Source organism: Mesorhizobium sp. M0923 (assembly GCF_040319365.1).
GTDB lineage: Bacteria > Pseudomonadota > Alphaproteobacteria > Rhizobiales > Rhizobiaceae > Mesorhizobium.
Map to the genome: position 1 here is coordinate 170,659 of NZ_JAMYNW010000007.1, position 56,145 is coordinate 226,803.

The following is a 56,145-nucleotide window of genomic DNA, read 5'->3' on the forward strand; positions in this document are numbered from 1 at the left end:
GGCATGCTTGGCTATTAGATACAGGCGGCTGCTGGTCTGCCGGGCCAGGAGCCATTTGCTATGATCATCAATCCCCCACCGGAAAGCGCCATCCCGGCATCCGTTCCGTCGGTCGATCCAAAAGCCGCCCCGACGCCTCGCAATGCCGAAGCGGAGGTCTTTTATATCGAAGCGATCCGCGAGCTTGTCGCGACGGGCATCCCCTTTCTCGTCGCCGGCACCTATGCCGTAAGCGCCTATACCGGGATCATCCGCCCGACCAAGGATCTCGACATTTTCTGCAAGGCCGGCGACTGCCCGCGCATCCTCGCCCATTTCAAGCAGATCGGCTATGCGGTCGTGGTCGAGGACGACCGGTGGCTCGGCAAGGTGTTCAGGGGCACGCATTTTTTCGACGTCATCTTCACCTCGATGAACGGCACAATGCCTGTCGACGACCAGTGGCTGGAGCATGCTCGCCAGGCCGAATTGCTGGGCAGCCACGTGCGGATCATCGGCCCAACCGAGCTTATCTGGTCCAAATGCTTCATCCAGGACCGCGGCCGGCATGATGGCGCCGACGTCGCGCACACCATCCTCAAGGCGCACGACCAGATCGACTGGCAAAGGCTGCTTTCCTACATGGAAGTTCATTGGGAAGTCTTGCTGATGCATCTCTTGAACTTCAGATGGATCTATCCGACGGAGCGAGACCGTGTGCCCGCGTGGCTGCTCGACGAGTTGCTCGACCGGCTGGCCAAGCAGCGCGAATTGCCGCCTTCCCGGATGCGGATCTGCCGCGGGCGCATGCTTTCACGAACCGACTATGAGATCGACGTCAAGCAATGGGGCTTTGCCGACGTCGGCGGTGAAGGAGAATATAGCGATGGCTGACGAGCTCGAATCTGCTTCGGCAAAGGCCGAAAACGGCGGCACACTCAAGGTCGCCGCCATCGGCGATCTGCATGTCGGCAAGGAGGACCAGGCGTCGTACCGCGATCTTTTCGGCGAGATGTCGCGCGAAGCCCAGGTTCTCGTGCTGACCGGCGACCTTACCAATCTCGGCAAGCCTCGGGAGGCCGAAATCCTTGCCGAGGAACTGCGTGCCTGCACGATCCCGGTCGTCGCCGTACTTGGCAACCACGACTATGAGTCAGGCGCCGTCGAGCAGGTCACCGACATTTTGCGTCAGGCGGGCGTTCATCTCCTCGACGGCGAGGCGACGGAGATTCACGAGGTCGGGTTCGTTGGGGTCAAGGGTTTCGTTGGCGGTTTTGGATCGCGCATGCTCGGCTCCTTTGGCGAACCGGCGATCAAGTCGATGGTGGCGGAAAGCGTGAACGAAGCGATGCGGCTTGAAAACGCGATGCGGCAGGTCCGCGCCAAACGCACGCTTGTCGTTCTGCACTACGCGCCTGTCGTCGAGACGGTCGAAGGCGAGCCGCTGGAGATTTTCCCGTTTCTCGGTTCGTCACGCCTGGCCGAGACAATAGACCGGTTCCAGGTCAGCGCAGTGGTGCATGGCCATGCGCATCGTGGCGTCTATGAGGGCCGTACGCCGGGCGGAGCGTCGGTCTATAACGTTGCCATGCATGTCGCCAAGCCGACCGGCCGCCCCTACGCCATGCTCGAAATCTGACAGGCGGCGCCGCTGGCGCAAGCAATCGCCAGACAGGCTGCAGAACGATCACGGCAACTGCCGGCTGAAAGACATCCGCTTCGGCGGAATATCGTTTTCATCCGGATTGGGAATGGGGTCCTCGTCGGGGAGCCTGTCGGGGTCCGGCTCACGCACGGGCTTGGGATCGGGGATGGGAGGCGGTGGTACCGGGGTCGGTGTTGGCTCGGGTGTGGGAATAGTGGCCATCGTGATCATCTCCTCTTGGCGCAGAACAACGCAATGGGTCAGCTGGTTCCCGGCTTCCTCGTTTTTGGAACCACACCGTCGCGCCTGCGGGTCAGCCCATCTCCGGATTCTCGTGTCTGCTGCCCGACTTGCCTGACCGCAGCAGCAGGGCAAGCGGAACGAGCAGGGCGGTTGCCACCGCGCAATAGCGGAAGACATCGACGTAGGCGAGCAGCGTGGCCTGGCGGGCGATCAACTGGCCGAGCCAGCCGATCGCCTGCTGCTTCGCCTGGACCAGCGGCGAACCCTGGGCGACGAAATGCTCGGTCGCCTGCCGAAGCACCTGCTGATAGGCGGGCGACGATTGCACGGTGTGGCCAACCAGATTCGATTGATGGATCTGGGAGCTTTGCGCAATGACGGTGTTGGACAGCGAGACGCCGATGCTGCCGCCGATATTGCGTGCAACGTTGATCAGCGCCGATGCCTGGTTGGTCTGTTGCGGGGGCAGGCCGACATAGGCCGCGGTCGAGATGGGAATGAACAGGAACGGCAGCCCGACCATCAGGAAGACACGGGCAAAGGCAAAGAAGCGGAAGCTGGCGTCCGGGGTAAGCGAGGTCATGTGCCAAAGCGCGACTGCGACCACCGACATGCCCACCATGATCAGGTATTTGGGCTGCACGATGCTGCCTACAAATCCGGACACCGGCATCAAGATCAGCATGGCGATGCCGCCCGGCATCATCGAAAGGCCCGACAGCGTCGCGGTGTAGGCAAATGTCGTCTGCTGCAGCTGCGGCACGATCTGGGTGGTGCTGAACAGGATAGCACCGACCGCCATCATAACCAGGAAGGCCGTGCCGAACTGGCGCGTGAACAATAGGCGCATGTCGACGACCGGATCGCTGCGACTGATTTCCCATGGGATAAGCAGCAGGAACGCGATCGCGGAAATCACTGCGAAAGTCGTAATGAAATTCGAGGCGAACCAATCGTAGCGCTGGCCCCGGTCGAGGAAGATCTCCAGGCACCCCAATGCGGTGGCCACCAGGACGAACCCGACCCCGTCGATCTTCAGGCCACCTTTCAGCCGTTCCTTGCGTTCGCGTTCGAGTACGTCCGGTTCGACCAACAGCCATTGCACCAGTGCCAGCGACAGGATGCCGAACGGCACGTTGATGAAGAAGATCCAGTGCCAGGAGAAATGGTCCGTCAGCCAGCCGCCGATCGTCGGCCCGACCGTTGGTGCGACGATGACGGCAATGCCGTAAAGCGCGAAGGCTTGCGAGCGCTTTTCCGGCGGAAAGGTATCGGCAAGGATCGATTGCTCGCTTGGCGCCATGCCGCCGCCGCCGAGGCCCTGAAGGATCCTGAACAGGATGAGCAGTTCCAGGTTGGGCGCCAGTCCGCACAGCAGCGACGCGACGGTGAAGGTCGCCACGCAGAGCATGTAGTAGCGCTTGCGGCCGATGACGCTTGCCAGCCAGCCGCTGACCGGGATGATCACCGAGTTGGCCACAAGATAGGTGGTAATGACCCAGGTGCTTTCGTCCATTCCGGCCGCCAGGCTGCCGGCGATGTTGCGCAGGGCGACATTGGCGATCGAGGTGTCCAGCACCAGCATGAACGTGGCGATGGAAACGACAATGGCGATGAGCCAGGGATTGTGCGTCCCGGCGGCGGATCGGCTTTCGCCCTGATTTCTGGCTGCTTCGCCGTTCATCGCACCTTGACCGTCGGCACCACCGACAGCCCTGGGCCGAGAAGCACATCCGGCGGCTTGTCGAAGACGATCTTGACCGGCACGCGCTGCACCACCTTGACGTAGTTGCCGGTGGCATTTTCAGCCGGCAGGAGGCTGAAGGCGGTGCCGCTGCCGGCCTGGATGCTGTCGACGCGGCCATGGAAGGACTTGTCCGGGTACGCGTCGATATCGAAGTCGACCGGTTGTCCCTGCCGCATCAGGTCGAGCTGCGTCTCCTTGAAATTGGCCTTCACCCAGACCTCGTCGGGAACGAACATCATCAATACCTGGCCGGGTTGGGCGTAGGTTCCGTCAGCGGCCGAAATGCTCGTTGCCCGCCCGGCTGCGGGTGCTGTGATGGTCGTGCGCGACAGCGTCGTGCGGGCTTGCTCCTGGCTGGCCTTGGCCTGTTCGAGCTGCGCCTCGGCGCTCCTGGCCTGTGCCTGCAAGACCGAAACCTGGCTTTTTGCCGAGGCGACATTGGCCTCGGCGCTGTCCAGCGCGGCCTGATCCTGACGCAGCGTCGATGCCGCTTGCTGCGCCTGCTGCTGCGTTGCCGTGCCCCTGGCCAGGAGTTCGCGATTGCGTTGATCCTCAGCCTTGGCGAAATCCAGCGCTGCCTTGGCCTGTGCAACCTGCCTCTGGGCAGCGTTCACCTTTGCGTTTTGAGCCTCGATCTGAGCGTTGACATTGACGATTTCGGCTTCGGCCGCGGCGACGCCGGCATCGGCCTGCTTCAGATGTGCCTGATAGTCGCTGTCGTCGATGCGCAGGAGGACATCACCTGCCTGCACGTGCTGATTGTCGCTAACCGCCAGCTCGGTAATGCGGCCGGCGATTTGGGCGCCGATCGTCACCGTGCGGGCGTCGATGAAGGCGTCGTCGGTCGATTCGTACTGGCGAGCGTTCAGCCACCAGATCACGACGCCTGCCGCGACGAGCAACAGCGCAAGCGCAACCGCCGCCGTCGCATAGGGATGGCGCCTGGGAAAGCCGAGCAGACCGGCCTTTCGTTGCGAGGCATCCCCGTCGGGCTTTTCCTGCCGCGGCTCTGCCGATCGCTCACGAGATTCTCGAACCCGGGCCGGTTGCTCCCGAGTTTCATTTACAGGCTCGACGTCTTGTTCGACGCTTTGCGGCTTCGTGTCCAACGGAATGGCTTTCAAGACTGATATTGCAGCCGCCGGAGCGGACGCAAAGCCAAACCGCGAACTTCCGCAAAAGTTCCTGCCCGGAATGGGTTCGGTTAACGGGGCGACGTCGAACCCACCGAGCGGCGCCGGCGCGTTGAACTCGAGCGCCGCTTCACCGGGCAGATGATCCGTACGCCTGATGTTGCGGCGGTCTGGCCTTGTCAGCGCTCCACGGCGCGATAATTGCTCATATAGGCGTGGGCGAATTCACCTGTCGACAGGAGCCGACCATGAAACATCAAACACTCGACCAACTGCATGCCGTCGCGGAAGTTGAGTCCTTCGCGGCGTATCCGGCGATGACCCGAAACCAGCGGATTGAGCGTTGGGCAGAACTTCTCGAGCAAAACCCGACGCGATGCCTTGGGGCGCTTCCAGGCACCGAATATATGAACAGGGAAGCGCGCGACAGATCGCGTGGCGCTGGGACGCCGCTCACTGTCGCTTTCGAGGATCCGGTTCTGCGTGCCATGGGCTTGAACGACGATACCTATGGTGAGGCAAAGCGCTTCTTCGAACTGAGCGACCGGCAGTTGCACCAAATCGTTTGCCATTGCCACGTTGGCGCCACGATGCAAGCGCGATGGGCCGCTGCCAGGGTGCGCGGGATAGTTCGCGGCAACAGATTTGTTGCCTGGATGAAGGGCTTGATCGTGCATTGACGCGATACGAGGAACGGCGGAACACGCGTTCTTTCCGCGCTGTGGAGAGCGCTTCCGAACTTGGAAGGACTCGTGCCCCGTCAGGCCGCGCAGATTGTGAAACTCCTTGACGCTTGGCTGCGCCTTGTCGCGGCCATGCGTCCGTCTTTGATGTGAGAATTTGAGTTGGCCCGCCGCAATTGAGAGCCCTCGTCCGACGGGCGTTCGAGCGCCGTCCAGGCAGGTGAGATCTGGCTAAGGACGAACAATCCCGCGATCGTGGAAGATCCTTCGACCTGGTGAGCGGTCGATCTCTCCAAACACCCTTCGATCCGCTCTAGCGATCGATCTCTCCAAACACCCTTCGATCCGCCCTAGCGGTCGATCTCTCCAAACACAATGTCGAGCGAGCCGATGATCGCGGCAACATCGGCGATCATATGGCCTCGGGACAGGAAATCCATCGCCTGCAGGTGGGCGAAGGAAGGTGCGCGGATCTTGCATCGGTAGGGAATGTTGCCTCCGTCCGATACGAGGTAGACGCCGAACTCGCCCTTCGGCGCCTCGACGGCGGCATAGACTTCACCGCGCGGCACGCGAATGCCTTCTGTATAAAGTTTGAAGTGGTGGATCGTCGCTTCCATCGAGCGCTTCATCGTGGCACGCGGCGGCGGCGTGATCTTGCGGTTCGGGATCGCGACCGGCCCCTGGCCTTCGGGTGAGCGCAACTTTTCCAGACATTGCCGCATGATCCGGACCGACTGGCGCATTTCCTCCATGCGTACGAGATAGCGGTCGTAGCAGTCGCCATGCTTGCCGACCGGGATATCGAAATCCATCTCCGGATAGCATTCGTATGGCTGCGCCTTGCGCAGATCCCAGGAGGCGCCCGATCCGCGCACCATCACGCCGGAGAAGGCCCAGGCCCAGGCATCGTCAAGGCCGATCACGCCGACATCGACATTGCGCTGCTTGAAAATGCGGTTTTCGGTCAACAGCCCTTCGAGATTGTCGCAGACCTTGAGAAACGGATCGCAGAAATTCCAGATGTCGTCGAGGAGCTCCGGCGGCAGATCCTGATGCACGCCGCCGACCCTGAAATAATTCGCGTGCATGCGGGCGCCGGACGCGCGCTCGTAAAAGACCATCAGCTTCTCGCGTTCGGCGAAACCCCAGAGCGGCGGCGTCAGCGCGCCGATGTCCATGGCTTGGGTGGTGACGTTGAGGAGGTGCGACAGAAGCCGGCCTATTTCGCAGAAAAGCACGCGAATGAGTTGCCCACGCTTCGGAACCGATATTTCAAGGAGCTTCTCGGCGGCGAGACAGAATGCGTGCTCCTGGTTCATCGGCGCGACGTAGTCGAGCCGGTCGAAATAGGGCAGGGCCTGCAGGTAGTTCTTGTACTCGATGAGCTTTTCGGTGCCGCGATGCAGCAGGCCGATGTGGGGATCGGCGCGTTCCACGATCTCGCCGTCGAGTTCGAGCACCAGCCGCAGGACGCCGTGAGCGGAGGGATGTTGTGGCCCGAAATTGATGGTGAAGTTGCGAACTGCAGCCTCGGCCATGACAGTCCTCCGCGATCCAGGCGGGCTTCGGTTCCATGCCGGAACCGGCTTGTCCGCTTTCAGCCGCTCACGTCGTCGTCTGGATGATCAGCGTCAGCGTGCCGTCGCCGTCGATATTGGCGGCCACGACCTGCGTGGAATTAAGCCCGTTCGCCGCCAGTGCCGATGCCGCCTGCGGCGATGCGTCGATCGAACTTTGCAGGATACGCAAATCCTCGGCGCTGGTCTGGGTGACGACGGCCTCCGCCTGTGCCTTGATGTCAGGAGGCAGATCCTCCATCGCCACGATTGTCACTGCGGTGAAATTCTGGGCGGAGAAGGCTTGGTCAGGTGTAGCCTGGTCGGGAGTGGCCCCTTCGGGCGTGGCTTGCTCTGGCAGGGTTTGCGGGGCCGTCGGCGGGACAGGGGCAAGCTCTGGTCCCACGGATTGCGCATAGACCGGCGAGGCAAGAGCCAGTGCCGAGAGTGTGGCAATTGTCGTCGATAGCCGCATGGCCTTTCCTTCCGTTTTGCTCAGGGACGATCAATTCGGTGACGACACAACCCTCGTGTCGAAATATGGTTCCGTCACGGAGGTTGCAGTCTTGCCGAAGCCGTGATTGTCGCGGAAGCGAGCGCGAAATCCGGCGTTGCCTGTCTCAGCCAGCGGTGTGGCTGCGATGGGGCTGCGGCCAGCGCTGCAATGCTTCACGGCCCTGAGTGGTCAGTTCGTAGATCCCGCGATCGGTGCGCGCGAACCAGCGATACACGTTGTGCAGCAGGATTTTGGGCGCGTTCGGCAGGTTGGGCTTCAAGTCACGCGGCCGCTTTGGGCCGTCCGCGAGTGCTGCGGCGCATGCCAGGGCCTGCTGGCGATAGGCGGTCATGATCGGCGCACGCGAGCCGCCGCCGGCGACAGGATCGCCCTGCCGACGCCGATGTTCGTCGATTAGTTTCGAGCGGCGCCGGGAATCCCTACGCGGAGCCAATGCCGTCGGGCTGAGCAGCACCTGAACCTCGCCGTTCGTCCGCACGCCAAGCAGGCCAAAGCCGAGGCGACGGCAGAGATTGCGATACCTCACATCGCTCTCACGGCCTTTGCCACGGCCCGACATGCATGCTGCGAGCCAGACCTCGTCGCTCACCGCCATACGGTCGACGCCCTGAAGGACCAGCTCGAGATTGAACTTCAGCTTTAGCTCGCAGATGACGACGATCGGTGGAGAGTCGGCACTCAGCGCCAGCAGATCGCAGCCGCCGATCTCGCCCTTGACCATGAATCCCAGGCCTTCGAGGAAGGTCTTGACCGGGCTGTAGAGTGAAGTCTCGAGCATGGGCCTTTGTTCGCTGCGAATCATCCCGCCCGATTGGCAGTTCAGCGCGATGATCGCTCATTGCCATTGAACAGGAGGTAAACGACGGCCAAACCCAAGCGATTGCTGCGGCTCGCCGGTGGCGCAGAGCCGTGCCACGGCCGCTTGCCAATTTGGTATGCTGGTATAATATGTACCTGAGGTAGCATTGCCCCGCATAGCTGCGCTGTGCTGGACATCCGAGCGCCCGGGACATCGTCCAGGCATCGTCATTTGAGCGGCGGCTCCCCGCCTTTTCTAATCCGCCAGCCGGCGGCAATGTGCATACAAGTCAATGGGATGACGATCGGCAGGGCGGTCGTTGGAAATCAGGAGTAACGGACAATGACAACGATTGCGCTGTTTGGTGCTGGCGGCAAAATGGGTTACCGCCTGTCGACCAATTTTCGCGGATCTCCCTATACGGTACGCCATGTCGAGGTCGGCGACGCCGGCCGCGAGCGGCTGAAGTCGGGCCTCGGCATCGATGCCGTCAGCGCCGATGAGGCGCTTGATGGCGCTGATGTGGTGATCCTGGCGGTGCCGGATACGCATATCGGCAAGGTCGCGGCGAGCATCGAGAGCAAGCTTCCATCAGGCACGATGGTCGTCGTGCTCGACGCCGCGGCACCTTTCGCCGGGCATTTGCCGCAGCGACCGGACCTGACCTATTTCGTCACCCACCCGTGCCACCCGCCGATCTTCAACGACGAGACCGACATGGCGGCCAAGAAGGACTATTTCGGCGGCGTCAAGGCCAAGCAGCACATGGTCAGCGCCTTGATGCAGGGACCGGAGGAAGATTTCGCCAAGGGTGAGGCGATCGCCAAGATCATCTGGGCCCCGGTCATGCGCTCGCATCGCGTCACTGTCGATCAAATGGCGCTGCTCGAGCCCGGCCTTTCGGAAACGGTATGCGCTTCGCTGCTCGTCGTCATGAAGGAGGCCGTCGACGAGGTGGTGGCGCGCGGGGTCGACAAGCAGGCGGCGCTCGACTTCCTGCTTGGCCATATGAACGTGCTTGGCGCCGTCATCTTCGGCGAGACCAAAGGCGTGTTCTCCGACGCCTGCAACAAGGCGATAGAGTTCGGCAAGCCGGTGCTGATGCGCGATGACTGGAAGCGGGTGTTCGAGCCGGAGGAGATTGCCGCGAGCATTCAGCGCATCACCTGAGGGCGCGACGCGTCTTCCGGAACATATCACCTGAAATTGTCATTGACTCATCATACCAGTTAGCTTAGCTGTTCGATGGCTCGGACCGTCAAGCTTCGCAGCAAGCTCAGGGCCTGGGACGAGTGGAGGATAGCGGGGAGACGATCGATCGAGGTGAAGCCGGCAAAGGGCTTGTGAACCTGACGCGAGCCGCGATCCGCGCTGGCTAACGAATTGAATGCATATAGCCTTGGGATCAAGGCACGGGTTTTCAACGGGAGGAATACATGAAACTGACACGCAGAATGACGCTTGCGGCTTTCGCCGGCATGCTGGCGCTTGGCACGGCCGCACCCGCCTATGCGGCGGATCTGATCGCCATCATCACGCCCTCGCATGACAATCCGTTCTTCAAGGCGGAAGCTGTCGGCGCAGAGGCCAAGGCCAAGGAACTCGGCTACGAGGCGCTGGTGCTCGTCCATGACGACGATGCCAACAAGCAGTCCGAACTTATCGACACGGCGATCGGCCGCGGCGCCAAGGCAATCATCCTCGATAATGCCGGCGCCGACGCCACCGTTGCCGCCGTGCAGAAGGCCAAGGACGCAGGTGTTCCTTCATTCCTGATCGATCGCGAGATCAATGCCACCGGCGTTGCCGTCGCGCAGATCGTCTCCAACAACTATCAGGGCGCCCAGCTCGGCGCGCAGGAATTCGTCAAGCTGATGGGCGAGAAGGGTAATTTCGTCGAGCTCGTCGGCAAGGAATCCGACACCAATGCCGGCATCCGCTCCAAGGGTTACCACGACGTCATCGACGACTATCCGGACCTGAAGATGGTGGCGCAGCAGTCGGCCAATTGGAGCCAGACCGAGGCCTATTCAAAGATGGAATCGATCCTCCAGGCCAATCCCGATATCAAGGGCGTGATCTCCGGCAACGACACGATGGCGATGGGCGCCTATGCGGCACTCGCGGCTGCCGGCCGCAAGGACGTCATCGTCGTCGGCTTCGACGGGTCGAACGACGTGCGCGACTCGATCACCTCCGGCGGCATCAAGGCGACGGTCCTGCAGCCGGCCTTCGCGCAGGCGCAGATGGCGGTCGAGCAGGCCAACGACTTCATCAAGAACAAGAAGTCTCCCGCCGAAGAAAAGCAGCTGATGGACTGCGTCCTGGTCAATGGCGACAATGCCGCCAAGCTCGAGACGTTCGCGCTCACCAACTGAGCCGGCGTAACATCAGGCAGCAAGGGACGAGCCTCCGGTTCGTCCCTTGCTTCCATTTCGCCCTTGCTTCCATTTCTCCGGGTGCTCCTCACCGCCATGCCGAACGAGCCGACATGTTCAACACGCTGACCCGGCCGATCTTTGTCGCGTTGTTCCTCGCAGCAATAGTCAGCCTGACCGCCTGCAAGATCTTGCCGACGCCGTCGGCGGAAAACGGCGGCACTGGCTCCGCGTTCAATCCCGACAAGATGGTCGAGGACATCTGGGCGGCGAAAGTGATACCCTATCTGCAGCAGAAGGCCGGGCCGTTTCCCGAGGTGCATGCCTTGGCCAAGGCCGATCCCGCCGCTGCCGGCGCCAAATACGGCAACCCGAAAAAGCAGGCGAATTCGCCGTGGACCTTCGCCGTTCGGCTCGAGGGCAAGGTCGTTGCAGCCAACACACAGTCACGTGCGGCGACGATGGATGTCGATGCCGACGGCGACGGCAAGGCCGATGCGCGGGTGCAGATCGGCCCCGCCATGCGTGGGACCGCCCTGCGCGACAGCCTCGACTTCATCCAGTTCAACGATTTCACCAATCAGATCGACTTCGCCCAGTTCGGCAAGTCGTTCAACGCCTATGCCGACAAGACCGTACTTTCCAAGCTGCCGCGCGAGACACTCGAGGGCCGCAGCGTCAAGATCCTCGGCGCCTATACGCCGGGCAGTGGCCAGGACCTGCCGCTGGTGACGCCGGCGGAGGCAGAGATCGGGCCGAAGCCATGAGCGGCGATCAAGATGTCATCCTGAAGCTGGAGGATGTCTCGAAGGTCTATTCCGGCACCGTCGCGGTCAAGCGCGCGAATTTCGAGGTGCGCAAGGGCGCGGTCAACGTGCTGGTCGGCGAAAACGGAGCCGGCAAATCGACGCTGATGAAGATCATCGCGGGCGTCGAGCAGCCGACACTCGGGCGCATTCTGCTGGACGGCGAGGAGGTTTCCTTCTCGTCATCCGGGGATGCGGTGAATCGCGGCATCGGCATGGTGTTCCAGGAGCTGAACCTGTTCGGCAATCTGACTGTCGCCGAAAATATTTTCGCCACCCGCGAGATCACCAACCGCTTCCGCAAGATCGACCGCAAAGAGCAGGAGCGCCGCGCGGCGGAGTTCCTTGAACGCCTGGAAGCCGGCATCCGGCCCGACATGCTGGTCGAGGATCTGCGCATCGGCCAGCAACAACTGGTCGAGATCGCCAAGGCGGTTTCGCTCGATGCGCGCATCCTGATCATGGATGAACCGACCTCGGCGCTCAGCGCGGCGGAAGTCGAGATCCTGTTCAAGGTGATTGCCGACCTCAAGGCGCGCGGCGTGGCAATCGTCTACATCTCGCATCGGCTCGAGGAACTGATCCGCATCGGCGACACCATCACCGTGCTGCGCGATGGGCGCATCACCGGCCAGGCGGAGATGAAAGACGTCGATACCCAGTGGATCGTGCGGCAGATGATCGGCTCCGACGCCAAGGACTTCGCCAAGGCCGACGGCCATGTTCCGGGCGAAGAGATATTCCGTGCCGAGGACATTTGCCTGCCGCGTGTCACCGGCGGGCTCGCGGTCGACCACGTCTCGCTGTCGCTGCGCGCCGGTGAAATCCTCGGCATCTACGGGCTGATGGGAGCCGGACGCAGCGAGCTGTTCGACTGCATCATGGGCCGTCACGGCCATTCGACCGGAACGATATTCATTGCCGGCAAAAAAGTGCACGAGCGGGACACGACGCGACGCATCCGCCGCGGCCTGGCGCTGATCCCCGAAGACCGCCAGCGCGAAGGGCTGGTGTCGACCCTCTCCGTCGCCAGCAATCTGACGCTGGCCAGCCTGTCGCGTTTCGTGCGCCTGTTCCACATTCGTGGTGCCGCCGAACGACAGGCGGTGGCCCAGACCGTGCGCGAATTGGCGATCAAGGTCGCCGATCCGGCGCAGGAAGTCTCGTCGCTATCGGGCGGCAACCAGCAGAAGGTGGTGATCGGCAAGGCGCTGCTCACCGGACCGAAGGTGCTGCTGATGGACGAGCCGAGCCGCGGCATCGACGTCGGCGCCAAGGCCGACGTGTTCCGCACCATGCGCAAGCTGTCGCGCGACGGCCTGGGGATCCTGTTTGCCACCTCGGATCTCGATGAGGTGATGGCGTTGTCAGACCGCATCGCGGTGATGAGCAATGGAAAATTGACTGGTACGTTCGACCGCGCCGAGGCGACAGAGGCCGCAATCGTCGCTGCCTCGGCGCTCGGCCACGGACCGGTCCCGCACGGAGAGCAAGGCGCATGACTGACATTCCAGCCAAGGCGGCGGTCACCTCCCTTTCGAGCGGCTCGGTCCTGCTGACGCTGATGAAGGCGAGGACGTTCATCGCGCTGATCGCCGTGCTGTTGTTCTTCTCGATAGCTGCCCCCAATTTCCTCTCGGCCGCCAATCTTATCCTGATGTCGAAGCACGTGGCGCTGAACGCATTCCTCGCAATGGGCATGACCTTTGTCATCATCACCGGCGGCATCGACCTGTCGGTCGGCTCGATCGTCGGCCTGTGCGGCATGGTGGCCGGCTATCTCGTGCTCAACGGCATCGACCTGCAGGTCGGCTATACCATCTATTTCAACGTCTTCGAGATCGCGCTGATCACGCTTGCCGTCGGCATATTGATCGGCGCCGTCAACGGCTTGCTGATCACCAGGCTTAACGTTGCGCCGTTCATCGCCACGCTCGGCGTGCTCTATGTCGCGCGCGGCCTGGCGCTGCTGTCGTCCGACGGGCGCACCTTCCCCAATCTCGTCGGCAAGCCGGAGCTTGGCACCACCGGATTCGGCTTTCTCGGCGCCGGCCGGTTGCTCGGCCTGCCCGTCGCGCTGTGGATTTTGCTCGTTGTTGCATTAGGGGCCGCCTATCTCGCCAAGTACACCCCGCTCGGCCGCCACATTTTCGCCGTTGGCGGCAACGAGCGGGCGGCGCGGATTTCGGGCGTCCGCGTCAACATGGTGAAGATGTTCGTCTACATGTTCTCCGGTTTCTGCGCGGCGATCGTCGGACTGATCATCTCGTCCGAACTGATGGCCTCGCATCCGGCGACCGGAGAGAGCTTCGAACTCAACGCCATTGCCGCGGCAGTGCTCGGCGGCACCTCGATGTCGGGCGGACGCGGCACCATTGGCGGCACCATTGTCGGCGCCTTCGTCATCGGCATTCTTTCGGACGGGCTGGTGATGATGGGGGTGAGCTCGTTCTGGCAGATGGTGATCAAGGGCCTCGTCATCATCGTCGCCGTCGTCGTCGACCAGGCACAGCGCCGGCTGCAGAGCCGGGTGACGCTGATGCAGATGGCAAAGGCCGGCTGACATGACGGAACTGCGGGGAGCGCTGATCGGCTGCGGCTTCTTCGCCGTCAACCAGATGCATGCCTGGCGCGACATAGAGGGTGCCTCGATCGCTGCCATCTGCGACCGCGATCCGGACCGGTTGAGGATCGTCGGCGACCAGTTCGGGGTCGCGCGGCGCTATACCGACGCGGCAGCACTGTTTGCCGGCGAAAGGTTGGATTTCGTCGACATCGCCACCACCGCGCCGAGCCACCGTCCCCTCGTCGAGATGGCGGCGCAGCACGGCGTCCCGGGAATCTGCCAAAAACCGTTCGCGCCGACGCTTGCCGACGCCAAGGCGATAGTGAAGGCATGCGCCGTCGCCGGTGTGCCGCTGATGGTGCACGAAAATTTTCGTTGGCAGTCGCCGATCCAGGCGGTGCGTACCGTGCTCGACAGCGGCGAAATCGGCACCCCCTTTTTCGGACGGATCTCGTTCCGCTCTGCCTATGACGTGTTTTCCGGCCAGCCCTATCTGGCGACGGGAAAGCGCTTCATTATCGAAGACCTCGGCATCCACATCCTCGACATCGCCCGCTTTCTGCTGGGCGACGTCTCGACGGTCACCGCGCGAACGGCGCGCATCAACCCTGGCATTGCCGGCGAGGACGTTGCGACGATGCTGATGGACCACACGAGCGGCGCCACTTCGGTGGTCGACTGCAGCTATGCGACCAAGCTCGCGACAGAACCGTTCCCCGAGACGCTGATCGAGATCGACGGCAGCGAGGGCACGATCCGGCTGGCGCAGGGCTACCGCCTCACCGTCACCGGCATGAGCGGGACGGCTGTCAGCGACGTCTCGCCACCGCTGCTGCCCTGGGCATCGCGGCCGTGGCACAACATCCAGGAAAGCGTCGTCGCCATTCAAAAGCATTGGGTCGATTGCTTGACCAGCGTAACCGAGCCCGCGACCTCGGGCGCGGACAACCTCAAGACATTGGCGCTGGTCGAGGCGGCCTATGCCGGCGCCGCAAGCCGCGAACCGGTGCAACTCGACGCCTTGCTGAAATGACAGCCGACGCCTTCCTCCTCTACGGCACACGTGCAGTTGAAGTCGAACCGGTCAGGCTGCGCGCCGGCGCGCTGACGGCGGACTTCGTCAACGGCAATCTGCGCACCATTCGGCATGGCAGCACCGAAGTTCTGCGCGCCATCGCCTACATCGTCAGGGATCGCGACTGGGGCACTTACGAGCCGGCGCTCACCAACCTTGCCATCGAGCAAGATGCCGAGGCATTTTCGGTCAGCTATTCGGCAAGTTGCCAGGCACCGGACGGCAGCCGACTCGGCTTCGGTGCGACCATCAAGGGCTCCGCCGATGGCCAGTTGGTCTTCGACGTGAGCGCACTTCCCGACAGCGATTTCGAAACAAATCGCTGTGGTTTCTGCATCCTGCATCCGATCGCCGGCCTGGCCGGCCGCCCGGTCACGGTCGAGCATACCGATGGCAGCGTGGTCGCGACGCGGCTTCCAGAGCTGATCGATCCCTGGCAGCCGTTCAAGAATCTGCGGGCGATCACCCATGAGGTCCGGCCGGGCGTCAGCGCCGAATGCCGGATGCAAGGCGATACTTTCGAGATGGAGGACCAGCGCAACTGGTCAGATGCCTCCTACAAGACCTATGTCCGGCCGCTGGCGCTGCCATGGCCCTATGTGCTGCCTGCCGGCAAAACCTTCCGCCAAACCATCAGCTTGCGGATGGAGGGCCGCGGGAAAGTGCCGGCTGCCGCGGCAAGCGCCGAACCGATCCGTGTCACGCTCGGCCAAGCCGGACCGGTGTTGCCGGACGTTGGCGTGATCATCTACCCGGATGAGGTCGAGGCGGTGCTGGGCAAGCTGTCGGTGCTGTCCGAGCTTGGTCCGCAACAATTGATGTTCCACTATGACCCGACGCGCGGCCACGAGCTCGATGCCTTGCGATCCTACGCCCGGCTCGCCGCCGCCTATCCGGTCCGGACAACGCTCGAATGTGTCATTGCCGGCGACGGCGATCTCGACGCCGAGCTTTCAGGCGTCGCCGACAGGGTGCGCCAGGCCGGGCTCAAGCTTTCGGCCATTGCCGTCTCGCCCTCGGTCGACCGGCAGTCGACGCCACCGGGCAGCGCGTGGCCGCAATGCCTGCCGCTCGAAGACGTCTATGCCGCGGCGCGGCGTGCCTTTCCCGACATCCGCCTCGGCGGCGGCATGTTCAGCTATTTCACCGAACTCAACCGCAAGCGTGTGCCGGCCGACCCGCTCGATTTCGTCACGCATTGCACTTGCCCCATCGTGCATGCCGCCGACGATCTCAGCGTCATGCAATCGCTGGAGGCGCTGCCTTTCATCGCGGCGTCTGTACGGGCGATCTTCGGAACAAAACCTTATCGGATCGGGCCGTCGACCATTGCCATGCGCCAGAACCCTTATGGCGGCGCGACCAAGGCCAATCCCGACAGTCAGCGCATTGCCATGGCCGACCGCGACCCTCGCCATGCCGGACTGTTCGGGGCTGCGTGGACGATCGGCTATGCCGCACGCCTCGCCCCTGCCGGGCTCGAAATGCTCACGCTCTGCAGCTTCACCGGGCCATTCGGCGTGCTGGCCTCGTCGGACGAACCGGTCGAAGAAGGTACACGCCGGCCGATTTTCCACGCGGTGAAAGGACTTTGCGAACTGGCCGGCCATGCGCACATGGCGGCAGCAACGACCGATGAGACGCGGGTGCTCGGACTGGCCAGCCGCACCCAGACAGGCAAGATCATCGTCTGGCTGACGAACCTTACCCCTGACGACGTTTTAGTCGATGTTTCCGGGCTCGGCTCCGATCAGGGTTTTCTGAAGATCTGGGATGGACGAACGTCACGCCAGATTCAGCGCGACGCGTCGGGCCGAGACCGTCTTGTGATGACGCCTTACGCAATCGTCCGGATCGGCTGAAGTCATATGCCGGGGTTCATGAATCGCCGCAATTCCGCAACGGTTGCCCCTAGCCGCAGCATTTCCGCTGCCGGCTTGTCACCGGATTTGCTTTCGAAACTCGCCTGGCGCCATTCCAGTTGTCTTGGAAAAAAGACGGCTGAACGAGGCGACGTCCTGATATCCCACCCGATAGCAAATTTCTGAAACGCTCAGTTTCGTTTCCTCAAGCATGGATTTTGCCAACTCCAGCCGCCTTTCCTGAATCCATTTTCCCGGCGTTGTCTGGAACTCGTCGAAAAACCTGCGAGACAGGGTTCGCGAAGACATCGCCAATTCGGTTGCGAGAAATTTCAAATCGATTTCCGACATCTTGTCTTTCGAGAGCTCGCGCAGCTTGTCCTCGAATGGGCTGGCCCCGTTCGAAATTCCATCGAGGGAAAATTCGTAGGGACTCTGGAATGTGCGCGGCGGCGGGAGAACCAGAAGTTTTCGAATGATCCGCTCTTCCTTCGAGAAGCCCAGATCGATCAGCAAAGCCCTGGCGAGTTCGAGTCCGGAAAACCCGCCTCCGCATGTGTAGAGGCGGTCCTGGCGAATGAGGAGGCGGGAAGCGTCCCATCGCACTTGCGGAAACCGGCGGCTTGCCTCGGCTCTCAGCCACCAGGATATCGTCGCGCGTTTACCGTCCAATAATCCCGAATTGGCGAGCAGATAACACGCGCCGCAATGCGCTGCGATGATTGCGTCCTGCTGCTGCGCGAGCGCGATCAGCGGTTTTGAATGTTCACTCTCCTCGTCGAGCGAGCGCAGAAGCTCCGGAATCTCGACACCCGGCATGGCAATGAGAATCAGGACATCCATTTTCCGGGATGGTTGAGCCTTTGTCGGGAAGGAAATTCCGGTGCTTGAAGCCGACGGCGCGCTCCTTGAAACGAACTCACAGGAGAGAACCTGCGAACGGCAGACGTCATTCACAAGCTGAAACATTTCCACGAGCGTCGAGACGACGGCTGAATAGAAATTCGACGGCAGCCAGATCACAACGTGGAGGCTCCTGACAGCCATTGCGGTACTCCAGTGTCGTTCTCGTGGATGGCAAGCTTAGCATAGTCTTTGCAAAAATTGCCAATTCCAGAACAAGCGCGAGGGGCTCCAGGAGGGCCTATGCGGGCTTGCTGACGAAAGCGGGCCGCGGAAATCCATGGCTGGGAAGATGCAAATGCTGAAATCGTTGAATGAAAACACGCGGCAAATACATCGGATTCAGAGGGCAACAGAAAACTGCGTCGGTCCGGGCTCAGGCTGATCTGTGGTCAGTCAGTAAGCCGAGAGCAAGCCGGCCGCTAGGCCGGTCGGGACCTTGCTCTTGGTTTTCAGCTGCCGGAGTTCATCACGTAAAGCGCACGCGAGCGTTCGAGGTGCTTGATCATCGCCTTCTCGGCGCCATCCGCATCCTTGGCTTCGATGCGTCCGATGATCTCTTCGTGCTCGGTCAGCGTGAACTTTTCCTTGCCGGTCCAGATCAGCATTTCGGTGTGGTATTCCTTTAGCCAGCCAAGCATTGCCTCGCTGACGGCGACATAGATCGGATTGCCGGATATTGCCGAGATCTGGGTGTGGAATTTCATGTCGGCGGATATGAAGGCTTCCGAGTCGCCACGATGGCTGCGCTGCTCTGCAACCGTTGCGCGCAACCGCTGCACGTCCTCGGCGGTTGCCTTCTCCGCGGCTTCCCTGACCATGCCGCGCTCGAAGAAGATACGCGCGTTCTTGAGGTGCTCCAGCGTGTCCTTCGACGACGACAGGATGATCTTGGCGGCGCCGTCGACCTGTTTGATGATCGACTTGGCGGTCAGCTGCAGCACTTTCGCCCGCTCGCCATGCGAGATCGCGACGAGGCCCATATTGCTCAACGCCTGCATTGCCTCGCGGATCGCCGGCCTGCCGACCTCGAAGCGCTCCATCAATTCGCGCTCCGATGGCATGTCGTCACCCGGCAGCAATTCGCCGCTGGTGATCAGGCGCTTCAGTCTCAAGAATACTTCGTCGGAAAGCTTGCGCCGGACGATCGGCTCCGAACGGTTCATCGTCGCGAATCACTCCTTTGACCGGCCCCTATCTAGCATTTCCGGCGTGAATTCCGGAACGCCTGCTGCCGGCTCGCCCGGCCCTGCCCAGCCGGATAGGGCTTGCAAAGCTTATGTACTCATTATACCAGATTTCAAGGGCCAAGGAACCTTTTTCGAACCACCCCGGCAGGCCGCGCGAATATGATTGTTCTCACCTATTGCATCGAAACGCCCGGCAATATCGAGGCGCTGGCGGCCAAGATCGCAAGCGACCAGTCGACCGGAACCTTCGTCGCGCTGGCCGGCGAGACCGAAGAGCTCAAGGCCAGGGTCGCGGCGCGAGTCCTGGCGATACGGCATCTGCCGGATGCGGATCGGCCGTCTGTTCCCGAAACCGGTCCCGAAGCGCGCAATGGCCCGGTCAAGCGCGCCGACGTCGACATCGCGTTTCCGCTAGACGCCATCGGCACCGACTTGTCGGCGTTGATGACCATCGCCATCGGCGGCACTTTTTCGATCAAGGGCCTGTCCGGTATCCGGGTCGTCGACATGAGGCTACCCGAGGAGTACCGGGGCGCGCATCCGGGCCCGCAATTCGGCGTCACGGGCAGCCGCAGGCTGACCGGTGTCGCGGATCGTCCGATCATCGGGACCATCGTCAAGCCGGCGCTGGGGCTCCGCCCGCCCGAGACGGCCGCAATGGTGCAAGAGCTGATTGCCGCCGGCGTCGATTTCATCAAGGACGACGAGAAGCTGATGAGCCCGGCCTATTCACCACTGTCGGAGCGGGTGAGGGCAATTATGCCGCTGATCCTCGACCACGAGCAGAAGACCGGCAAGAAGGTCATGTATGCCTTTGGCATCTCACATGCCGATCCCGACGAGATGATGCGAAACCACGACCTGGTGGCAAAGGCCGGCGGCAATTGTGCTGTGGTCAACATCAATTCGATCGGTTTTGGCGGCATGGCTTACCTCCGAAAGCGCTCCAGCCTGGTGCTCCATGCCCACCGCAATGGCTGGGACATTCTCACCCGTCATCCTGGCCTCGGCATGGACTTCAAGGTCTGGCAGCAGTTCTGGCGGCTGCTCGGCGTCGACCAATTCCAGATCAATGGCATCGCCTCGAAATACTGGGAACCCGACTGGTCCTTCGTCGAATCCTTCAAGGCGGTGACCACGCCGATCTTTTCGCCGGCCGATTGCGCATTGCCGGTCGCCGGCTCCGGCCAGTGGGGCGGGCAGGCGCCTGAAACCTTCCAGCGAACCGGCCGGACGGTCGATCTTCTCTATCTCTGCGGCGGCGGCATCGTCAGCCACCCGGACGGGCCGGGCGCCGGCGTGCGCGCCGTGCAGCAGGCCTGGAAGGCGGCGGTCCAAGACATCCCGTTGGCGGATTATGCCTTGAGCCATGTCGAGCTGGCGCGGTCGATCGAGAAGTTCGGCGACGGCAAGGCGGCCTGACGCCATGCAAAACCTGCTTCTGAGTTATTATGGCGACGACCTGACCGGCTCGACCGATGTGATGGAGGCGCTCGAGCTCGGCGGCGTGCCGACCGTGCTGTTCATGCGGCAGCCGGACGAGGCGCTGCTTTCGCAATTTGCGCATTGCCGCGCCATCGGGCTGGCCGGCACCAGCAGAAGCGAGACGCCGCAGTGGATGGACACGCATCTGCGAGATGCCTTCGCCTGGCTGAAGACCCTCAACGCCGAGATCTGCCACTACAAGGTCTGCTCGACCTTCGATTCCAGCCCGGCAATCGGCAGCATCGGCCGGGCGATCGAGATCGGCCGCTCGGTTTTCCGGCAAGGCGGCGTGCCGCTGGTGGTCGGCGCGCCGCAGCTGAAGCGCTACACCGCCTTCGGTCATCTCTTCGCGGCCTACCGCGACAAATATTTCCGTATCGATCGCCATCCCGTGATGAGCCGCCATCCGACCACGCCGATGGACGAATCCGACCTGCTGATCCATCTGTCGCGCCAGACAGACCTCAGCTCGGGGCTGGTCGACCTGGCGACGCTGCAATCGGCGTCGCGGTCGGAAGCATTCGACCGGCTTGTGGAGAATGGCACAGACATCGTGCTCTTCGATGCCGACAGCCTGGAAACCCAGGCGCTTGCCGGCAAGGAGATATGGCGCGCTCGCAGGCCGGGCGGTTATTTCGTCGTCGGCTCTTCAGGCATCGAATATGCCTTGCTGGCCGAATGGGCATCGAACCGGATCGTGGATGCCAAACTCGCGTTTTCGCCGCCGGGAGCTGCCGACAGGATCGCCGTGGTCTCGGGGAGCTGCTCGCCGACGACGGAACGGCAGATCCGGCATGCTCTAGCCGATGGCTTCGACGGGATCGAGATCGACCCGGTCGAACTGGTTTCTGAGGCTTCGAACGACGCTATTGCGCGCGCGGTTGCAACCGGCCGCTCCAGCCTGAAGGCCGGGCGCAGCGTCATCCTCTACACCGCGCTCGGACCGGCGGCCGACCGCGGTGCTGAAATCGATCTCCAGGAAGGCGCCCGCCATAAGCTTGGCCGCGGCCTTGGCGAGCTTCTCCGCGAATTGACGCTTCAAGAGAAGCTACTGCGCGTGGTCATCGCCGGCGGCGATACGTCGAGCCACGCACTTGGCCAGATAGGCGTCGATGCGCTGACGGTGCGAATGCCGCTGCCGGCATCGCCGGGCTCGCCGCTTTGTCTCGCGCATTCGCGCATCGAGGCGATTGACGGGCTGGAAATTGCCCTCAAGGGCGGACAGGTCGGAACCGACCGCTATTTCTGCGCCATTCGTGATGGGATCGGCGGTTGAGAGCAGAAATTTAGGTAAGTCGTTGGTGCTCAAATCGAGATCCGGCAGCATCCATTAGCCGGCAAATCAATCAGAGGCGTGTCTGATCCCGGTTACCGCGTGCGACCCATCGCCTTGACTGGATGGCGCTGACGGGCATAGGCGACACAGGCGTCCACCGTGCTGACACAGAGTCCGTCGCGGTTGTTCGGCAGGTTGTTGTCACCGGCGTAGGCGACCTCGGCAACATGGCCGTCAACCATTCGAATTTGCGTATTGCAATAGCCGCCGGGGGCGACGTTGACGGAACCTCCGAGCGCCGGGACGGGGCCAATGGCCACGGTCGGAACCACAATGTTGAGATTGCCGCGTTGAACGACGCGCTGATAGGTCCAGATCTGGCCGGATCTGCCAACATCGGCGGTGGCTGTCGGAAAGCCGGCACACATTCGAACATCCGCTTCGCTAAGGCCGACCATCTCCTTGCGGGCTGCTGCCGCCGTGGCGTCCTCCTTCGCAGTGCTCGACGTGTCGTCGGGCATGACGCAGGAGGACAGGATGGCGGCGCTTACGGATAGAACGAGAAGGGCAAGCTTTCGTGTGTGGAAAGATGTCATACCAACTTCGGATTGCATGGGAGCCCCGAATGCCAACCTAGGAAGTGAGCCAGTCGAGTCAACCGGCAGAAATTCACGAAGTCGTTTGGTGCGCCACCGCCGCGCATCTGCTGCAAGGGGTTGACGCTGCTGCCATGACCCTCGCACCCTGTCTTCCGCCTGGACGCCGAGTACTGGCGCACGGTGCTGTGACTTTGGTTCGGCCGACGGTGTGCTAGTTTCCAGCCAATTGCTCCGGAGACGTCATGCTTATCAAGCTGCAAGAAATCGCCCTCGCTCTTCTGCTGTTGGCCGCCGGCGCTGGGGCCAGTCATGCGGAGGCGGCCCAGCGGCCGCCGCCCACAGGCGGGGTTCTCTCGCTCCTGCCGCCGCCGCAGACTTCCGATCATTCGATCGTCATCGCCGGACGCACGCTCGATTACGAGGCCAAGGCCGGCACGCTGTCATTGCCGTCCGGCAAAGGCGATATCACCGCCGAGATTTTCTATGTCGCCTATGCACTGCATCCCGGAAAAGAAACGGGACCGGATCCGCGGCGTCCGATCACCTTCGTGTTTAATGGCGGTCCGGGAGCAGCTTCCGCCTATCTGCACCTCGGCGCGCTCGGTCCGCGGGTCCTGGCGACGGCGGCCGATGGAAGTTTCCTGCCGCCGCCACAGAGGCTGTTCGATAACCCCGACACTTGGCTCGACATGACCGACTTGGTCTTTGTGGACCCTGTCGGAACCGGTTACAGCCGTGAAGCGCCCGGCACGGAGGCACACAGCTTCTGGGGCGTCAGTCAGGACGCCGCGTCGATAGGCGCGTTCATCCGGCTCTATCTGGCGCAGACCAACCGCACGGCATCGCCGGTGTTTCTTGCCGGCGAAAGCTATGGCGGGTTTCGGGCGGCATTGCTCGCCAGGAAGCTTCAGGAAGACATCGGCATCAGCCCGAGCGGCGTCGTGCTGATTTCGCCGGCGCTCGAATTCACGCTGGTGCGCCCGGACGAGTTCCAGCCGCTCCACTGGGCGCTGGAACTGCCGTCGCTGGCGGCAGTGCGCCTGCACAGCGAAGGCGTTTCCGGCCCGGCTCTGCAGGAGCGGCTGGCAGAAGTCGAACGCTATGCGCTCGGCGATTATCTGGCCGCGCTAGCCGGTGGACTGGAGCAAGGTGGACGGCTGGCGAGCCAGCGTGTCGCCGAAATCACCGGTCTGCCGCTCAACCTTGTCCAGCGGCACTTTGCACGCATTCCCATAGGGCTCTTTGCCAAGGAGTTTGCACGGGCAAAGGGCAATGTTCTCAGCGCCTATGACGGCAACATCGCGACGGCGGACGTGGCGCCAGAGAGCCTTGGAGTCGAGGGTCCCGATCCGGTGCTCGACCGAAGCGTGCCGGCGCTCACCTCTGCTTTCGTCGGCTACGTGCGTGATGAATTGAACTTCCGTACGGATATCAGCTATCGGCTTCTCAACCGCGAAGTTAGCGGCAATTGGGACTATGGAACGAGCCCGACGCGTCAGGGCTATGCGGGTGTCATGGACGACCTTCAGCAGGCGCGCACGCTGAACCCCAATCTCGGCGTGCTGATCGTCAACGGCTACAGCGACCTGGTGACGCCGTACATGGGCTCGCGCTACCTGCTTGGTCAAATTCCTTCACTTGCCGGCGCAAAGCCCATTCGCGCCGAGGTGCTGGAAGGCGGGCACATGATGTATCTGAGGCCGGATGGACGGGCGGCACTGAAGCAGGCCGCGTCCGAGCTTTACCGAACGACGCAATGAGACAGTTGCGCAAAAAAGCGCCGGATGCGCTGTTCGCCCTCTCATCAGGCCCTAGTTCCATCGCAATTGATCGGTTACACACCAAGGATGGCGTCTTTTAGCGACGTTCGACAGCAAATTAGCCGGTTCTCCAGAATCGCGCCACTGATGCGGCGTGTTGCCGAGCGGGCCACTCGGAACACTAGGCCACACTGGGTGACAAGCCTTGTCGGCCGCTGGAACGCGTTGTCGCTGGCCACGCAGTTCCTGCTCGCGGGTGGTCTATTCTCCCTGTCGGCCATGGTGGTGGTGGGGATTTCAGTCACGAGCCACATAGAAGCCGTGGTCACGCAGAATTCGGCATCCGCTACGGCTCTTTACGTGGACAGCGTTATCGCGCCGCTGCTTCCGGATATGCGCAAGAGCGAAGTCCTCGACGAGAGCGTCGCCCACGCGCTCGATGAAACGCTGGGACAAGGGGCACTCGGCACAAGGCTCGAATCCTTCAAGCTCTGGCGTCGCGACGGAACCATCCTGTATTCGACCGACAAGACATTGATCGGCAAGCGCTTTGAACCCAGCGGCAATCTCCGCGCGGCGTTTGCAGGCCAAATGGTTTCGGAGTTCGACAAGCTCGACGATCCGGACAGCGAGGCCGAAAGAGCCAGCGGCTTGCATCTCCTCGAGATCTACAACCCGGTGCTGCAGCCATGGTCGGGGGAAGTGGTGGCCGTTTCGGAATTCTACGAGGTCGCCACTGATTTCGAAAGAAACCTGCATCAGGCACTTATTCGAACCTGGCTGGACGTTGCCGCCGTCACAACGGCCTTCTTTCTCGGGCTGTCGGCAATCGTGTTCCGTGGCAGCCGCACGATCAGTTCGCAGAGCCGCTCGTTGAAGCAGCGCATTGCTGAACTCTCCGACCTGCTTGCTCAAAACAGACTGTTGAGGCTGAAGGTGCAGCGTGCCTCGCAGCGCGCCACCGCACTCAACGAACGCTATCTCAGGCGCATCGGTGCGGACTTGCACGATGGGCCGGCCCAACTGGTTGCTCTCGCGGCGCTGGGGATCGACAGCCCCCTCATTGCCGATCCCGCTACGCCGCAACCGAAGCGTGCACAGGAATTGCTGGCTGTGAAAGCACATCTGGACGATGCCATGCGCGAGATCAGGAGCATCAGCAAGGGCCTTGTCCTGCCGCATATCGAGCATGCCGAGTTGGCCGAAATTCTCGAGCTTGCCGTGCAAGCGCACGAAGAACGAACCGGAGCCAAAGTGGCGCTATCGATGACCGGCGGCCATGCGACGTTGTCGCCGGCGGCCAAGATCTGCATCTTCCGCTTCGTCCAGGAGGCGCTGAACAATGGATTTCGCCATGCCGGAGGTGAAGGTCAGTCGGTCGAGAAACATTTCGACGGCGAGCGCGTTTGTATCGAAGTGTCCGACGCCGGCCCTGGCTTTGACCCACAAATCGTGCGTCCCGAGAGGCTGGGGCTCGTTGGGCTGCGCGAGCGGGTGGAAAGCCTCGGGGGCCAGTTTACCGTGACTTCCTCACAAAGTGGCACGATCGTGAAAATGGCTCTCAACATCGTTGAAATGGGGCAGACATGACCGCAGCCATCAAGCTTGCCATCGTCGACGACCACCCTCTGTTCAGGGAAGGCGTTGTGCGCACGCTCGATCAGATCGGCGGATTCGAGATAGTCGGTGAAGGAAGCAGCAGAGATGACGCCCTGCGGATAATCGAAGACCAGCGGCCCGACATTCTGCTGATGGACATCTCGGTTCCCGGAGGTGGCCTTGGTGTGATCGGACCGGCCCTGGAGCGGCAGCCGGCATTGAAAATCGTGATGCTGACCGTTTCGGAAGAAAACCAGCACGTGATGACCGCGTTGCAGAGCGGGGCAAGGGGCTATGTTTTGAAGGGGGTCGGGTCGAGGACGTTGGCTGCGATCCTGCGCACGGTAGCGTCGGGCGAACGATATGTCTGTCCACAATTATCGGCGCGCCTGTTGGCCGATCTGTCGGCTCAATCAAAAGAGCCGGCGAAAGCTGACGGACTTGCCGAACTCACCAGCCGCGAAAGGGAGATCCTGACGCTGGTTGCCGCGGGACTGAGCAACAAGCGGATCGGGCTTCGGCTGAACCTGCATGAGAAAACGATAAAGCACCACATGACGCGAATCCTGGCCAAGCTCAACGTCAGCAACAGGACCGAAGCCGCAATGACGTTGCGCGACGCGACTGAGCGCCAGCATCCGCCTGTTCGCGATCATGCTTGAGCCAAAATTGCCGCACAGCGCAGCTATGTGAACTGGCCCTCAGTTGATCATTTCAAGCAATCTGTCCCGATCGGAACGCGTCGCCAGGCGCCGAATGATGGTGCGGCCCTTGGCATCCCGCATTTCATATTGGCCGCTGTCGATGCGTTCGCTGAGGCCGTTCGAATGCACCACGCCAATGCTCGGCCCACGCACCTCGACCCGGTCTCCTGTGGTCGCGTTGACAAAGAGTTTTGGCTTGCTGTCGGGGTTTACCAAAGGGGCGGGATCAGGGGGATTGTCGTCCTGCGACTTTGCTTTGCCCTTGCCGGCTCCAGCGTTCGAGTTTGAATTGCCGGAGTTTCCACCCGAATTGCCTGAATTCCCGTTCCCGTTCCCGTTTCCGCCATTGCCGTTGCCGTTCCCACCGTCTTTGGCACAGGCGGCCTGCAGGCCGAGCGTCGGCGACGGTCCGTCGAACATGACGCGATACGGGCCTACGACGAGAATGAAGGTCAACACGATTACGGAAATACGGACACGACGTCCTCGTGAAGATCTGGTCCTTCGTCTCCGGGTCGTCATCAATGAACTTGCCAGTCGCATGTCGTAAATCCCCTTAATCATACGGACCTGTCGTGCTGCCTCCTGTTCGACTTCGTGTCATGCTTAAAACAATGGTTTGTATCCGGGACGTCAAGACCCACCAGTCCCACGATGGTAACTGGTGGGTCTCGCTGGCGCAGGAAGGGACTATTTACTGCGCAAGTCTTTTGCCTTCCGTTGGTTGCGTCTCTCGGTGATAGCGCCGACTTCCCACCGTCAGCCAACAATAAATCCAATGGCCGCGATCCCGAAACACAGGCCAAACAACGGAAAAAGCAGCCAACGTGCCTGATGAATGCTCGGGTCCATAGCGGCCTCCTGTACCAGTCGGCATCGCAACGGGGTTCTTTGGAACTCAGTTCCTGAAACTCTCGCATTTCGGGCTTTTGCGATAGCAGCCTCGGACCAAAGTTTGGCCGTGCAGGTCCTTGGTCGACAGACTGAAGTCCCTATGCCAGGAGCAATGGACCCCGCCTTGCATTCGGCAACCTTTGTATCCGACTGGCAGCTGCGATCCACCGCTCCCTTTGAATGCTTTGCGTTCCTGGCACTATGGCAACAGCGACGTTGGTCCACTGCCATGTCGTTGAAACGTCACCAATACAGACCCATATCTAAGTTGCGTCGGATGTCTCCTCCCATTGCGTCCGGCGCGTTCCCCTCTGGAGGTTATAGACCTTCACGCTTGGCCGGACTTAACAGTCCGGCCTTTTTCTTTTGGTGATTTGTGCAGCAATCCGCCGGACAACTCGAATCTGCGAGGCGTCGGTAAAATCGATTTGCAAATGCATTCATGTGCTCATAACCTATCACCATGAGCACGATTTCCAAGGTTGCCACGCGAGCGGGCGTGTCGCGCACGACCGTGTCGCATGTCATCAACCATGCCGACCGGGTGTCGAAATCGCTGCGTGAACGCGTGCAAGCGGCGATCGACGAACTCGGCTACACGCCGAACCCGCAGGCGCAAAGTCTGCGCACCGGCCGCACCAACATCATCGCGATGCTGATCCCCGACATCCGCAACCCGTTCTACCCGGAGCTGGTGAAGACGGCGCAGTCGACGCTCGAAGTGGTCGGCCTCGACATGCTGATCTTCAACACCGACGTACCGGGCGGACATTCACAGGATCACGGCCGCGAGTATTTGCGCCAGATCGGGCGCAAGCGGGTCGACGGCGTCATCGTTGCCGACTTCGCGCTGCACGGCATGCACAGCGAGCTGCTCAACCTCGATCTGCCCGCCGTCTTCATCGGCAATCTCCCCAATCAAGCCGTCGACAGCGTCCAGCTGGACGATTTCGGCGGCGGCTATCTGATGGGCGAGTATCTGGCGAAGAGGGGCCATCGCCGCGTCGCCCATGTCACCGGGCCATCCTTTTTCAAGGAGGCGATGGCGCGTGCCGCGGGCTTCGAGAAAGGGCTTGCCGACAATGGCGTGCCAATCGCCGCCGATCTTCGGTTCGAGGGAAGCTATCTTGCCCCGTCAGGACGGGAGGCGGTCGCTTGGCTCCTGGACAAGCACGGCGGAAACCTGCCGTCGGCGATGTTCTTCGCCAATTATCTGATGGCCTCCGGTGCGCTGACTGAATTCTACGACCATGCGATTAATATCCCTCAGGATATCGCCATCGCGGTCTTCGATGACCTGCCTCAACTGGAATATGTCAGGCCGAAGCTGACCCGTGTCGGCAACAGCCCGACAATGCTCGCCAAGCGCGCCACGGAAATGCTGCTCGAGCGCCTGGGCGGCAAAGTCGAGGGCGCGCCGCGCACCGAAGTGATCCCATGCGCGTTGAGCCCATCCGACAGCGCATGACGCCAAATGCCGGCAGAGGGAACGGAGGTCCTTCGCCAACGTTCGACCGAACAACACCCAGGGAGGAAATGATGACTGACAAAACGACCCTCAACCGCCGTCGGCTGATCCAGGGCGGCGCCACTTTCGCCGCCGCCGGCCTTACAGGCTTCCCGTTCATCAATAGGATGGCCTTGCGCGCTCAGGAAGCGCCGCTGAAATTCTGGCAGTTCTATGCGCCGGGCGGAGACGTGAAGCCACAGGTCCAGTGGTTCGAAAAGCTGGTGGCCGACTGGAACGACGGCCACGACCAGAAGGTCGAGCTCGAATATGTCGTCAACAGCGAATACATCTCCGGCTCCAAGCTGGCGACGGCCTTCGCGTCGGGCGAGGGCCCCGACATCTTCCTCATCAGCCCCGGCGATTTCCTGCGTTATTACAATGGCGGCGTACTGGCCGACCTGACGCCGCATATCGAGGATGCCGCCAAAGCCGATTTCCCGGAAAGCGTCATCGCCAACCGCATGGTCGACGGCAAGATCTACGGCGTGCCGATGGAGGTCGAGCCGATGGCCTTCTATTATTCGGTCAAAGCGTTCGAGGAAGCAAAGCTCAACGAAAACGACGTGCCGAAGACCTGGGACGAGTTGTTGGCGGTTGCCAAGAAGCTGACGACGCCCAACCGTTATGGCGTGCTGTTCGAAACGACGCCTGGCTATTACCAGAACTTCACCTGGTATCCGTTTCTGTGGCAGGGCGGCGGCGAATTCCAGGGTAAGGACGGCAAGAGCGCCTTCGATTCGGCGGCCACGGTCCAGGCGCTTAAACTCTGGCAGGATGCTATCAATACCGGTGTGGCGCCGCGTCAGGTGGTCGGCGGCGGCTTCGACATCGTCGCCAATCTCGGGGCAGGGCTGTGCGCCATGCAGAACTGCGGCATCTGGGGCATTTCGGCGATGGACAACAACGCCAAGGACGTGCCCTACGGCATCTTCAAATTGCCGACACCTGCCAATGGCAAATATGTCACCGTCGGCGGTGGCTGGGCCTTCGTCGCCAATGCCGGGGGCAAGAACCCGGATGCTTCCGCCCAGTTCTGCGCCTGGGCGCTGGCATCGATGGATCAGGGATCGATCGACCGGGTCGTCAACTGGTGCACGGTGGCCAAAAGCGACATGCCGCCGCGCAACAGCGCACTGAAGGCCGGCGCCGATGTCTTCAGCACGGGTAAGTTCGGCACCTTCGCCAAGGAAATCCACCCGGGAACGCGTGCCGAACCGCGGGTTCCGCCTGAAGCCTACAAGATCATCTCGGATGCCATCCAGTCGGCACAGCTTGGCGGGGTCGATGCCCAGCAGGCCGCGACGGCAGCCAGTCAGCAACTCGACGCGTTCCTCGCTTCCTATTCCGGCGCGCCGATCCTTTAGGTCCCCTTCCAGCATGCACGCAGACGAGATGAAATCGCCGGCCGCGGGCGCCAAATCCGCTCGCTGCCTTACCGCCAAGCAAAGGGAACGCTACGCCGCATGGCTGTTCGTCCTGCCCGATGCGCTCGGACTGCTGGTGTTCGTCGGCGTGCCGATGCTGCTGTCGCTCGCCGTCGGGTTTTTCGAGGTCAACGGCTTCGGCGGCTATAGATTCGTCGGGCTCGGCAATTATCGGCGCATGTGGAGCGATCCGCTGTTCTGGTCGTCGGTGAAGGTGACCGTGGCCTATGCCGTCATGCTGGTGCCGGCGCTCTACGCCGCCGGGCTGGGGCTGGCGCTTCTGGTGCAGAAGACCAACCGCTTCAACGCGGTCATGCGCTCGATGTTCTTTGCGCCGCAGATGGTCAGCCTGGTCGTCGTGGCGCTCGTCTGGCAACTCATGCTGGTCGAGAAGGTCGGCATCGTCAGCCGGCTGGCGCCGCTCGTCGGCCTCAGCGGAATTTCGCTGCTCGGCGATCCAAATCTGGCGCTGTTCACGCTGGTGCTGGTCAGCGTCTGGTTCCTGATGGGCTTTTACATGCTGATCTTCCTCGGCGGGCTCCAGGACATCCCGGCAGAGTATTACGAGGCCGCAAAGATCGACGGCGCCGGGCCGGTGACAAGCTTCTGGTACATTACCTTGCCCTTGCTCAAACCGACCAGCTTCTTCGTCCTCCTGGTCTCGCTGGTCGCGGCTGTCGCCGGCGGCCAGGTCTTCGACCTGATCTATGTGATGACCAAGGGCGGGCCCGTCAATTCGACCTCGGTGCTGATCATCTACATCTACAAGCAGGCGTTCCAGTTCGGCGCCTTCGGCTATGCATCGGCAATGGCATCGCTGCTGGTGCTGGCGCTGATGCTGGTCACGGTGTTCTTCTTCCTGCTGACGCGCGGCGGACGTTTCGAGCATGACTGACAGCCGAACTCCTTCCACGCGTTCGCAGATACGACCGGCGAGGCTTGCCTGGATGCTGGCGACCGCGGCGCTTGGCCTGATGACGGTGTTCCCGCTTGTCTGGATGCTGGTCATCTCGCTCAAGCCGGCGAGCGACGTCTTCACGCCGAGCCTCATTCCGGAACAGCCGACGCTCGGCAATTTCCTCTATGTGCTGACCGAGGTGCCGTTCCTGCGCTACCTTTTCAACTCGTTCTTCGTGTCGGCGACGGTGACCGTCGCTGCGCTGTTCTTCCATTCGATGGCCGGCTATTCGCTCGCACGGCTGCGTTTTCCGGGCCGCGACATCCTGTTCCTCGCCATGTTCTCGACGTTCCTGGTGTCGCTACCGGTGATCATCGTGCCGCTGTTCATTTTGACGCGGACGCTGCACATGCTGGACAGCTATGCCGGGCTGATCATTCCGGCGATCTTCAACGCATTCGGCATCTTCCTGCTCAGGCAATACTACCTGTCGCTGCCGAGGGAGCTGGAAGAAGCGGCGATCATGGATGGCGCCAGCTATTGGCGCATCTATTGGAGCATCATCCTGCCGCTCAGCCGGCCGATCCTGTCGGCGTTGGCGATCCTGTTCTTTCTCGCCAACTGGAACGCTTTCCTGTGGCCGTTGACGATCACATCGGACCTCAACCTCTGGGTGGTGCAGGTTGCCATCGCAAACTTCAAGAGCCAGTACGCCGCCGCCTGGAATTATGTCATGGCCGCCTCGACCATCGTCGCCGTGCCGATGCTGGTCCTCTTCGTGATCTTCCAGCGCCAGATCATGGAATCCATCAAGACAAGCGGCCTGAAATAACCGCTGAAGCAAGAGGAGAAACACATGGATAATGCCGGCCTGTCGCCGCTTCGCGGGCTCGCCAAATTGCGCGATGCCAAAACCCGCCGGTTCTCAAGCTACGACCGCACCGGCGGCAATGACGACCGGCTGCATATTGAACCTGGCCAGACGCTGGTGATTGCCGAGCATTATGGTGCCGGCATCATCACGCATATCTGGGCGACGCTCGCCTGCAAGAGCGAGGACTTCCTGCGCAAGATCGTATTGCGCGCCTATTGGGATGGTGAAGAACATCCGAGCATCGAAACACCGATCGGCGATTTCTTCGGCATGGGCCATGCCCGCACCCGCAATTTTGCCAGCCTGCCGGTGCAGGCAAGTCCAGAGGATGGCAAGGCCTTCAACTGCTATTTTCCGATGCCGTTTGCCAGCCATATGCGCTTCACCGTCACCAATGAAGCTGAGGACGACCTGCTTTTCTATTACTATGTCGATCTCGAACTGCATGAGGAACTCGAGGAAGGCCTGGGCCGCTTCCACGCCCAATACAGGCAGCAGCGACCCGATGGCATCGACGAGACGGGGCTGGCCAACGAGCAGGTCCTGTTTGGCGGGGAAAATACCGACGGGAACGGCAACTACACCATCCTGGAGGCGGAGGGTCACGGCCACTATGTCGGCCTGCTCTATTCGGTCTATTCGCGGCGCCGTTCCCCTCTATGGGACTGGTATGGCGAGGGCGACGACATGATCTTCGTCGATGGCGAGCCGGGCATTTCCGTGCCGGATGCGGTGCGCAAGCCCGATCCGCGTATCGGCCCGAAGGCCGAACTGGTCGGCGATCGTGGCGAGACCAGCCCCGGCGCCAACGACGCATGGCCGCCGACGCTGCACGGCACCGGCACGGAAGATTATTTCAATACGGCATGGTGCCCGACACAGGACTACAGTGCGTCCTATCACGGCATCATCGCCGCCGGCGGGCCGAACTGGACCGAGCCGGTTACGCTCTATCGCTGGCACATAGAAGACCCGGTCATCTTTCACAAACGCATCCGGGTGACCATCGAGCACGGTCACGCCAATCGCCGCTCTGACGACATCTCGTCGGTCGCTTTCTGGTATCAGGCGGAACCGCACAAGCCGTTCGAAGAGCTTGCCGATGTCGAGAACCGCATCCCCACCTTTCGCGCGCCTTATCACAATTGGAACGCCGCCTTCGACGAGAAGAGGCGTTAGGCCGGGATGCGTTCGAGTTGAAGCGTGCATCCCGCGCTATCTGCGTCGGGGCGCGACCCTGCCGTAGCGCGCCGCCTCAGCTGCGAGGTGGAAGTTGCTGGACAGACCAGGTGTTGCCGTCGGGATCCTCAAAGAAGACAAATCTGCCCCAGGGAAAATCCTTGATATCGCTGACCACGATACCTTGAGCTGCCAGGTGCCGGTGTGCCTCATCAATATCGGGCACGACCAGTTGCAGGCCTCTTATGGATCCCGGGGGGCTGTCGACGAGGCCCTTGCCCATGGCAATCGAACAGGCCGAACCGGGCGGCGTCAATTGCACGAAACGTATCTCGTCGCTTACGGTGTGGTCGTGATCGAGATGAAAGCCGACCTTGCCGACATAAAAGGCGATTGCTCTATCGACATCCGATACGGGGACCGGGACCAGTTCCAGCTTCCAATCCATGACAGGCCTTTCGCAGCTTGATCGGCAAGTGGTGCCGAACACCGTGGACGACATCCCGCCATCTTCCCAATGCCATTGTCGGCGCGGGCCGCTCATTCAGTCAAGAGATGTCCGGCAAGAGATATCCGGTTCGGGCAACGTGAGGACTGGTCTCATTGCCGGCCTAGACGGCGAGGCGTTCGGAACCGATGAGCGCAAGCCCAGTTAGGGGGACAAAGACGCATTTCGGATCAGCAGAGACGGCTTTCATGATCGGAACGCAGATGGCCGGATACGACCATGGGAAGGTTGCGCGCGCCGTTGACGTTCGAAGAGCTGCGCGCCTCGAGACGGCGCTCACCGAAGCTGGCGAAGCTCGTCGGCAGCGAAGCCGAAGCGCCAAGAGCAGACCTGACGCAAAGAGGCTCTCCGACCTAAACCGGCTTCCATCGCTTTGCCAGGCTATTTTCACAGGACCACGAAACAATTGTCTCCGGTCGCCGTTTCGCCCGCAGAACCTTTCGAGGAGGCGACGATGAGCACAACCGGCTTGGACGTTTTTGACAAAACGCTGCAACTAACAAACATCTGGCTCGACGAGATCATGGCGGATCTTGGTCCAGATCGCCACGTCGCCTGGCACACATTGGGCGCCGTTCTGCGAACCCTGCGGGACAGGCTACAGATCGGACTGGCGGCCAAATTGGGAGCCGAACTGCCGCTGCTCGTGCGCGGCGCCTACTATGATCGCTATCGGCCCGCCGACATGCCCGACAAGACACGCTCGCTCGAGGAGTTCCTGCAACACATCGCCGATGAATTGAAATCGACCCGTCCTGTCGATCCCGAGGATGCAGTACGCTCGGTATTTCGCGTGCTTGCACGGCATATCGACCTTGGCCAGTCGGCAAAGGTGCGAGATGCGCTGCCAAAGGAAATCCAGGCGCTCTGGCCTGAAAGCGTAGGCGTCAAATAGCGGCGATCCTGCTCATGCGGACGTGCGACGGACCAACTGCCACGAAACGCTGAAAAGGGTAGGTATTGCGCCCGGTGTTGCCGAAATCAATGAGATCAGATGATCGGCAAAATGGTCGTAGTGGGCCGTTTCAGGACCGATCGTCGTCAATGCCGTATGACTGAATTCGCCCTCGTCGATATTGCCACACCCGATGACCGCTATGTCGCCCGGCACGGAGAGCCCGGCCTCCTCGAATGCGTGCAGGGCGGTCACGGCGGCAAGATCGGATTCGACGAAAAGCGCGGTCGGCCGGTCCATGCGGGCGGCCAGCGCCGTGACATTGGCAAACGCAGCCTTGCGCGCCTCTGCACCGCCGATCACAAGGTCATCTCGCAGCGGAAGGCCGCGTGCTTGCAGGAAGCTGTGATAGGCGGCGTGACGGCTTCCGTTCACCGCTTGGGGGTTTAGAAACCTGCCGACGGTGTCCAGGTCGTCACGAACGCCGCACGATGTGTTCCGCAAGGCGATGGGCCTCCTCGGCAATCGCCAATATTATGCCTGATTTGCGCGTGGAGGCGAAATCCAACCCGGCGAAGTAGATGCCTGGCAGGGCGGCCACGCCATCCTCGTGAACAGGCTGTCCTTCCGGGTCGAGCAGACCGGAAAGCCTCACCCAACTGAAATCGCCCTTGAATCCGGTGCACCACACCACGGTCGTGATGCCGGACTCGGCAGCATCAAGAGAACGGACAGCCGGATTCGGCAGCTGCGCTGCGACAGTCTCCGCTGGGTCGGGTTCCGAAACGGGGGCATCGATTCCGGAGCGGCTGATGTATTCGTCGATATAGCGTTTGACGTTGGCGGAGGCCTCATCCGCAAAACGAACATGCTCTTCGAGATCGTCGGCGAATGACAGACGGCCGTCATCTTCGACGCCTGCGAACCGCCCCAGCAGCACGACACCTTGGGCGCCGAGCCCTTGCAGGCTTATCGTGTGTTCTACCCCAAGCAGACCACGAGGTGGAATGCGCCCCGCAAGTCGAATGATCTCGTCTCGACGCACGTCGAGAAATCCGCTTTCGACGAGCCAGAGCATGATGTCGCGACCTCTGTAGTGCCGCGAGAGCCGCCCGACCCGGCTGGTGGCAAGGAAGACTGTTCGGCCTGCTTCCGCCAGTTCTTCCGCGATCTGGGCACCGGACTGGCCGCTTCCGACCACCAGCACCGCTCCAGCCGGGAGATCAGCGGCGCTGCGATAATCAGAAGCATCGATCTGGCGCAGGCCCGGCGGCAACGCAGCGGCCCAAACTGGGCGCACCGGACAATTCAAGTTGCCGCTGGCGATCACCACGTTGCGTGCCAAAAGTGTTCCGCGCGAGGTGATCAGCCGATAGCCGCCATTCTCGTGCCCGCCGGCGAGCTCGGTCACCACAGTGTCCGGTTCGACCGGCAATTCGTTTCGCCTGGCGAAATCCTCAAGCAGGGCGACGAACTGGTTGCGCGTCAGGGCACCGAACGGATCCGAACCGTCATAGCAGTCGCCGGGCATGACGGTCTGCACGTTGGGCGTATTCATCCGGAAGGAATCCCACCGCTGGGTGCGCCAGGTCTCTCCGATGCGGCCGCGCTCCAATACGGCATGGCGCAAGCCTTGCCGAGCCAGCGAATAGCTGACGCCCAGACCGGCCCAGCCGGCCCCGACTACTACTGCATCAAGGACGTTGGCATTATCCGTCATTTGCCGCGGATCCGGAGGCTAGCGCCGTTGCAGCGCTGTGAGGCGGCACTGGCGCCATCAGCGTAACGCCTCTGCCAACGGACAACCGCCAAACAGCGGCCGATGCTGCCCGAACCCATCCCCTCGATCTGCATGGTTTCGCCCCCGACGCGAGGGCACGATAACAGTTTTATCGGGTCACGGCACGATCAAATACTCATCCGAAACCGGCAATGGTTGCGGCTTAACCTGGAAAGATTGTGAAACCGCCATCGACACGGATTACCTGCCCGTTGATGAAGCGCGCGCGCGGACCGGCGAGGAAGGCCACCGCTTCGGCGATCTCTTCAGGCTCCGCATACCGGTTCAGCGATTTCTTGCTCGAATCCATGCGCTGCGGATCGACCACGCGACTCGCCTGGAACCGTGCCGTCTTGGTGGCGCCAGGGCTTACCGCATTGACGCGTACGCCATCGTCGATCAATTCCTTGGCGAGGCAGCGCGTATAATGGACGACGGCCGCCTTAAGCGTTGAGTAGACCACCTCGGGTGAGCAGCCGATATGCGCTGCCGCCGAGGCGATGTTGATCACCGAGCCCGAGCCCCGCTTGACCATCGGCGGAACGAACGCCTGGCAAACCAACATCGTGCCGATGAGATTGTTCTCGGTTAGAACCTTGATGTCGTCGTAGTCGATGTCGAGTGCGTTGTTGGGACTGGGCTTTACGCCCTTGGCGCCGATGTCGCCGCCGGCGCAGTTGACCAGAATGTGCACGTCGCCGAGGTCCGCCTCGATCTTCCTCTTCATTTCGGCGACAGCTTGCTTGTCGCCTATATTGCCGGTGACCGCGGTCACCCGTGTCCCATGCTTCTCCAAGCCCCGGGCAGAGTCGCCGAGGTCCGCGAATTCACCATATTGAGATGGCCGGGCCCAATCGAGGTCGTGGACCGCGACGTTTGCGCCAAGTTCGGCCAAGCGGTCGGCCATCACGCGGCCGAGGCCGCGTCCCGAGCCGGTGACGAAGGCGGTCAGGCCGCTGAGGTCTCGGGTGGTCATGCTGATCTCTCCATTGCAATGAAACCGAACTTCTTCATATTGGCGGCGCTGCGGCGGATCATGTCGAGCTCATACGAAACGAGCGCGCCGTCATTGTCGCGCTCCCATGGCGTGCGGTAGTCGGCGTCGTCCGCAAGACGGTTCGCGCGCGCAGCACTCAGGCAGGCCGCGAACTCGCGTGCGGTCTTCGGCGCATATCCGTTCCACCAGTCGTCCGTGAGACAGCGAACGTGACGGGCCTCCAGCGCGCCCGGTTCGAGCACCGCCGTCAGCGTGTCGTGGTGCTCGCCAAGGATGGCTGCCAGTTCGCCAAAAGGCACGGCGCCGTCGCCGATCGCGCAGCGGACCAGACGGTAGCCCTCATCCGTGAACTGCACGCGATAGTCCTTGAGGTGAACGTGGCGGACATAGGGTGCGATCCGCTGCGTGAAGGCAAGCGGCGCCTCGCCGACAGGAAAAGTGTTGCCGGTATCGTAGGTGATGCCGACGCCCGGTCCGCCGAGCTCGCAGAACGCGACCAGTTCGTCGCTGCCGAAGTCCTGATGGTTCTCGATGCCGAGTACCCGGCCCTCGGCCGCCGCACGCGGTCCCCAATCTGTCAACGCAGCGCGGATCGTCGTATTGAACTCACTCCATTTCCGGCCCCAGGCGTTGCGGTCGCCGCACAGGACAGGCGTCAGTGCGATACGGATCGTCGTCGCCTCGAGCAGGCGCGCAGCCCGAAATGCGTTGTCCAGCGGACCTGCCACCAGCAGCCCGCCGCTCACCACGGGGACAATATCGAGCGCACTCATACGCTTGCGCAGCGCGACGATTTCGGCATCCGGCAAGTCGGTCAACCAGGGTTCGTAGATCTCGAGCGTGCGTGCGCCCAGTTCCTGCGCCAGCGCGATGAAGCCTTCCAGTCCCACGCCGTCCGGATTGTGCCGCGGCGTGCCACGGCCCTGCAGTCCGAGATAGTAGGTCAGTCCGTAGGGGTTGAGGCCGAGACGAAGCATCAGCTTGGCGGTTCCAATGGAGGGCGGAGAGGGGTCACTAGCGCAGGCCGGCATCGACGGTGATGGACTGCTTCGTGATCATGCGGCTGTCATCCGCTGCCAGGAAGAGCACGGTCCGTGCAATCTCCTCGCCCAGGAGGACGCGACGGATCAATTGCCGCTGCACCGTCTGGTCGACTGCCTCCTGCGTCTTGAACCACAGCTCGCGCTGCCGCTCGGTCATGACGGCGCCGGGTTCGACTGCATTGACGCGGATGTTGTCGGGTCCGAACGACCGCGCCAACGCACGCGTCAGCGCCACCACAGCCCCTTTGGCGGTGGCGTAGGCCACCATCTGGTCCGCTCCGAAACGCCAGGCAATGGAGGAGAAGTTTATGATCGAGCCGAAGCCGAGTTCCTGCATATGCGGATGCACAGCTTGAGCGGCGAAGAAGTGATGCCGGAGATTGATGTCGAAGCTGCGGTCCCAATATTCGGCCGTCACTGCGTCGATGGGATGGCGCTGATCATTGGCAGCGTTATTCACCAGGACGGCGACCGGACCAAGCCGCGCGCGCACGCCTTCTACCGACGCCTTTAACGCATCGACGTCGGTCACGTCGCAATGGAGATATAAGGGAGCCCGCCCGGCGGCACCGCCGAGCTCGCGCAGCAACGCCTCCGCTGGTTCGTCCTGCACATCGAGAAAGGCTACCCGGGCGCCATTCGAGGCGAAGGCGCGGACCATATCGGCGCCGATGCCGGAGGCGCCGCCGGAGATCAGCACGACCCGATCGGCCAAGCTCGGATAGGTTGCGAATTGTACGGACATCAAATTACAGAAGCGCCTTGGTTGTTGGATCGAACAGGCAGGCGCGCGACATATCGATGCCCAGCGTTATCGTCTCGCCCATGACGGGAGCGTCGTCCGGCTCGAAGCGGCCGGTGATCTCCAGGTCACCCAGCCTGAGCACGGCAAGCGTCTCGGCCCCGGTCGGCTCGACCAGCTCGACGGGCGCCTGCATGGACGCCACAGCAGGTTTGCGCGACTTCAGGTCGGTCGTGAAACGGTAGATGTGTTCCGGCCGGATACCGAGCACGACGTCCTTTGGCGCACCGGCGGGCATCGGCGCAGCAAGGGCAAGGCTGGCGTCGCTGCCGTCAGCGGCGCGTACCGAGATGCTGGTCGAGCCGGTAAGCCGCGCCGGGATGAAATTCATCGCCGGCGATCCCATGAAACCGGCAACGAACATGTTTGTCGGCCGGTCGTAGATCCGCTTCGGCGTGTCGAACTGCTGTACCGAGCCCTGGTTCATCACCGCAATGCGGGATGCAAGCGTCATCGCCTCGACCTGATCGTGGGTGACATACACCGTGGTCTTGCCGACGCGATGGTGGAGCTTCTTGATTTCGGTACGCATGTCGACGCGCAGCTTGGCGTCGAGATTGGACAGGGGCTCGTCGAACAAAAACAGCTTCGGGTCGCGGACGAGGGCACGCCCCATCGCAACGCGCTGCCGCTGGCCGCCCGAGAGCTGGCCAGGCTTGCGTTTAAGCAGCTGTTCGATCTGCAGGAGTGCGGCAACGCGCTGGACAGCTTCCGCTTGCACCGCTTTGGGCACGCCGCGGCTTTCCATGCCGAAGGTGATGTTCTGGCGCACCGTCATCGTGGGATAGAGGGCGTATGACTGGAACACCATCGCAATGTCGCGGTCCTTGGGTTGCACCGAGTTCACCAGCCGGTCGCCGATCCAAATCTCTCCCGACGTGACGGTTTCCAGGCCGGCAATCATGGCGAGCAAGGTTGACTTGCCGCAACCCGACGGACCGACAAGCGCGACGAATTCTCCGGTCTTAGCCTCGAGATTGATGCCGGAAAGAATCTCGAGCGAGCCGTAGCTCTTGTGAAGGTTGCGGATCATCAACGCGGACATGGGCGACGCCTCATTTGATGGCGCCCTGCGTGAGGCCGCGCACGAAGTATTTGCCACCGAACAGATAGATCAGCAGCGGTGGCAACGCGCCGATCAGCACGGCTGCGCTCATCACATCGTAAGCACGTGCGGTCGTGCCGCCGGCCGTGAGCGCGACCAACGCCGCCGTAATCGGCTGCTGCTGGCCCGACGTGAAGACGACGCCGAACAGATACTCGTTCCAGATGCCGGTGAACTGCCAGATGACGGTGACAATCAGAATGGGCGGCGACAGGGGCAGGATGATCTTGCGGAAGATTCGCCAGAAGCCGGCGCCGTCAATGCGCGCCGCCTTGATAAGGTCGTCCGGTATGCTGACGTAGAAATTGCGGCAGAACAGGGTGGTGAACGAGATGCCCTGGACGACGTGGATCAACACCAGCCCATATGTGGAATTGGTCAGGCCGAGCTTGCCGAGCAGGAACGCCCACGGCATCAGCGAAATCTGGCCGGGCATGAATACGCCGAGCAGCATCAGATTGAAGGTCAGTTCGGAACCCCTGAAGCGCCATTTGGAGAGGATGTAGCCGTTCATGGCGCCGAGAATGGTCGAGATGATTGTGGCGGGGATCGTCATCGCCAGCGAGTTGAAGAAATTGCGCTTCATGCCCTCGCAGGTACCGCTGACACAGTAGGATCCCCAGGCCTGCGCCCACGCATCGAACCGGAAGCTGCGAGGTACGGAGATGAGGCCGTTGCGGGCAATCTCCGACTGCTCGCGCAATGAGTTGAAGATCACCACCAGCAACGGCACGAGATAGACCATCGCGAAAAGCGCCAGCACGGCATAGACAAGGAAGCGGCTCCAGAAATGCCGGCGCGTGGCTGCGGCAGCTTCCGGATCAAAGCCGGTCGGATTGGGGCGGGCCGGGTCAAAGCTGGCATTGGGGGCAATTTCAGCCATTGCGGCCCTCCGCCCGCCGGCGCCAGACGATCCACAACGAGTACGGCACCAGCACCACCGCGACTGCCGCGAGCATCATCATCGCCGCGGCGGCACCCTCGCCGATTTGCCCGCGCTGGAACATCAGGTCGTAGACATAGATGGCGGGGAAGGTGGTGGACACGCCTGGCCCACCCCGCGTCAACGCCGCCACCAGGTCGAAGGTCTTGATGGCGAATTGTATCTGAATGACCGCCACCGCCAGGAATATCGGGGCGATGGTGGGCAGGATGACCCTGCGATAGGTCCGGAAAACCGACGCGCCGTCGATTTGCGCGGCTTTGACGAGATCCGGATCGACCGACCGCAGACCGGCCAGGAAAAGTGCCATCGCGAAGCCGGACGACTGCCAGATACCGGTTATGATCACCGCATAGACCGCCGTGTTGCGGTTGGCCGTCAGGGCGAAGCTGAAGTCGGTCCAGCCAAGCCCGCGAACGAAGGCCTGGATACCGTCGACAGGGTTATAGAGCCAGCTCCACACCGTACCGGTGACGATGAAGGACACCGCCAACGGATAGAGGAAGATAGTGCGCCAAACCGCCTCGCCGCGGACGCGCTGGTCGATCGCGATCGCGAGCAGCAGGCCAACCGCCATCGAGCCAACGATATAGAAGCCGCTGAACAGGAAGAGATTCGTATAGGCGATGTTCCAGCGCCGGTTTGCCCAGAGCGAAGCGTAATTGTCGAGGCCGACGAACCCATAGGTCGGCAACAGCGACGAATTGGACAGCGAGATGTAGAGCGTCCAGAGCGTGAAGACGAAAACATAGACGAAGCTCGCCGCTATCGACGGCGCCAGCACCAGAATGGGCACCATCGTGCCGAGGCGCTCGCGCCACGGCCGGGTCGTGGCGGCTGCTCCTGGCACAATCAGGTCATGGGTGGACATCGGGCTGCTCCGGCGAGGTCTGGCCGGGCGCTTCGCCCCCGGCCATCATCGGCAGCTTCACTTCTGCGCTTCTGCCGCATCCGCCATGGCATTGGCCGCGTCCTGCGCACTCATATCCGGCGTCGACACAAACTCGGTGATGGTATCCATCATTGCGCCGCGGACTTTTTGCGGAACCGTCATGTTGTGCGCCATCGAACGGACGAGCGTGCCGGCGGCGATCGAGGCTTGCAGATCCTTTTGCGAGAGTTGCTGGCAGTGATTGAAGCCGTTCGAAAGATCGACGTCGAGGCGGGCCGGGATGGAGCCTTTGGTCTGATTGAAAATGGTCTGGAACTCGGGTGACAGGATGATGCTGGCAAGCAGCTTCTGTCCCTCGATGTAGTCCGGGTCCTTCTGCTTGAAGAACACGACCGAGTCTGAATTCAGGATGAAGCCGGGCTTGCCCCAATCGGTCGGCGCCTGGGCACAGACATAGTCGGCGCCCTCCTTGAAGCCGCCAGCCGTCAGCAGGCCGATCGTCCAGTCGCCCATGATGTGGAAGGCGGCCTCGCCGCGGCCGACCAGATGCGACATGGTATCCCAGTCGCGTCCGTTCATGCCGGGATCCATGTACTTCGAGGTCATGGTGCGGAACTGCTCGAAGGCCTTGACCATGCCGTCGCTGCGCATCGCCTCGACGTCGCCCTCGACGAAAGCCTTCTTGTACAGATCGAGGTTCTGACCGTACACGACAACTTCGAAAACGGTCGAGTCGGTCCAGTCGGCGGTCGAGTGCGAAATGCAGATCTTGCCGCTGGCCACGATCTTGTCGCAGGCGGCGTTGAATTCCGCCCATGTCTTCGGCATCTCGGTGACGCCCGCATCCTTCATGACCTTTGGCGATGCCCACAGCCAGTTGATGCGGTGGATGTTCATCGGCGCCGCCACCCAATTCCCCGTCGGCTTCATCACCGGCAGCAATTCGGGAGCGACGACCTTCTCCCAATTTTCCGCCTTCGCCAGGTCGTCGAGATTAGCTGTCATGCCCGTCTCGTTCCATTCGGCGATCTCGGGGCCTTTGAGCTGTACAGCGGGAGGTGCGTTGCCGGCGATCACATCGGCACGCAGTTTGGCCAATGTGTTGGCTGTATGGCCGGCGATGGAGGTCTGCTGCCAGGTGCCACCCTTGGCGGTAAACATCTCGCCGAGCTTGGCGATAGCCTGGGCGTCCGATCCGGTCGCCCATTGGTGCAAGAGGTTGGTCTTGGGCTCCGCGAGTGCTGCTCCGGTAAGCAAGGTGAAGGCGGTAGCGGCCGCAAAGGCCGTCCTCAGATATTTCATCGTTTCACTCCCATATGTGATGCACGGTTCGTATCGACCGCTTGTGGCCCGCGATTTGAGGTCGTGGCCGGTGAGATGCAGTAATCTCCGTTCTTTCCAAGATGACATATTTGGGCTATCAGTCAACGTCCTTTGTGCTCATCATGAACAAACCTTCGCTTAGAAATTGGCTGATCGACAGGCCGTCCGCGTCGCCGGAGAGCCTGATCGTCCGATGCCTGCGTGAGCGCGGCGTCCTTTCTGCGTCGCAAATTACCCGCATTACCGGTTTGGCGCGGTCGACGGTTTCAACCGCGCTCAATGGCTTGAGAAAATCGGGGATGGTGATCGAATCCTCGGCCCATCATGACGCGGCCAGGGGTATCGGCAGGCCTGCCACGGCATTGACGCTTAATCCCGCTGCGGGCACCTGCGTCGGCATCCATCTGGGCCTCGACGAAATGCGATGCGTCGTCGCCGACGTCTCGCATTCTTTCATTGTCGAACAAACTATCCCCATGGGCCTGGACTACCAGCCGCAGCAGGCGGCGCAGCTCGCCAAGTCAGTAATTGCCCGATGCTATGAAGAGAACGGTCTGCCGATGGCGGGGCTCCTGGGGGTTGGGGTCTCCGTCTCGGGCCCAGTCAGCCGCGAAGGAGTGGTGCTGCGCGCGAGTATCGTTCCGACCTGGGCCGGGGTCAACATCCGCGATGTGTTTGGGCCGACCCTCGAACAGCCGATCTTCGCCGATAATGAGAGCAACTGCTCGGCCATTGCGGAGTTGATGTGGGGTGCGGCCGTCGGCCAAGACGACTTCGTGCTCTTCAAGGTCGATCTGGGCGTCGGCGGGGCCATTGTCCAGCATGGCCGGCTGGTGAGCGGCATCGCCGGCGGCGCCGGCGAATTCGGGCATATCAGCATCGATCCCAGCGGTGACCTTTGCCGGTGCGGCAATCGCGGATGCCTGGAGCTCTATGCCAGCTTTGCCCGGCCGCTCGAGCAGATTTCGCGCATCGTGCGGCGGCCGGTCACGATGGACGACGTGATCATGATGGCCGAGCAGGGCGACGTAAGGGCGCTGCGGATGATCGAGGACACCGCCGAGTTCGCCGGACGTGGGCTCGGCTTGATCGGTTCGGTGCTCAATCCGCCGCTCATTATCATCGGCGGCCGCATGGCCTTGGCGGGCGACATTCTCCTGGCGCCACTGATCGCGTCATATGAACGCCACACGCTCATCAAGTCCCGCGATGTGGCGCCCGCGCTGCGCACGCGGATAATCGTTGGCAAGCACACGGAGAACGATGCATTGCTCGGCGCGGTCGGCCTCGTGCTGCGCCACAACAGCCGACTGCGATGATATGGCTACGTTCCAGGTAAACCTTGCCGTACGAAGGCAGAGGTCATGGGTTCGAATCCCTTCGGGTGCACCAAACACCGCCATTTGCCGCCGCCTACGGCGCACGCGCCGGCCAGAGCACGCCAGCCTAGCAGGGGCGGCGACTGATTGAGTTCGAATCCTTTGAGGCGATGACGGCTCGGCCCTCATTTTGCGACATTTGGGGTCTGGTCGCACGTAAGCGGACATCACACTTCGGCGCCCACGACGCCCCAGCGATCGGCCCAGGATTCCAACGTACCCGCCCAAGGACTATCAGTCTGCATTGATTGGGTCTGCACCTTGTGGCCGTTGCGAGAGTTCAGCGATCAGATGGTCGGCAACGACCCTAACGGAGGGGAGCTGCCCGCGACGATGCGGCATCAGCAGAGTCGTCGCCACGCCACGCGCTGTCCAGTCCGGTAAGATGCGGACAAGCGCGCCGGACTCGATCAGCGGCGCACAGAAGCTGCCCGCCAGGCAAGCCACGCCGAGCCCGGCCCTCGCGGCTTCCCGCAAGGAGACGGTTTCGTTGGCGATATAGCGCGGAGATGGCGTGACCTCCGCAACGACGCCTTGCCCATCGTGAAGCGTCCAGACCCTCTCCGACGACGATGCCATAATCCCATCGAGCCCGTTCGCTTCCTCGGGTCGAGAAGGCATGCCGTTCTTCCGAATATAGTCGAGCGAGGCGACGAGCCAGGCGGGGTCGTAATCGATGCGACGTTGCACGAGTTCGGTATCCGGCAACGGGGCGAAGTGGTTGCGGATGGCGATGTCGAAACCTTCCTGCACGATGTCCACGAACCTGTCGGAGACGTCGAGCATGATGCGGACCTTCGGATAGCTCGCTGCGAGACGCGGGAGGATCGGCGCTAGACGGAACTGGGCGATCGGCAGCGATGCCGTGATCCGCACCGTTCCGCTCGGTTCCGCAAGGCGACCCTTGATCACATGCTCGGCCGCCTCCGCTTCGATCAGCATGGCGGCGGCATGACGATGAAAATCTCGGCCGATCTCGGTCACGGTGAAGCTGCGCGAGGTCCGCTGGACCAGACGCACGCCAATCGCCTTTTCCAGCTCGGAGAGCCGCTTGCTGAGAGTGGACTTGGGGATGCCCAGGGCACGCCCCGCCGCAGCGAAGCCGCCATGATCAACTACTTGAACGAAAACGAGGAGGTCGTTGAGATTCAGCATCCGGAGCTCTCATCGTTCCTAAATGTGGACGATAGGTCTACAGATAACCCACTACTGCTTCTGCGTCCAATATTGCATCTCTTTGTAGCCGCCGCCGTGGGGCGGGGCTGCAATTCGGAACGTAGAAGGACGCACGTACATGGCCAATATCTCGATCCTCGGCCTCGGGGCTATGGGGCAGGCGCTGACCGCCCGATTTCTTTCGCAGGGCCACACGGTCACGGTCTGGAACCGCACGCCCGGCAAGGCCGCATCACTGCTTGCCAAAGGCGCGCGCGAGGTGAAGTCCGCCGCCGACGCGACCGCCGCAAGCGACGTCACCGTGATGTGCGTGCTGGACTATGCCGCGTCGGATTCGGTGATCGATGATGCGGCATCGGCGCTCTCCGGGCGTTCGCTGGTCAATCTGACCAACGGCACGCCGGCACAGGCGCGCGCCACGGCCGAGCGGATTGCCAAGCTGGGCGCCGCCTATCTCGACGGCGGCATCATGGCGACGCCTCCGATGATCGGCGGCGAACATGCGCTTATCCTCTACAGCGGCTCCAAAGCGGCCTTCGATGCGTACGCCCGAACGCTCGAGGCGCTTGGCGCCGCGAACTATCTCGGCGGGGATGCCGGGCTGGCATCGCTGCACGACTTGGCCCTTCTTAGCGGCATGTATGGCCTTTTCGCCGGCTTCTTCCACGCTACCGCGCTCGTAGATTCCGAAGGCATTGGCGCGGGCGCTTTCCTCAAGCTCCTTGGCCCATGGATGACCGCGATGATGGGCGAGCTGCCGGGATATGCGGAGAAGATCGACAGCGGCAGGCATGGCGTGAATGTGGTGTCGAACCTCGGGATGCAGGCCGCCTCACTGGACAACATCCTCACAGCTACCCGGGAGCAGGGCGTCGCCACCGATCTGCTCGACCCCATGCTGGACCTGTTCCGCAAACGGGTGGGAGGCGGATTCGGAGATGAGGATATTTCAGGTGTTTTCGAGCTGATCCGGCGAAAGAGCGGGAAAGGCGGGTGAAGCCGTCGTGGATGGCGCCATATCCCTCGCCGCTGCCGACATTCTCGGCCTCCCGGGGAGGCGGTGCACCAGCGTCCAAAATGAACCCAGCTTCGGGGTTCGCTGCCCGCCGGCAAGCGGTTCGTCATCCTCTCCTCGCGCGGCGATGCGGGATACACTCCCGGCGGTCGGCTGGAATTCGAGTTTTGCACGGGATGATGGCTGGAACACTCGGTCAGGCTCCGCTTGATCCGGACGACTTCCCTGCGTCCTCAATGACGTCGTAGTGGCATACACGCGGATCGAAGGAGAGCAGCTCGGCGACAGCGCCCGGTTCGACGACCGCCTTTTCGACATCTGACCCGGCAAATCTGCCGATGGCCTCCATCGATTGCCACCGGGTCTGCACCTGAAATTCGATTTCGGCATCAACTTTGCGCACGCTCAACTGCGCTCCGAGAAATCCGGCCGTCTGGAGCAATGCCGGAAGGACACTGGTTCTGAAGTGGTTGGGATAACCGTGCGGATTGGACGCCGCGGCGCGAGCGCGCCATTGACGAATAACCATCTTGCTCTCCTCGATGCGTTGCCGCCAAGCAGCGGCATGTGGACCTCAAATATCTAATGCACAACTCTGGCCGCGCTGAGCCAGGCTGGGCAACCACGTCGGCGACGTCAGCCAGCGTATCGTCGTCGACGCGGGGCAACTACAACTCGATTCGCTGTCGGCCCAAGGCGTCGCGGAACTCGATCGGGCCGGGGCGCGCGCTGCTGAGCAGTTCTGGTTTCGTAGACGCGTCTAAGCATCGGCACAGCCTACATATTGACTTGTATGATGCAACCCATATGGCCCGTCGCAGGCTGTGCCGCCTCGCGTTTGCGCATCTGGTAGGGGAGCCGCGACGGCGGCTCCCCAATTCCTCATACCCCGACGTGCACCGGCGCAGGGGCCGGCGTTCTGTCCCGCGAAAGAAGGAGCAGCGCAAGCGTTGCACCGGTGGCGGCGATGATCACACAGGCCCGAAAGCCCGCCGCATACCCTGCGGTCAGTGCTGCGGGGGTATCCGACGTCCCCGTCATCGAGACAGCGACGGTGGCGGTGATAGCTACCCCCAGAGCAGCGCCAATCTGGAACATCGCGCTGTTTATCCCGGACGCGAGGCCTGCGTCGGCTTCCTTGACCTTCGAGAGAGCTGCAACGGAACCGGCAACGGCAGCCATTCCGATACCAGGCCCGAAGGCGATCAAGCCCGGAAGCAGATGCGCGAGGTAGGTGCCTTCGGGAACAATGAAGGTGAAGAGTGCGCACCCAGCGCCCATCAAGAGCATGGCGATCACGGCAATCGCACGCGCCCCGGCCCGGCCGATCCATTTACCCGTCAGTGTTGAGGAGACGATCGACAGGATTGCATAGATCATCGTGCCAAGGCCAACGACAAGCGGCGAGTAACCCAGGACCTTCTGGGCATAAAGCGACACCAAAAGTGCCATGCCGAATACGAGCGCCCCGGCGAAGAGCATGGTCAGGTTCCCGCCGACAAATGAGCGAGACCGAAAGATGGCAAGGGGAACAAGCGGGTTATTCACCCGCCTTTCGATCAACACGAATGCGCCGAGCAGTCCGAGCGTTGCACCCAACAGGCCCAGGGTTTGCGGATGGGCCCAGCCAACGCTGGGAACCTCGGTGATCGCCAGTACGAATGCCACGAGCGCCGCGGTAATCGTCACGGCGCCGCCGAGATCGAAGCCACCGCGGCTGCCGATAGCACGGCTCTCGCGCAGCGTGAACGGGCTGAGCCCCAGGATCATGGCGCAGATGGGGACATTAATGAAGAACACCCAGCGCCAACCGAGCCAATCGGCAAGCGGTCCACCCACCAGCAGCGCGGCGGTGGCCCCGCCGGCTCCCATCGCGGACCATAGCCCCAGGGCTCGATTCCGTTCATTTCCCTCGAAGGTGGTCATGAGGATCGATAGGGCGCTGGGGGTCAATACGGCAGCGGCAATTCCTTGAACAACCCGGGCACCGATGAGAAATCCTGGATTGCCGGAAAGCCCGCACGCCAGCGAGGCGACAAGGAAAGCAGCTGTGCTCGCCATAAACAGGCGCCGCCGACCCAACAGATCCGATACTCGACCCCCGAGAAGAAGAAGCCCGCCCAGAGCCAGCATGTAGGCGCTCATCACCCACTGCACCGCGGATGGGGTGAAACCGAGTTGTGCCTCGATCGAGGGTAAGGCGAGGAGGACGATCTGTCCGTCAAGGCAAACCATAAAGAAGGCTACGCAAAGTACCGCCAATGCAATCCAGCGTCGTGGATCGGGTGCGGCGGAAAAATTCTTGGATGGGATATCCATGGGAAAGTCCTTTTGCTTGCCTGCGGCGCGATAACGCCACGAGGGAGGCGCAAGGTGATTGACTTACCGCCGGTTTGGCAAGTACCTACTATTTTGTAGGTACCCTATCGGAGCGATGTGATGGCAACGAACTTACCTGAAGCCTGCGGCCTGGGGCCGGCATTCCTTGTGATCAGCGGCAAGTGGAAAGGCACGATCCTCTGGCTTTGCCGGAAGCAGCCGCGGCGGTTTGGCGAGTTGCGTCGCCTTATTCCCGACATGAGCGAGAAGATGCTCATCCAGCATTTGCGAGAGATGGTGGCGGACGGACTCCTTGACCGACACGATTTTGGGGAGGTTCCGCCTCGCGTCGCATACTCGTTGACTGACCTAGGTCTGGAGCTGGACGACGCTCTTGCTCCGCTTGCGCACTGGGGTCTCAAGCATTCGGATCGACTGACACGGGATCGACCAATGTCGCTGGTCAAGGCGTAGCGCCTTAGGTGCGGCGGTGTGCTGTGCGCGAGTATCGTTCCGACCTTGTTTGGGCCGACCCTCGAACAGCCGATCTTCGCCGAAAATGAGAGCAACTGCTCGGCCATTGCGGAGTTGATGTGGGGTGCGGCCGTCGGCCAAGACGACTTCGTGCTCCTCAAGGTCGATCTGGGCGTCGGCGGGCCATTGTCCAGCACGGCCGGCTTCGATGATCCGGCTTCGCTTCAGCGGTGCTCTGAGGCTCGTTGTTCCGCACCATTGCGGGTCCGTCACCCGATATCCTTACGCAGCGGCGCGCAGCTCTCGCCAACGATCAGTGCCGGCTGAAAAACGATGTTGCGCACGGGCTCCGACACTCTTTCCTCGATGCGGTCGACGAGCAGGCGCAGCGCTTCGTTGGTCATGTCGGCAATGGGATGTTCCGTTCTCGTCAGTCGCGGCTTCAGGCCTCCGGCGCCTGCGACGGTGTCGGTAGAGGCGACCGAGACGTCTTGCGGACAGCGCAAGCCGAGATCGGCAATGGCGCGCATCACGCCGATCGCCATGACGCCGTTCGCGACATAGATCGCCGTGGGACGGTCGGGCGAACCCATCATGTCGCGGGCCACCGAATAGGCGGCCTCCTCGCGAAATTCGCCGGACCTGACATGGCCAGGCTGCGGAGTTAATCCCCGCGCGGCCATCGCGTCGATCATGCCGTCAAGCCTGCCCTTGCTGGTCGACAGTTGCATCGGCCCGGTGACCGAACCTATGCGGCGATGCCCCAGATCGAGCAGGTAGTCGACCGCCTGCCTGCCGGCTGCCCGATTGTCTATGCTCACCGTATCGGCGCTGTTGCCTTCGATCGGTCGACCTAGAAGAACGGTCGCGATGCCTTCGAACTCATGCGGCTGATATTGATTTGCGGCGCCCACCGGAACCAGAACCATTCCGTCGCAACCGAGGGTGCGAATCCGCGACAGGATGCGCCGTTCGGTGTCGGGCTTTTCATCGCTGTTGAAGAGAACGAGTGAATAACCCCATGCCGCGACCGCTGCCTCGGCCGACCAGACGATGCGTGCGTAAAACGGGTTCGAGAGATCGGCCACCGCAAGGGCGATCAGCTGGCTGCGGTTGCGACGCAGATTGCGGGCGGCCAGCGACGGTTCATAGCGCAGCTCGCGAATGGCGGTGACGACGCGAGCCCTCAGCTCGGGACTGACAAAGGCCGTATCGTTCATGACGGCCGAAACCGTCGCAGTCGATACGCCTGCCGTTCTGGCGACGTCTTTGATGGTGGCCATTTTGCCCCGATAGCTAATCGTTTCGCTGAACTTTGGTTCAGATTTATCCCTGTGTCCAGCGGATTCATGCTTGCATTGGACTGCGTTTTGCAGGACGTTAGCGAAACGGTTTGCTATCAAGGGGCTCTGACGGCAGACTAGGCGAAGGGAGGAACACCATGAAAAATCTAGCTTGCATTATTGCCGCAGGAGCGCTCTCGCTGGCGACGGCCAGCGCTGCCGCGCAGGACAAGCCGCTTCTTGGCGTTGTGTCGATAAGCGCCACCGAGGCCAACAATGTCCGCTACATCCAGGGCGCGACGAAGGCCGCCGACGAGCTTGGCTGGAAGACCAACGTCGTGGATGCCGCCGGCAGCGCCGACCAGGCGAACGCGGCGATCCAGAATTTCGCGCAGCTCAAGGCGGATGCGATCATCGACATGGTGTTTCCCTATTCGTCGATCGGCGCCGGTCTGGCCGCCGCAGGCGACGCTGGAATACCTGTGGTGACCTGGGGCGGCGGGCTCGGCTCGACCGTTGCCGCAACCAACGGCTCGGGCGGCCCGATGGCGATTCCGGTCGTGGATCTGATGGTCAAGAAGATGGACGGCAAGGGCTCGATACTGGCGCTCACCTACCGGACCGGCGAAGTCTGCCGGAACCGCGAAGTCGTCATGGACGAGATCGTCGCCAAACACCCCGAGATCACCGTCACCAAGAACGAGGTGCGTATTCCCGGCTATTTCGAGGACGGCGCCCAGTACGCCAATGCGTGGCTGGCGTCGCATCCGGCCGGCAAGGAAAACCTGGCGATCTGGGGATGCTGGGACGACCCGGCGATTGGCGCTATCGGCTCGTTGCGCGCCCAGGGGCGCGACGACGTTCTCGTCTACGGCATCAACGGCAATGCCCAGGCGCTGGAGAACATCAAGAATGGCTTCATGACCGCCACGGCCTGGCAGGACAGCTTCACCGAGGGCTACAACATGGTCAAGATGTTGAAGGACATCAAGGACGCAGGCGGCGCATGGCAAGCCAAGGCAGCCGAGGTTCCGGCGGTGCTGGTGACCAAGGAAACCGTCGACGCCTTCCTCAAGGACCATCCGGAAGCCATAAAGTAGGACTTGGTTTGGCGGCGGCGTTCACAAGAGGTGCGCCGCAGCCGGGCGGCGCTGAAATGACGGTCCCATTGCTGGTCGCACGCGATATCGCAAAGGCCTTCGGCGGCACCCAAGCGCTGAAGGGCGTATCGCTCGATATTGCGCCGGGTGAAATCCATGGCCTTGTCGGCGCCAACGGTGCAGGCAAGTCGACCTTCATCCGCATCCTCGCCGGACTGAACCACCCCGACGCCGGTCGTATCGAGCTCGACGGCCGCCGCCAGGAGATTGGCACGCCGCAGCGGGCGACCGAACTCGGCATGAGCTTCATCCATCAGGAGCTTGCGTTCGTGCCGGGCATGACCGTGCTGCAGAACATCATGCTGGGCGTCCCGAAGAAAACGCGCTTCGGGCTGACCGATTGGCGTGCAATCGCGCGTGACGTTGCGCCGATCGCCGGTCGCGTCGGCATATCGGCGCCGCTCAACGCCAGCGTGAAGGGACTTTCGACGGCCGAGATATGGCTGATCAACATTTGCCGCGCCCTGGTGCGCAAGGCGCGCCTGATCGTCATGGACGAACCGACCGCATCGCTTGCCGCAGGTGAAGCGGAACGGCTGTTTGCGATTGTCCGCGATCTTTCCGCGTCAGGGGTGTCGGTGCTCTACATCTCGCACCGGCTGGACGAGATCCTGAACCTGTGCACGCGCGTGTCGGTCTTCCGCGATGGCCGCTCCGTCGCCGAACTCGCCGGAGACGCGCTCCACCGCCCCGCGCTGGTCGAGGCGATCGTCGGCGGTGCAATTCGCGACACTCAAAGGACGGCCACCGCAAGGGCACGCGGCGGTGTCGTGCTGGAAGCGAAGAACCTGACGCGGGTGCCGAAAGTCCGCGGCGTCAGCCTTGAGCTTCACGCCGGCGAAGTGTTGGGCATCGGCGGCCTTGTCGGCGCCGGACGAACGGAGCTCGCGCGGCTGCTTTTCGGGGCGGACCGGCCGGACAGCGGCGAGATGGCGCTGATGGGCCGGCCCTATACGCCCTCTTCCCCCGCGGCGGCCGTCCAGGTGGGGCTTGGGCTGGTCCCGGAGGAGCGCCGGGCGGAAGCGCTCTTCCTGTCCAAGAGTATCGCCTTCAATCTGAGCATCGCCAATCTCGACAGGGTCGCTTTCGGTCGCTACCTGCCGCTGATGAACCGCCGCGCCCGCACGTCTATGGCCGGCGAGATGATCCGCGCCCTGTCGATAAAGGCGCGGAACGCGAGCACGCCGGTCGGCCGTCTCAGCGGCGGCAATCAGCAGAAGGTGGCGATCGGCCGCTGGCTCCAACGCATACCGAAGGTGCTGATCCTCGACGAGCCGACGCGAGGCGTCGATATCGGAGCGCGCACCGAGATCCACCGACTGATCCGCCAGCAAGCCGAGGCAGGAATGGCGGTTCTGGTGATTTCGTCGGAACCGGACGAGTTGCCTGAGCTGTGCGATCGCGTTCTGGTGATGGCGGAAGGCCGCATCGTTCGCGAGCTGACCGGCCTAGCCATGTCGCGGAAGGCAATCGTCGAGGCAAGCTATGTCGAACCCTAAGCACTGATGGAGGACCATCCCTGATGAGCGATGTTGCGATAAGCGCCCGGCGTCTGTCGCCCGGAACCAAGGCGGCGCTCGGTATCTTTGCCCGCTATGGGACGATCATTGGGCTTCTGGCGATGATCGTCACGTTTTCGATCCTGTCGCCCGCCGCCTTTCCAACCGTGGGCAATTTCACCAATGTGCTGAACCAGGCTTCGCTGGCCATGATCATTGCCGGCGGGCTGACACTGGCCGTTGTCGTTGGCGAACTCGATCTCTCCATAGGCTTTGCCGCCAGCCTGCACGGCATTCTGATCACCGGCTTCGTCGTCCACGACAAGCTGCCAATCCCGCTTGCGGTGGTCATCGTCATCGCGCTGGGCGCGGTGATCGGTCTGGTCAACGGCTTCATCGTCACCAAGATCAAGGTCAATTCCGTCATTGCGACGCTGGGCGTCGGAACGATCCTTACAGGCCTGGCCTTCGCCTATTCCGCCGGCGTTCCCATTGTGGCGGGCGTGCCGGAGGCATTTCTCCAGCTTTCCCTTGGCCGCTGGCTGTTCGGCATTCCCAACAACATCATCGTCATGATCCTCGTTCTCGGCGGGCTTTGGGTGCTGGTCGAGCGAACGCCGCTCGGCCAGGAGATCCAGGCCGTGGGCGGCAATGCGGTGGCTGCCCGCCTTGCCGGCGTGAATGTCGATCGTATCAAGATCCTCGGTTTCGTCATTTCGGGAATGTGCGCGGCGCTGACCGGAATACTGCTTGCCTCGCGTCTCGGCAGCGGCACGGCCAGCGCCGCGGACTCCTACTTGCTCACCGCATTCGCGGCTGTGTTCCTTGGTTCGGCGACGCTGCGTGACGGGGAATTCCATGTGCTCGGCACATTGGTCGGCGCTCTCATCATCGCCTTCGGCTTCAACGGCCTCAACATTTTCGGCGCCCCGACCTTCTCGCAATATGTGTTGCAGGGCGCCATCCTGATCATTGCCGTGGGCATGGCGAGCCTGGGCCGCTCGCTGGCGGAACGCTGAAGGAGAAAGCATGACAAGCGAAAACACGCATTGGGAGGTTTACGTCGTCGAATTCGCCCGATCGAAGCAGCAGCCCTGGGTGGATCTCGTCGCAGGCATGTATGACGATGGCAAGGTCGATCTGCCCTTCTCCTTTGTCCTGCTACGCCATGGCGACCGCAACGTGCTGGTCGACACCGGCTTCATTCAGGAAACGAGCACAGCCTTCTCGCTGAAGTTCGACATTCCCCACTGGATTTCGCCGGTTCGCATGCTGGCCGAGCTTGGCATTGCAGCCGGCGCGATCACCGACATTTTTGTGACCCATGCGCATTTCGATCACATGGGATCGATCGCCGAGTTCCCGAATGCAAATCTCTATATCCAGAAAAGCGAATTGCTGTCCTGGTATGAGGCGATCGCATTGCCGCCGCGGTTCGGTTATCTCACCGCCATCATCGATCCCGACACGTTGCGCGCCGCCCTTGATGCATCGGTCGAACACCGCGTTTCGCTGATCGATGGCGACAAGGACGACGTGCTGCCGGGCATCCATGTACGGCTGGGAAGCGGCCACACGATCGGACAGCAATTCGTCATCGTCCAGTCCGCGCGGGGCAAACTGGTCGTCTCCGGCGACTGTGTCTATTCGAAGCGCCAGATCACCGGACACAAGCACGACGGCGTCTATGCGCCGCTGAACAATGCCGTCGGCAGTGTTTGGGAGCAGCTGAAGACCATCGACCGCATCAACACCGCGATCGGCGGCGATCTTGGGCAACTGATCGTCCTGCACGACATAGAGCGATGGAAGGGTCTGCCGGTCATTGCGGAAGTCGAAGGGTTCCGGATCGTCAGGGCCGGATAGGAAAATCGAAGGCGGCCTTCGCGGCAGCCTCTTCGTACGGAGCTCGACCGGTGACGCAGCTCTCATGGGCCGCTCCGGCCGAAAGGACTGTCAAAGACTTACGAATTGCTGGCCGAAGCGACGGTGCTGAGGTTCGCTAAGCTACACGCACCGTGCGCTGCCTCGGCTTGATCGCGGTGGCGAGCAGCAGGCCGGCGACGATGAAGGCGGCGCCGGCGAGATCGTAGTCGTGCAAGCTTTCGCCAAGGAACAGATAAGCGAGCACGGCGACGAAGGCGGTCTGCAGATAGAGCAGCATGCTGGCGCGCCCGGCGCCAAGCGTCTCGACGCTGCGGTTGTAGAGATAGTACATCAGAGCGCCGCCCGGGCCGGCAACATAGGCGAGGGCCAGAAGGCCGT

General features: G+C 62.0%; 54 protein-coding genes (1 of these 54 only partly in view). 29 read left to right on the forward strand and 25 right to left on the reverse strand.

The window, feature by feature from the left end; genetic code table 11:
• The first annotated feature begins 60 nt into the window (after positions 1-60).
• Both NKH89_RS14545 and NKH89_RS14550 read left to right on the forward strand, forming a co-directional pair.
• Positions 61-873 carry a nucleotidyltransferase family protein gene (locus NKH89_RS14545; protein WP_023720252.1) on the forward strand — a complete coding sequence of 271 codons (813 nt, stop codon included), beginning with the start codon at positions 61-63 and terminating at the stop codon, positions 871-873.
• A complete protein-coding gene (locus NKH89_RS14550; protein WP_023720253.1) occupies positions 866-1,618 on the forward strand; it encodes a metallophosphoesterase family protein in 753 nt (250 codons plus the stop codon). The genes NKH89_RS14545 and NKH89_RS14550 overlap by 8 nt, the downstream gene beginning before the upstream one ends.
• A 48-nt stretch (positions 1,619-1,666) precedes the next feature.
• Here the strand turns inward: NKH89_RS14550 and NKH89_RS14555 are convergent, their stop codons facing one another.
• The 3 genes from NKH89_RS14555 to NKH89_RS14565 all read right to left on the reverse strand — a co-directional run bounded on the left by NKH89_RS14555 (position 1,667) and on the right by NKH89_RS14565 (position 4,723).
• Positions 1,667-1,846 (reverse strand): hypothetical protein, encoded by a 180-nt coding sequence (locus tag NKH89_RS14555; RefSeq protein WP_084642803.1) that lies wholly within the window; start codon positions 1,844-1,846, stop codon positions 1,667-1,669.
• A gap of 91 nt (positions 1,847-1,937) precedes the next feature.
• The gene (locus NKH89_RS14560) at positions 1,938-3,551 is read right to left on the reverse strand and encodes a DHA2 family efflux MFS transporter permease subunit (RefSeq protein WP_352909187.1); all 1,614 of its coding nucleotides are present in this window, start codon (positions 3,549-3,551) and stop codon (positions 1,938-1,940) included.
• Positions 3,548-4,723, reverse strand: coding sequence for an HlyD family secretion protein (locus NKH89_RS14565; RefSeq protein WP_352494744.1), 1,176 nt, complete (start codon positions 4,721-4,723; stop codon positions 3,548-3,550). Before NKH89_RS14565 ends, NKH89_RS14560 begins: the two co-directional genes overlap by 4 nt.
• Before the next feature lie 272 nt (positions 4,724-4,995).
• On the opposite strand from NKH89_RS14565, the gene NKH89_RS14570 reads away from it, so the two are divergent.
• A complete protein-coding gene (locus NKH89_RS14570; protein ID WP_352465792.1) occupies positions 4,996-5,427 on the forward strand; it encodes a hypothetical protein in 432 nt (143 codons plus the stop codon).
• Positions 5,428-5,780: 353 nt separating this feature from the next.
• On the opposite strand, the gene NKH89_RS14575 is transcribed toward NKH89_RS14570, so the two are convergent.
• From NKH89_RS14575 to NKH89_RS14585, 3 genes are all read right to left on the reverse strand, one after another.
• Positions 5,781-6,971 carry an NADH-quinone oxidoreductase subunit D gene (locus NKH89_RS14575; RefSeq protein WP_023720257.1) on the reverse strand — a complete coding sequence of 397 codons (1,191 nt, stop codon included), beginning with the start codon at positions 6,969-6,971 and terminating at the stop codon, positions 5,781-5,783.
• A gap of 67 nt (positions 6,972-7,038) precedes the next feature.
• Positions 7,039-7,464 (reverse strand): hypothetical protein, encoded by a 426-nt coding sequence (locus NKH89_RS14580; protein WP_023720258.1) that lies wholly within the window; start codon positions 7,462-7,464, stop codon positions 7,039-7,041.
• Between the two features lie 145 nt (positions 7,465-7,609).
• Positions 7,610-8,284 (reverse strand): DUF2161 domain-containing phosphodiesterase, encoded by a 675-nt coding sequence (locus NKH89_RS14585; RefSeq protein ID WP_352494791.1) that lies wholly within the window; start codon positions 8,282-8,284, stop codon positions 7,610-7,612.
• Positions 8,285-8,647: 363 nt separating this feature from the next.
• Between NKH89_RS14585 and NKH89_RS14590 the strand changes: the two genes are divergently transcribed.
• From NKH89_RS14590 to apnL, 7 genes are all read left to right on the forward strand, one after another.
• Complete coding sequence (locus NKH89_RS14590) at positions 8,648-9,475, forward strand: phosphogluconate dehydrogenase C-terminal domain-containing protein (RefSeq protein ID WP_023720261.1); 828 nt, start codon at positions 8,648-8,650, stop codon at positions 9,473-9,475.
• Positions 9,476-9,741: 266 nt separating this feature from the next.
• The gene (locus tag NKH89_RS14595; protein ID WP_023675475.1) at positions 9,742-10,683 is read left to right on the forward strand and encodes a D-ribose ABC transporter substrate-binding protein; all 942 of its coding nucleotides are present in this window, start codon (positions 9,742-9,744) and stop codon (positions 10,681-10,683) included.
• Between the two features lie 113 nt (positions 10,684-10,796).
• Complete coding sequence (locus NKH89_RS14600; RefSeq protein ID WP_352909190.1) at positions 10,797-11,450, forward strand: DUF2291 family protein; 654 nt, start codon at positions 10,797-10,799, stop codon at positions 11,448-11,450.
• Positions 11,447-12,991 carry a sugar ABC transporter ATP-binding protein gene (locus NKH89_RS14605; RefSeq protein WP_352494746.1) on the forward strand — a complete coding sequence of 515 codons (1,545 nt, stop codon included), beginning with the start codon at positions 11,447-11,449 and terminating at the stop codon, positions 12,989-12,991. The genes NKH89_RS14600 and NKH89_RS14605 overlap by 4 nt, the downstream gene beginning before the upstream one ends.
• Positions 12,988-14,052 (forward strand): ABC transporter permease, encoded by a 1,065-nt coding sequence (locus tag NKH89_RS14610; RefSeq protein ID WP_023720264.1) that lies wholly within the window; start codon positions 12,988-12,990, stop codon positions 14,050-14,052. The genes NKH89_RS14605 and NKH89_RS14610 overlap by 4 nt, the downstream gene beginning before the upstream one ends.
• A 1-nt stretch (position 14,053) precedes the next feature.
• On the forward strand, positions 14,054-15,088 hold the full coding sequence (locus tag NKH89_RS14615; RefSeq protein ID WP_352909193.1) for a Gfo/Idh/MocA family protein: 1,035 nt from the start codon (positions 14,054-14,056) through the stop codon (positions 15,086-15,088).
• Positions 15,085-16,992, forward strand: a complete 1,908-nt coding sequence (gene apnL / locus NKH89_RS14620; RefSeq protein WP_352909194.1) for a D-apionate lactonase — start codon at positions 15,085-15,087, stop codon at positions 16,990-16,992. The genes NKH89_RS14615 and apnL overlap by 4 nt, the downstream gene beginning before the upstream one ends.
• A gap of 78 nt (positions 16,993-17,070) precedes the next feature.
• Here apnL and NKH89_RS14625 read toward each other — a convergent pair whose 3' ends face one another.
• Entirely contained in the window at positions 17,071-18,039 is a 969-nt protein-coding gene (locus NKH89_RS14625; RefSeq protein ID WP_352787841.1) for a GlxA family transcriptional regulator, read from the reverse strand.
• A 308-nt stretch (positions 18,040-18,347) separates the two neighbouring features.
• Positions 18,348-19,061 (reverse strand): transcriptional regulator NanR, encoded by a 714-nt coding sequence (locus NKH89_RS14630; protein ID WP_023720267.1) that lies wholly within the window; start codon positions 19,059-19,061, stop codon positions 18,348-18,350.
• Positions 19,062-19,244: 183 nt separating this feature from the next.
• Between NKH89_RS14630 and oiaX the strand changes: the two genes are divergently transcribed.
• Positions 19,245-20,507, forward strand: a complete 1,263-nt coding sequence (oiaX, locus tag NKH89_RS14635) for a 3-oxo-isoapionate-4-phosphate decarboxylase OiaX (protein ID WP_352787838.1) — start codon at positions 19,245-19,247, stop codon at positions 20,505-20,507.
• Positions 20,508-20,511: 4 nt separating this feature from the next.
• Entirely contained in the window at positions 20,512-21,846 is a 1,335-nt protein-coding gene (locus NKH89_RS14640) for a four-carbon acid sugar kinase family protein (protein WP_352482002.1), read from the forward strand.
• 92 nt (positions 21,847-21,938) lie between these two features.
• On the opposite strand, the gene NKH89_RS14645 is transcribed toward NKH89_RS14640, so the two are convergent.
• The gene (locus NKH89_RS14645) at positions 21,939-22,367 is read right to left on the reverse strand and encodes a hypothetical protein (protein WP_352482004.1); all 429 of its coding nucleotides are present in this window, start codon (positions 22,365-22,367) and stop codon (positions 21,939-21,941) included.
• A 320-nt stretch (positions 22,368-22,687) separates the two neighbouring features.
• Between NKH89_RS14645 and NKH89_RS14650 the strand changes: the two genes are divergently transcribed.
• From NKH89_RS14650 to NKH89_RS14660, 3 genes are all read left to right on the forward strand, one after another.
• Complete coding sequence (locus NKH89_RS14650) at positions 22,688-24,205, forward strand: S10 family peptidase (RefSeq protein WP_352482006.1); 1,518 nt, start codon at positions 22,688-22,690, stop codon at positions 24,203-24,205.
• Positions 24,206-24,352: 147 nt separating this feature from the next.
• Complete coding sequence (locus tag NKH89_RS14655; RefSeq protein ID WP_352494792.1) at positions 24,353-25,795, forward strand: sensor histidine kinase; 1,443 nt, start codon at positions 24,353-24,355, stop codon at positions 25,793-25,795.
• On the forward strand, positions 25,792-26,466 hold the full coding sequence (locus NKH89_RS14660; RefSeq protein WP_352482007.1) for a LuxR C-terminal-related transcriptional regulator: 675 nt from the start codon (positions 25,792-25,794) through the stop codon (positions 26,464-26,466). The genes NKH89_RS14655 and NKH89_RS14660 overlap by 4 nt, the downstream gene beginning before the upstream one ends.
• A gap of 39 nt (positions 26,467-26,505) precedes the next feature.
• Here the strand turns inward: NKH89_RS14660 and NKH89_RS14665 are convergent, their stop codons facing one another.
• Complete coding sequence (locus tag NKH89_RS14665) at positions 26,506-26,964, reverse strand: hypothetical protein (RefSeq protein WP_352494752.1); 459 nt, start codon at positions 26,962-26,964, stop codon at positions 26,506-26,508.
• Positions 26,965-27,865: 901 nt separating this feature from the next.
• On the opposite strand from NKH89_RS14665, the gene NKH89_RS14670 reads away from it, so the two are divergent.
• From NKH89_RS14670 to NKH89_RS14690, 5 genes are all read left to right on the forward strand, one after another.
• Positions 27,866-28,870, forward strand: a complete 1,005-nt coding sequence (locus tag NKH89_RS14670) for a LacI family DNA-binding transcriptional regulator (protein WP_352494753.1) — start codon at positions 27,866-27,868, stop codon at positions 28,868-28,870.
• 71 nt (positions 28,871-28,941) lie between these two features.
• Positions 28,942-30,276: an ABC transporter substrate-binding protein gene (locus NKH89_RS14675; protein WP_352494754.1), complete on the forward strand. Its 1,335-nt coding sequence runs from the start codon at positions 28,942-28,944 to the stop codon at positions 30,274-30,276.
• Between the two features lie 28 nt (positions 30,277-30,304).
• Positions 30,305-31,231 carry a carbohydrate ABC transporter permease gene (locus NKH89_RS14680; RefSeq protein ID WP_352494755.1) on the forward strand — a complete coding sequence of 309 codons (927 nt, stop codon included), beginning with the start codon at positions 30,305-30,307 and terminating at the stop codon, positions 31,229-31,231.
• Positions 31,224-32,066: a carbohydrate ABC transporter permease gene (locus NKH89_RS14685; protein ID WP_352909199.1), complete on the forward strand. Its 843-nt coding sequence runs from the start codon at positions 31,224-31,226 to the stop codon at positions 32,064-32,066. The genes NKH89_RS14680 and NKH89_RS14685 overlap by 8 nt, the downstream gene beginning before the upstream one ends.
• A 24-nt stretch (positions 32,067-32,090) precedes the next feature.
• Positions 32,091-33,287, forward strand: coding sequence for a glycoside hydrolase family 172 protein (locus NKH89_RS14690; protein WP_023720279.1), 1,197 nt, complete (start codon positions 32,091-32,093; stop codon positions 33,285-33,287).
• A gap of 76 nt (positions 33,288-33,363) precedes the next feature.
• Here the strand turns inward: NKH89_RS14690 and NKH89_RS14695 are convergent, their stop codons facing one another.
• Positions 33,364-33,735 (reverse strand): VOC family protein, encoded by a 372-nt coding sequence (locus NKH89_RS14695; protein WP_352494756.1) that lies wholly within the window; start codon positions 33,733-33,735, stop codon positions 33,364-33,366.
• A gap of 514 nt (positions 33,736-34,249) precedes the next feature.
• On the opposite strand from NKH89_RS14695, the gene NKH89_RS14700 reads away from it, so the two are divergent.
• Positions 34,250-34,690: a DUF2267 domain-containing protein gene (locus tag NKH89_RS14700; RefSeq protein WP_023720283.1), complete on the forward strand. Its 441-nt coding sequence runs from the start codon at positions 34,250-34,252 to the stop codon at positions 34,688-34,690.
• 12 nt (positions 34,691-34,702) lie between these two features.
• Here NKH89_RS14700 and NKH89_RS14705 read toward each other — a convergent pair whose 3' ends face one another.
• The 9 genes from NKH89_RS14705 to NKH89_RS14745 form a co-directional block, all read right to left on the reverse strand.
• The gene (locus NKH89_RS14705) at positions 34,703-35,194 is read right to left on the reverse strand and encodes a substrate-binding domain-containing protein (protein WP_198030514.1); all 492 of its coding nucleotides are present in this window, start codon (positions 35,192-35,194) and stop codon (positions 34,703-34,705) included.
• The gene (locus NKH89_RS14710; RefSeq protein WP_352482017.1) at positions 35,166-36,410 is read right to left on the reverse strand and encodes a flavin-containing monooxygenase; all 1,245 of its coding nucleotides are present in this window, start codon (positions 36,408-36,410) and stop codon (positions 35,166-35,168) included. The genes NKH89_RS14705 and NKH89_RS14710 overlap by 29 nt, the downstream gene beginning before the upstream one ends.
• Before the next feature lie 223 nt (positions 36,411-36,633).
• Positions 36,634-37,446, reverse strand: coding sequence for an SDR family NAD(P)-dependent oxidoreductase (locus NKH89_RS14715; RefSeq protein ID WP_023720285.1), 813 nt, complete (start codon positions 37,444-37,446; stop codon positions 36,634-36,636).
• Positions 37,443-38,444, reverse strand: a complete 1,002-nt coding sequence (locus tag NKH89_RS14720) for a sugar phosphate isomerase/epimerase family protein (RefSeq protein WP_023720286.1) — start codon at positions 38,442-38,444, stop codon at positions 37,443-37,445. Before NKH89_RS14720 ends, NKH89_RS14715 begins: the two co-directional genes overlap by 4 nt.
• A 37-nt stretch (positions 38,445-38,481) precedes the next feature.
• Positions 38,482-39,255 (reverse strand): SDR family NAD(P)-dependent oxidoreductase, encoded by a 774-nt coding sequence (locus tag NKH89_RS14725; RefSeq protein ID WP_023720287.1) that lies wholly within the window; start codon positions 39,253-39,255, stop codon positions 38,482-38,484.
• Between the two features lie 4 nt (positions 39,256-39,259).
• On the reverse strand, positions 39,260-40,357 hold the full coding sequence (locus NKH89_RS14730; RefSeq protein WP_023720288.1) for an ABC transporter ATP-binding protein: 1,098 nt from the start codon (positions 40,355-40,357) through the stop codon (positions 39,260-39,262).
• Positions 40,358-40,367: 10 nt separating this feature from the next.
• Entirely contained in the window at positions 40,368-41,300 is a 933-nt protein-coding gene (locus NKH89_RS14735) for a carbohydrate ABC transporter permease (RefSeq protein WP_352515696.1), read from the reverse strand.
• Positions 41,293-42,231 (reverse strand): carbohydrate ABC transporter permease, encoded by a 939-nt coding sequence (locus tag NKH89_RS14740; RefSeq protein ID WP_352909202.1) that lies wholly within the window; start codon positions 42,229-42,231, stop codon positions 41,293-41,295. The genes NKH89_RS14735 and NKH89_RS14740 overlap by 8 nt, the downstream gene beginning before the upstream one ends.
• Positions 42,232-42,288: 57 nt before the next feature.
• Positions 42,289-43,554 carry an ABC transporter substrate-binding protein gene (locus NKH89_RS14745; protein WP_352909203.1) on the reverse strand — a complete coding sequence of 422 codons (1,266 nt, stop codon included), beginning with the start codon at positions 43,552-43,554 and terminating at the stop codon, positions 42,289-42,291.
• Positions 43,555-43,697: 143 nt separating this feature from the next.
• Here NKH89_RS14745 and NKH89_RS14750 point away from each other — a divergent pair, with 143 nt between their 5' ends.
• Positions 43,698-44,894, forward strand: coding sequence for an ROK family transcriptional regulator (locus tag NKH89_RS14750; RefSeq protein WP_352590704.1), 1,197 nt, complete (start codon positions 43,698-43,700; stop codon positions 44,892-44,894).
• 294 nt (positions 44,895-45,188) lie between these two features.
• Here the strand turns inward: NKH89_RS14750 and NKH89_RS14755 are convergent, their stop codons facing one another.
• A complete protein-coding gene (locus NKH89_RS14755; RefSeq protein ID WP_352858846.1) occupies positions 45,189-46,109 on the reverse strand; it encodes a LysR substrate-binding domain-containing protein in 921 nt (306 codons plus the stop codon).
• A 139-nt stretch (positions 46,110-46,248) separates the two neighbouring features.
• On the opposite strand from NKH89_RS14755, the gene NKH89_RS14760 reads away from it, so the two are divergent.
• Positions 46,249-47,127, forward strand: coding sequence for an NAD(P)-dependent oxidoreductase (locus NKH89_RS14760; RefSeq protein ID WP_352909206.1), 879 nt, complete (start codon positions 46,249-46,251; stop codon positions 47,125-47,127).
• A gap of 214 nt (positions 47,128-47,341) precedes the next feature.
• On the opposite strand, the gene NKH89_RS14765 is transcribed toward NKH89_RS14760, so the two are convergent.
• Together NKH89_RS14765 and NKH89_RS14770 are read right to left on the reverse strand one after the other, a co-directional pair.
• Positions 47,342-47,674, reverse strand: coding sequence for an antibiotic biosynthesis monooxygenase family protein (locus NKH89_RS14765; RefSeq protein ID WP_352482021.1), 333 nt, complete (start codon positions 47,672-47,674; stop codon positions 47,342-47,344).
• 353 nt (positions 47,675-48,027) lie between these two features.
• Complete coding sequence (locus NKH89_RS14770) at positions 48,028-49,464, reverse strand: MFS transporter (protein WP_352909207.1); 1,437 nt, start codon at positions 49,462-49,464, stop codon at positions 48,028-48,030.
• 120 nt (positions 49,465-49,584) lie between these two features.
• On the opposite strand from NKH89_RS14770, the gene NKH89_RS14775 reads away from it, so the two are divergent.
• Positions 49,585-49,938, forward strand: a complete 354-nt coding sequence (locus tag NKH89_RS14775) for a winged helix-turn-helix transcriptional regulator (protein WP_023720297.1) — start codon at positions 49,585-49,587, stop codon at positions 49,936-49,938.
• Positions 49,939-49,956: 18 nt separating this feature from the next.
• Positions 49,957-50,265 carry an ROK family protein gene (locus tag NKH89_RS14780; RefSeq protein ID WP_156948117.1) on the forward strand — a complete coding sequence of 103 codons (309 nt, stop codon included), beginning with the start codon at positions 49,957-49,959 and terminating at the stop codon, positions 50,263-50,265.
• Here NKH89_RS14780 and NKH89_RS14785 read toward each other — a convergent pair.
• A complete protein-coding gene (locus NKH89_RS14785; protein WP_023720298.1) occupies positions 50,208-51,221 on the reverse strand; it encodes a LacI family DNA-binding transcriptional regulator in 1,014 nt (337 codons plus the stop codon). The two genes, NKH89_RS14780 and NKH89_RS14785, sit on opposite strands and share 58 nt — an antisense overlap.
• Before the next feature lie 158 nt (positions 51,222-51,379).
• On the opposite strand from NKH89_RS14785, the gene NKH89_RS14790 reads away from it, so the two are divergent.
• From NKH89_RS14790 to NKH89_RS14805, 4 genes are read left to right on the forward strand one after another with little or no spacing between them, the layout of a single operon-like run.
• A complete protein-coding gene (locus NKH89_RS14790) occupies positions 51,380-52,321 on the forward strand; it encodes a sugar ABC transporter substrate-binding protein (protein ID WP_023720299.1) in 942 nt (313 codons plus the stop codon).
• Positions 52,322-52,377: 56 nt separating this feature from the next.
• Positions 52,378-53,880, forward strand: coding sequence for a sugar ABC transporter ATP-binding protein (locus NKH89_RS14795; protein WP_023720300.1), 1,503 nt, complete (start codon positions 52,378-52,380; stop codon positions 53,878-53,880).
• A 23-nt stretch (positions 53,881-53,903) separates the two neighbouring features.
• Positions 53,904-54,899, forward strand: coding sequence for an ABC transporter permease (locus NKH89_RS14800; RefSeq protein WP_352482025.1), 996 nt, complete (start codon positions 53,904-53,906; stop codon positions 54,897-54,899).
• A gap of 10 nt (positions 54,900-54,909) precedes the next feature.
• On the forward strand, positions 54,910-55,746 hold the full coding sequence (locus NKH89_RS14805; protein WP_023720302.1) for an N-acyl homoserine lactonase family protein: 837 nt from the start codon (positions 54,910-54,912) through the stop codon (positions 55,744-55,746).
• Between the two features lie 136 nt (positions 55,747-55,882).
• On the opposite strand, the gene NKH89_RS14810 is transcribed toward NKH89_RS14805, so the two are convergent.
• A protein-coding gene (locus NKH89_RS14810) for a DMT family transporter (protein ID WP_352515704.1) crosses the window boundary here: on the reverse strand, positions 55,883-56,145 show its final stretch. The gene runs 697 nt beyond the window's last position; only the last 263 of its 960 coding nucleotides appear in the window; its start codon lies beyond the right edge, outside the window; it ends in the stop codon at positions 55,883-55,885.

What these genes read in the sequence shown, in the direction of transcription:
- NKH89_RS14600 (WP_352909190.1), top strand. Translation starts at nt 10,797, where the DNA reads ATGTTCAACACGCTGACCCGGCCGATCTTTGTCGCGTTGTTCCTCGCA.
- NKH89_RS14660 (WP_352482007.1), top strand. Translation starts at nt 25,792, where the DNA reads ATGACCGCAGCCATCAAGCTTGCCATCGTCGACGACCACCCTCTGTTC.
- NKH89_RS14655 (WP_352494792.1), top strand. Translation starts at nt 24,353, where the DNA reads ATGCGGCGTGTTGCCGAGCGGGCCACTCGGAACACTAGGCCACACTGG.
- NKH89_RS14645 (WP_352482004.1), bottom strand. Translation starts at nt 22,367, where the DNA reads ATGCCCGACGACACGTCGAGCACTGCGAAGGAGGACGCCACGGCGGCA.
- NKH89_RS14805 (WP_023720302.1), top strand. Translation starts at nt 54,910, where the DNA reads ATGACAAGCGAAAACACGCATTGGGAGGTTTACGTCGTCGAATTCGCC.
- NKH89_RS14770 (WP_352909207.1), bottom strand. Translation starts at nt 49,464, where the DNA reads ATGGATATCCCATCCAAGAATTTTTCCGCCGCACCCGATCCACGACGC.
- NKH89_RS14775 (WP_023720297.1), top strand. Translation starts at nt 49,585, where the DNA reads ATGGCAACGAACTTACCTGAAGCCTGCGGCCTGGGGCCGGCATTCCTT.
- NKH89_RS14615 (WP_352909193.1), top strand. Translation starts at nt 14,054, where the DNA reads ATGACGGAACTGCGGGGAGCGCTGATCGGCTGCGGCTTCTTCGCCGTC.
- NKH89_RS14545 (WP_023720252.1), top strand. Translation starts at nt 61, where the DNA reads ATGATCATCAATCCCCCACCGGAAAGCGCCATCCCGGCATCCGTTCCG.
- NKH89_RS14725 (WP_023720287.1), bottom strand. Translation starts at nt 39,255, where the DNA reads ATGTCCGTACAATTCGCAACCTATCCGAGCTTGGCCGATCGGGTCGTG.
- NKH89_RS14740 (WP_352909202.1), bottom strand. Translation starts at nt 42,231, where the DNA reads ATGTCCACCCATGACCTGATTGTGCCAGGAGCAGCCGCCACGACCCGG.
- apnL (WP_352909194.1), top strand. Translation starts at nt 15,085, where the DNA reads ATGACAGCCGACGCCTTCCTCCTCTACGGCACACGTGCAGTTGAAGTC.
- NKH89_RS14605 (WP_352494746.1), top strand. Translation starts at nt 11,447, where the DNA reads ATGAGCGGCGATCAAGATGTCATCCTGAAGCTGGAGGATGTCTCGAAG.
- NKH89_RS14720 (WP_023720286.1), bottom strand. Translation starts at nt 38,444, where the DNA reads ATGCTTCGTCTCGGCCTCAACCCCTACGGACTGACCTACTATCTCGGA.
- NKH89_RS14550 (WP_023720253.1), top strand. Translation starts at nt 866, where the DNA reads ATGGCTGACGAGCTCGAATCTGCTTCGGCAAAGGCCGAAAACGGCGGC.
- NKH89_RS14800 (WP_352482025.1), top strand. Translation starts at nt 53,904, where the DNA reads ATGAGCGATGTTGCGATAAGCGCCCGGCGTCTGTCGCCCGGAACCAAG.
- NKH89_RS14760 (WP_352909206.1), top strand. Translation starts at nt 46,249, where the DNA reads ATGGCCAATATCTCGATCCTCGGCCTCGGGGCTATGGGGCAGGCGCTG.
- NKH89_RS14790 (WP_023720299.1), top strand. Translation starts at nt 51,380, where the DNA reads ATGAAAAATCTAGCTTGCATTATTGCCGCAGGAGCGCTCTCGCTGGCG.
- NKH89_RS14685 (WP_352909199.1), top strand. Translation starts at nt 31,224, where the DNA reads ATGACTGACAGCCGAACTCCTTCCACGCGTTCGCAGATACGACCGGCG.
- NKH89_RS14730 (WP_023720288.1), bottom strand. Translation starts at nt 40,357, where the DNA reads ATGTCCGCGTTGATGATCCGCAACCTTCACAAGAGCTACGGCTCGCTC.
- NKH89_RS14690 (WP_023720279.1), top strand. Translation starts at nt 32,091, where the DNA reads ATGGATAATGCCGGCCTGTCGCCGCTTCGCGGGCTCGCCAAATTGCGC.
- NKH89_RS14750 (WP_352590704.1), top strand. Translation starts at nt 43,698, where the DNA reads ATGAACAAACCTTCGCTTAGAAATTGGCTGATCGACAGGCCGTCCGCG.
- NKH89_RS14575 (WP_023720257.1), bottom strand. Translation starts at nt 6,971, where the DNA reads ATGGCCGAGGCTGCAGTTCGCAACTTCACCATCAATTTCGGGCCACAA.
- NKH89_RS14695 (WP_352494756.1), bottom strand. Translation starts at nt 33,735, where the DNA reads ATGGATTGGAAGCTGGAACTGGTCCCGGTCCCCGTATCGGATGTCGAT.
- NKH89_RS14640 (WP_352482002.1), top strand. Translation starts at nt 20,512, where the DNA reads ATGCAAAACCTGCTTCTGAGTTATTATGGCGACGACCTGACCGGCTCG.
- NKH89_RS14560 (WP_352909187.1), bottom strand. Translation starts at nt 3,551, where the DNA reads ATGAACGGCGAAGCAGCCAGAAATCAGGGCGAAAGCCGATCCGCCGCC.
- NKH89_RS14555 (WP_084642803.1), bottom strand. Translation starts at nt 1,846, where the DNA reads ATGGCCACTATTCCCACACCCGAGCCAACACCGACCCCGGTACCACCG.
- NKH89_RS14785 (WP_023720298.1), bottom strand. Translation starts at nt 51,221, where the DNA reads ATGGCCACCATCAAAGACGTCGCCAGAACGGCAGGCGTATCGACTGCG.
- NKH89_RS14580 (WP_023720258.1), bottom strand. Translation starts at nt 7,464, where the DNA reads ATGCGGCTATCGACGACAATTGCCACACTCTCGGCACTGGCTCTTGCC.
- NKH89_RS14670 (WP_352494753.1), top strand. Translation starts at nt 27,866, where the DNA reads ATGAGCACGATTTCCAAGGTTGCCACGCGAGCGGGCGTGTCGCGCACG.
- NKH89_RS14765 (WP_352482021.1), bottom strand. Translation starts at nt 47,674, where the DNA reads ATGGTTATTCGTCAATGGCGCGCTCGCGCCGCGGCGTCCAATCCGCAC.
- NKH89_RS14710 (WP_352482017.1), bottom strand. Translation starts at nt 36,410, where the DNA reads ATGACGGATAATGCCAACGTCCTTGATGCAGTAGTAGTCGGGGCCGGC.
- NKH89_RS14745 (WP_352909203.1), bottom strand. Translation starts at nt 43,554, where the DNA reads ATGAAATATCTGAGGACGGCCTTTGCGGCCGCTACCGCCTTCACCTTG.
- NKH89_RS14680 (WP_352494755.1), top strand. Translation starts at nt 30,305, where the DNA reads ATGAAATCGCCGGCCGCGGGCGCCAAATCCGCTCGCTGCCTTACCGCC.
- NKH89_RS14610 (WP_023720264.1), top strand. Translation starts at nt 12,988, where the DNA reads ATGACTGACATTCCAGCCAAGGCGGCGGTCACCTCCCTTTCGAGCGGC.
- NKH89_RS14795 (WP_023720300.1), top strand. Translation starts at nt 52,378, where the DNA reads ATGACGGTCCCATTGCTGGTCGCACGCGATATCGCAAAGGCCTTCGGC.
- NKH89_RS14595 (WP_023675475.1), top strand. Translation starts at nt 9,742, where the DNA reads ATGAAACTGACACGCAGAATGACGCTTGCGGCTTTCGCCGGCATGCTG.
- NKH89_RS14570 (WP_352465792.1), top strand. Translation starts at nt 4,996, where the DNA reads ATGAAACATCAAACACTCGACCAACTGCATGCCGTCGCGGAAGTTGAG.
- NKH89_RS14625 (WP_352787841.1), bottom strand. Translation starts at nt 18,039, where the DNA reads ATGGCTGTCAGGAGCCTCCACGTTGTGATCTGGCTGCCGTCGAATTTC.
- NKH89_RS14590 (WP_023720261.1), top strand. Translation starts at nt 8,648, where the DNA reads ATGACAACGATTGCGCTGTTTGGTGCTGGCGGCAAAATGGGTTACCGC.
- NKH89_RS14630 (WP_023720267.1), bottom strand. Translation starts at nt 19,061, where the DNA reads ATGAACCGTTCGGAGCCGATCGTCCGGCGCAAGCTTTCCGACGAAGTA.
- NKH89_RS14715 (WP_023720285.1), bottom strand. Translation starts at nt 37,446, where the DNA reads ATGACCACCCGAGACCTCAGCGGCCTGACCGCCTTCGTCACCGGCTCG.
- NKH89_RS14585 (WP_352494791.1), bottom strand. Translation starts at nt 8,284, where the DNA reads ATGCTCGAGACTTCACTCTACAGCCCGGTCAAGACCTTCCTCGAAGGC.
- NKH89_RS14675 (WP_352494754.1), top strand. Translation starts at nt 28,942, where the DNA reads ATGACTGACAAAACGACCCTCAACCGCCGTCGGCTGATCCAGGGCGGC.
- NKH89_RS14755 (WP_352858846.1), bottom strand. Translation starts at nt 46,109, where the DNA reads ATGCTGAATCTCAACGACCTCCTCGTTTTCGTTCAAGTAGTTGATCAT.
- NKH89_RS14650 (WP_352482006.1), top strand. Translation starts at nt 22,688, where the DNA reads ATGCTTATCAAGCTGCAAGAAATCGCCCTCGCTCTTCTGCTGTTGGCC.
- NKH89_RS14700 (WP_023720283.1), top strand. Translation starts at nt 34,250, where the DNA reads ATGAGCACAACCGGCTTGGACGTTTTTGACAAAACGCTGCAACTAACA.
- oiaX (WP_352787838.1), top strand. Translation starts at nt 19,245, where the DNA reads ATGATTGTTCTCACCTATTGCATCGAAACGCCCGGCAATATCGAGGCG.
- NKH89_RS14735 (WP_352515696.1), bottom strand. Translation starts at nt 41,300, where the DNA reads ATGGCTGAAATTGCCCCCAATGCCAGCTTTGACCCGGCCCGCCCCAAT.